The sequence below is a fragment of the Pseudomonas sp. 14P_8.1_Bac3 genome, assembly GCF_025466085.1.
In the GTDB taxonomy this organism is placed as follows: domain Bacteria; phylum Pseudomonadota; class Gammaproteobacteria; order Pseudomonadales; family Pseudomonadaceae; genus Aquipseudomonas.
In genome coordinates, this window is record NZ_JANLOD010000054.1 from 1 (window position 1) to 43,280 (window position 43,280).

Annotated in this window: 42 protein-coding genes; 2 read left to right on the plus strand and 40 right to left on the minus strand. The window is 60.9% G+C overall.

Annotated elements, in window-relative coordinates:
• Positions 1 to 66: 66 nt before the first annotated feature.
• Together NTD84_RS17255 and rlmKL are read right to left on the minus strand one after the other, a co-directional pair.
• Positions 67 to 2,457 carry a GGDEF domain-containing protein gene (locus NTD84_RS17255; RefSeq protein WP_262167722.1) on the minus strand — a complete coding sequence of 797 codons (2,391 nt, stop codon included), beginning with the start codon at positions 2,455 to 2,457 and terminating at the stop codon, positions 67 to 69.
• 209 nt (positions 2,458 to 2,666) lie between these two features.
• Positions 2,667 to 4,937 carry a bifunctional 23S rRNA (guanine(2069)-N(7))-methyltransferase RlmK/23S rRNA (guanine(2445)-N(2))-methyltransferase RlmL gene (rlmKL, locus tag NTD84_RS17260; protein ID WP_262167723.1) on the minus strand — a complete coding sequence of 757 codons (2,271 nt, stop codon included), beginning with the start codon at positions 4,935 to 4,937 and terminating at the stop codon, positions 2,667 to 2,669.
• 531 nt (positions 4,938 to 5,468) lie between these two features.
• Between rlmKL and rmf the strand changes: the two genes are divergently transcribed.
• Positions 5,469 to 5,684, plus strand: a complete 216-nt coding sequence (gene rmf / locus NTD84_RS17265) for a ribosome modulation factor (RefSeq protein ID WP_003223300.1) — start codon at positions 5,469 to 5,471, stop codon at positions 5,682 to 5,684.
• 247 nt (positions 5,685 to 5,931) lie between these two features.
• Here the strand turns inward: rmf and NTD84_RS17270 are convergent, their stop codons facing one another.
• The 37 genes from NTD84_RS17270 to ppsA form a co-directional block, all read right to left on the minus strand.
• Positions 5,932 to 6,951, minus strand: a complete 1,020-nt coding sequence (locus NTD84_RS17270; protein ID WP_262167724.1) for a quinone-dependent dihydroorotate dehydrogenase — start codon at positions 6,949 to 6,951, stop codon at positions 5,932 to 5,934.
• A 75-nt stretch (positions 6,952 to 7,026) separates the two neighbouring features.
• On the minus strand, positions 7,027 to 8,358 hold the full coding sequence (locus NTD84_RS17275; protein ID WP_262167726.1) for a hypothetical protein: 1,332 nt from the start codon (positions 8,356 to 8,358) through the stop codon (positions 7,027 to 7,029).
• A gap of 45 nt (positions 8,359 to 8,403) precedes the next feature.
• Positions 8,404 to 8,835, minus strand: coding sequence for a hypothetical protein (locus tag NTD84_RS17280; RefSeq protein ID WP_262167728.1), 432 nt, complete (start codon positions 8,833 to 8,835; stop codon positions 8,404 to 8,406).
• A 3-nt stretch (positions 8,836 to 8,838) separates the two neighbouring features.
• Positions 8,839 to 9,504, minus strand: coding sequence for an oxygen-regulated invasion protein OrgB (locus tag NTD84_RS17285; RefSeq protein ID WP_262167729.1), 666 nt, complete (start codon positions 9,502 to 9,504; stop codon positions 8,839 to 8,841).
• A complete protein-coding gene (locus tag NTD84_RS17290; RefSeq protein WP_262167731.1) occupies positions 9,476 to 10,042 on the minus strand; it encodes a secretion system protein in 567 nt (188 codons plus the stop codon). The genes NTD84_RS17285 and NTD84_RS17290 overlap by 29 nt, the downstream gene beginning before the upstream one ends.
• Positions 10,029 to 10,751 carry an EscJ/YscJ/HrcJ family type III secretion inner membrane ring protein gene (locus NTD84_RS17295; protein ID WP_262167733.1) on the minus strand — a complete coding sequence of 241 codons (723 nt, stop codon included), beginning with the start codon at positions 10,749 to 10,751 and terminating at the stop codon, positions 10,029 to 10,031. Before NTD84_RS17295 ends, NTD84_RS17290 begins: the two co-directional genes overlap by 14 nt.
• Positions 10,748 to 11,056 (minus strand): type III secretion system inner rod subunit SctI, encoded by a 309-nt coding sequence (gene sctI / locus NTD84_RS17300; protein ID WP_262167735.1) that lies wholly within the window; start codon positions 11,054 to 11,056, stop codon positions 10,748 to 10,750. The genes NTD84_RS17295 and sctI overlap by 4 nt, the downstream gene beginning before the upstream one ends.
• 59 nt (positions 11,057 to 11,115) lie before the next feature.
• Positions 11,116 to 11,376, minus strand: coding sequence for a type III secretion system needle filament subunit SctF (sctF, locus tag NTD84_RS17305; RefSeq protein ID WP_262167737.1), 261 nt, complete (start codon positions 11,374 to 11,376; stop codon positions 11,116 to 11,118).
• A 3-nt stretch (positions 11,377 to 11,379) separates the two neighbouring features.
• Positions 11,380 to 12,552, minus strand: coding sequence for a PrgH/EprH family type III secretion apparatus protein (locus NTD84_RS17310; protein ID WP_262167739.1), 1,173 nt, complete (start codon positions 12,550 to 12,552; stop codon positions 11,380 to 11,382).
• A 128-nt stretch (positions 12,553 to 12,680) separates the two neighbouring features.
• Positions 12,681 to 13,121, minus strand: coding sequence for a transglycosylase SLT domain-containing protein (locus NTD84_RS17315; RefSeq protein ID WP_262167741.1), 441 nt, complete (start codon positions 13,119 to 13,121; stop codon positions 12,681 to 12,683).
• Between the two features lie 8 nt (positions 13,122 to 13,129).
• On the minus strand, positions 13,130 to 14,683 hold the full coding sequence (locus NTD84_RS17320; protein WP_262167743.1) for a winged helix-turn-helix domain-containing protein: 1,554 nt from the start codon (positions 14,681 to 14,683) through the stop codon (positions 13,130 to 13,132).
• 349 nt (positions 14,684 to 15,032) lie between these two features.
• On the minus strand, positions 15,033 to 15,317 hold the full coding sequence (locus NTD84_RS17325; protein ID WP_262167745.1) for a phosphopantetheine-binding protein: 285 nt from the start codon (positions 15,315 to 15,317) through the stop codon (positions 15,033 to 15,035).
• A gap of 10 nt (positions 15,318 to 15,327) precedes the next feature.
• Positions 15,328 to 16,419 carry an IpaD/SipD/SspD family type III secretion system needle tip protein gene (locus tag NTD84_RS17330; protein WP_262167747.1) on the minus strand — a complete coding sequence of 364 codons (1,092 nt, stop codon included), beginning with the start codon at positions 16,417 to 16,419 and terminating at the stop codon, positions 15,328 to 15,330.
• Between the two features lie 13 nt (positions 16,420 to 16,432).
• Complete coding sequence (locus NTD84_RS17335; RefSeq protein WP_262167749.1) at positions 16,433 to 17,491, minus strand: cell invasion protein; 1,059 nt, start codon at positions 17,489 to 17,491, stop codon at positions 16,433 to 16,435.
• 24 nt (positions 17,492 to 17,515) lie between these two features.
• A complete protein-coding gene (sctE, locus tag NTD84_RS17340) occupies positions 17,516 to 19,279 on the minus strand; it encodes a type III secretion system translocon subunit SctE (protein WP_262167751.1) in 1,764 nt (587 codons plus the stop codon).
• Positions 19,272 to 19,763 carry a type III secretion system translocator chaperone SicA gene (sicA, locus tag NTD84_RS17345; RefSeq protein ID WP_262167753.1) on the minus strand — a complete coding sequence of 164 codons (492 nt, stop codon included), beginning with the start codon at positions 19,761 to 19,763 and terminating at the stop codon, positions 19,272 to 19,274. Before sicA ends, sctE begins: the two co-directional genes overlap by 8 nt.
• Positions 19,764 to 19,980: 217 nt before the next feature.
• Positions 19,981 to 21,015: an EscU/YscU/HrcU family type III secretion system export apparatus switch protein gene (locus NTD84_RS17350; protein ID WP_262167755.1), complete on the minus strand. Its 1,035-nt coding sequence runs from the start codon at positions 21,013 to 21,015 to the stop codon at positions 19,981 to 19,983.
• Entirely contained in the window at positions 20,990 to 21,796 is an 807-nt protein-coding gene (gene sctT / locus NTD84_RS17355) for a type III secretion system export apparatus subunit SctT (RefSeq protein WP_262167757.1), read from the minus strand. The genes NTD84_RS17350 and sctT overlap by 26 nt, the downstream gene beginning before the upstream one ends.
• 4 nt (positions 21,797 to 21,800) lie before the next feature.
• A complete protein-coding gene (locus NTD84_RS17360) occupies positions 21,801 to 22,055 on the minus strand; it encodes an EscS/YscS/HrcS family type III secretion system export apparatus protein (protein WP_128607088.1) in 255 nt (84 codons plus the stop codon).
• Positions 22,056 to 22,063: 8 nt separating this feature from the next.
• Positions 22,064 to 22,723: an EscR/YscR/HrcR family type III secretion system export apparatus protein gene (locus NTD84_RS17365; protein ID WP_262167760.1), complete on the minus strand. Its 660-nt coding sequence runs from the start codon at positions 22,721 to 22,723 to the stop codon at positions 22,064 to 22,066.
• A complete protein-coding gene (locus NTD84_RS17370) occupies positions 22,716 to 23,639 on the minus strand; it encodes a FliM/FliN family flagellar motor switch protein (protein WP_262167762.1) in 924 nt (307 codons plus the stop codon). Before NTD84_RS17370 ends, NTD84_RS17365 begins: the two co-directional genes overlap by 8 nt.
• Positions 23,636 to 24,538 (minus strand): hypothetical protein, encoded by a 903-nt coding sequence (locus NTD84_RS17375; protein ID WP_262167764.1) that lies wholly within the window; start codon positions 24,536 to 24,538, stop codon positions 23,636 to 23,638. Before NTD84_RS17375 ends, NTD84_RS17370 begins: the two co-directional genes overlap by 4 nt.
• Positions 24,535 to 24,990 carry a type III secretion protein gene (locus tag NTD84_RS17380; protein WP_262167767.1) on the minus strand — a complete coding sequence of 152 codons (456 nt, stop codon included), beginning with the start codon at positions 24,988 to 24,990 and terminating at the stop codon, positions 24,535 to 24,537. The genes NTD84_RS17375 and NTD84_RS17380 overlap by 4 nt, the downstream gene beginning before the upstream one ends.
• Positions 24,974 to 26,260 (minus strand): type III secretion system ATPase SctN, encoded by a 1,287-nt coding sequence (gene sctN / locus NTD84_RS17385; RefSeq protein ID WP_262167769.1) that lies wholly within the window; start codon positions 26,258 to 26,260, stop codon positions 24,974 to 24,976. The genes NTD84_RS17380 and sctN overlap by 17 nt, the downstream gene beginning before the upstream one ends.
• Complete coding sequence (locus tag NTD84_RS17390; protein ID WP_262167771.1) at positions 26,257 to 26,664, minus strand: Invasion protein B family; 408 nt, start codon at positions 26,662 to 26,664, stop codon at positions 26,257 to 26,259. Before NTD84_RS17390 ends, sctN begins: the two co-directional genes overlap by 4 nt.
• A gap of 12 nt (positions 26,665 to 26,676) precedes the next feature.
• On the minus strand, positions 26,677 to 28,728 hold the full coding sequence (locus NTD84_RS17395) for an EscV/YscV/HrcV family type III secretion system export apparatus protein (RefSeq protein ID WP_262167774.1): 2,052 nt from the start codon (positions 28,726 to 28,728) through the stop codon (positions 26,677 to 26,679).
• Between the two features lie 23 nt (positions 28,729 to 28,751).
• The gene (gene sctW, locus NTD84_RS17400; RefSeq protein ID WP_262167777.1) at positions 28,752 to 29,858 is read right to left on the minus strand and encodes a type III secretion system gatekeeper subunit SctW; all 1,107 of its coding nucleotides are present in this window, start codon (positions 29,856 to 29,858) and stop codon (positions 28,752 to 28,754) included.
• Positions 29,855 to 31,498 (minus strand): type III secretion system outer membrane ring subunit SctC, encoded by a 1,644-nt coding sequence (sctC, locus tag NTD84_RS17405; RefSeq protein ID WP_262167779.1) that lies wholly within the window; start codon positions 31,496 to 31,498, stop codon positions 29,855 to 29,857. The genes sctW and sctC overlap by 4 nt, the downstream gene beginning before the upstream one ends.
• Before the next feature lie 4 nt (positions 31,499 to 31,502).
• Entirely contained in the window at positions 31,503 to 32,207 is a 705-nt protein-coding gene (locus NTD84_RS17410) for a helix-turn-helix domain-containing protein (protein ID WP_262167804.1), read from the minus strand.
• A 267-nt stretch (positions 32,208 to 32,474) separates the two neighbouring features.
• Positions 32,475 to 33,509, minus strand: a complete 1,035-nt coding sequence (locus tag NTD84_RS17415; protein ID WP_262167781.1) for an OmpA family protein — start codon at positions 33,507 to 33,509, stop codon at positions 32,475 to 32,477.
• A 107-nt stretch (positions 33,510 to 33,616) separates the two neighbouring features.
• Complete coding sequence (gene sigX / locus NTD84_RS17420) at positions 33,617 to 34,207, minus strand: RNA polymerase sigma factor SigX (protein ID WP_262167783.1); 591 nt, start codon at positions 34,205 to 34,207, stop codon at positions 33,617 to 33,619.
• Between the two features lie 88 nt (positions 34,208 to 34,295).
• Positions 34,296 to 35,120 carry a mechanosensitive ion channel family protein gene (locus NTD84_RS17425; RefSeq protein WP_008027407.1) on the minus strand — a complete coding sequence of 275 codons (825 nt, stop codon included), beginning with the start codon at positions 35,118 to 35,120 and terminating at the stop codon, positions 34,296 to 34,298.
• Positions 35,121 to 35,122: 2 nt separating this feature from the next.
• Complete coding sequence (locus tag NTD84_RS17430; RefSeq protein ID WP_007944521.1) at positions 35,123 to 35,371, minus strand: hypothetical protein; 249 nt, start codon at positions 35,369 to 35,371, stop codon at positions 35,123 to 35,125.
• A gap of 63 nt (positions 35,372 to 35,434) precedes the next feature.
• Entirely contained in the window at positions 35,435 to 36,430 is a 996-nt protein-coding gene (locus tag NTD84_RS17435) for a zinc transporter ZntB (RefSeq protein WP_262167790.1), read from the minus strand.
• Positions 36,431 to 36,455: 25 nt separating this feature from the next.
• Complete coding sequence (gene rraA, locus NTD84_RS17440) at positions 36,456 to 36,947, minus strand: ribonuclease E activity regulator RraA (RefSeq protein WP_262167792.1); 492 nt, start codon at positions 36,945 to 36,947, stop codon at positions 36,456 to 36,458.
• Positions 36,948 to 37,068: 121 nt separating this feature from the next.
• Positions 37,069 to 38,058, minus strand: a complete 990-nt coding sequence (locus NTD84_RS17445) for a lysophospholipase (protein WP_262167794.1) — start codon at positions 38,056 to 38,058, stop codon at positions 37,069 to 37,071.
• Positions 38,059 to 38,162: 104 nt separating this feature from the next.
• Entirely contained in the window at positions 38,163 to 40,538 is a 2,376-nt protein-coding gene (gene ppsA, locus NTD84_RS17450; RefSeq protein WP_262167797.1) for a phosphoenolpyruvate synthase, read from the minus strand.
• Between the two features lie 174 nt (positions 40,539 to 40,712).
• Here ppsA and NTD84_RS17455 point away from each other — a divergent pair, with 174 nt between their 5' ends.
• Complete coding sequence (locus tag NTD84_RS17455; RefSeq protein ID WP_201196270.1) at positions 40,713 to 41,531, plus strand: pyruvate, water dikinase regulatory protein; 819 nt, start codon at positions 40,713 to 40,715, stop codon at positions 41,529 to 41,531.
• A 116-nt stretch (positions 41,532 to 41,647) separates the two neighbouring features.
• Here the strand turns inward: NTD84_RS17455 and prpD are convergent, their stop codons facing one another.
• Entirely contained in the window at positions 41,648 to 43,132 is a 1,485-nt protein-coding gene (gene prpD / locus NTD84_RS17460) for a 2-methylcitrate dehydratase (RefSeq protein ID WP_262167801.1), read from the minus strand.
• Positions 43,133 to 43,280: the final 148 nt, after the last annotated feature.

A 43,280-nucleotide genomic window follows, 5' to 3' on the forward strand; every position in this document is an offset into this window, starting at 1 on the left:
CCCCCCCCCCCCCCCCCCCCCCCCCCCCCCCCCCCCCCCCGCTCCCACAGGATCCTGTGTGTGTCCTTAGTTCATCTCGCCCTCGACCCGGTCCCGCCCGGCCTGCTTCGCCATATAAACCCCGGAATCCGCGCGCAGCAGCAGCGCATCCGCGCCCTCGCCCTCCCGCCAACTGGCGATCCCGAAACTCGCGGTGACGATACCGACGTCATCAATCGGCGAACTGCGCAGCCCTTGCCATAACTCCAGCGCCAACACATGAGCCTTGTCGCCGTCGATGTCCGGGCACAGCACCATGAACTCCTCGCCACCCAGGCGACAGAACACGTCGGTGCGCCGCAGCCGATGACCGATACGCTCGCATACCGCCTGCAACACCCGATCGCCCACGGCATGCCCGTGCTGGTCGTTGATGCGCTTGAAGTGATCGATGTCGAGCATAATCACCGACAATTCGCCGCCGCCGCGCTCGACCCGGGCCATTTCGGTGGTCAGGCGCTCTTGAAAGTACCGACGGTTATGGATCCCGGTCAGCGAGTCGGTAATTGACAGCGCCCGCAGCTCTTCTTCCACCCGTTTCAGGTCGGAGATGTCCGAGACATACCCGTGCCAGAGCACGCCACCACCGGGCAGCTCTTCCGGTGTCGCTTCACCGCGCACCCAGCGCAGGCCGCGCACCGGAAGCTGCACGCGGTACTCCTCGCGCCACGGGCTGAGCGTCTCCGCCGATGCGCGGATGGACGCGCGCACCCGAGTGGTGTCCTGGGGATGAATCCGGGTGAATATCGCTTCAGCGTTCAGCAGCAACACATCCGGTTCCAGTTCGTAAATCTCGCGGATGCCATCACTGGCATAGATCACACTGAAGCGGCCATCGAATTCCATCTTGAACTGGTAGATCCCGCCCGGCACATGGGCACTGAGTTTCTTCAACAGTAGATCCCGCGCCGCCAGCGCCTCGTGCACCCGCTTGCGCTCGGTGACATCGATGCAGATCGCCAGGTGGCCGACCCACAAGCCCTGCTCGTCGAGCACCGGTGTTGCCAGCATGTTCACCGTCAGATGGCTGCCGTCGCCACGCACCAGCGTCCATTCCCGTGCCTCATGACCGCCCTCCTCGCCGCCCTCGACCAGCATCGCCTGGCAGGTCGGGATCGGCTTGCCGTAGCGCGCGCTCAACTCCGCCGAACGCGCCGCCAGTTCCCGGGGCAGGTGCAGGCTTTCGAGGGTCATGTGCCCCACCACCTCACTACTGGCATAGCCGAGCATCTGCTCCGCCCCGGCATTGAACGTACTGATGACGCCACGCAGGTCGGTGGCGATGATCGCTACCTGGGTCGCGGCATTCAATACACCGCGCAACTGACCATGGGTGCCACGTAATTCCTGCTCGCGGGCGCGCAGCTCCTCGGTGCGCTGCTCGACCAGTTTCAAGGCACGCTGGCGCTGACTGACCAGCACATACAGCAGCGCGCTGAGCAACAGACTGAGCAAGCCGCCCAGCACCACCACGCTGGTCACCGAAGAATGGTTGGCTTGCAGGAAAGTCTCGCTGGGCTGGATGTCGACCTGATAGTCGTGGTCGGCGAGCCGCAGCAGCCGCGTCGTGGATAAATCACTGACCGCAGGTGCGTTGGGCGATTCGTAGAGCACTTCGTGCTGGTCATTGGTTGATAAGTCGAGGATGCGCACCGAGAGGTAATCAAGTCCCGCCTCCGGCAGGTCGTCGGCCAGCAGCTGCCGCATACTGATCACCGCCATCACATAACCGGTCGGCTTGCTGCCCGGATCGCTGCGCGGCACCACCGGCGCGACCAACAATACACCCCGTGCGTAGGCCGGCTCGATGCTGACCAGGTGCATCGGCTGCGACACTGCCATCTCACCGTGTTGATCGGCCCGCTCCAGGGTCGAACGGCGCAGCGGTTGCGCCAGCAAGTCATAACCCAGCGGCGAGCCAAGCCGGCTCTGCGTCTGGCTATAAAGCACCACCACATACTCATCCCGTTCGGCCGCCAGTTGCAGCTGGCCGTCAGCATTGAGTTCAAGAATGTTGAAATCGGTTAAACCTTGCGCGCGCACCTCGCGCTCAAACTCCGCGCGCTCGGCACCGCTGACCCGCCGGGCATACGAATAGGCCTGGGTTCGGTGCAGTAATGGTTGGGTGTAGCCGTTGAATTCTTCGCGGTCGACCGTATCGGAATTGATGAAGAACCGGCGCAGGCCGTCGAGGCGCTGCTGCTGATCCTCGAAACGTTCCTCGATACGGCTGTAGCGTTCGCTGGCCAGCAACTGGAAACGTTGGCGCAGTTGCTGCTGGAACAGGTTCAGGGTCGACCAGGCCAGCAATCCCGTGAGAATTCCGCCTACTGCCACAACCAGCAGCGCGACCAGCCAGGCCGAGACGTCTTCACTGATGAAACCCAGGATCTTGGGGCGCACGGCGTGCAACGACATAGAGGCAACTCAAAACGCCAGGTGCAGGGAAAGCCCATTGGCCATGCTTGAGTTATAGCTATTAGCCATCAATTTGACCAGCGCTGAATAACCCCTGTAGGAGCGAGCATGCTCGCGAAAAACGTATGGACAACGCGTTCATTCAGAAATGAATGCGCCATCGTTAACGACCATCGCGAGCAAGCTCGCTCCTACAGTGGATCCGCGTGTCAGCGGGCGGTGATTTTCCAGGCCCGATGGATCTTGGCGTTGCGCGCAAAATCCGGATCAATGGTCTGGGCCGTGATCTCCTCGACCGCATAACGCTCGCTGAGATTCTCCTCAAGGGCGAACTTGCGGAAGTTGTTGGAGAAGTACAGCACGCCGCCTGGCGCCAGGCGGGCCATGGCCAGGTCGATCAATTGCACCTGGTCGCGTTGCACGTCGAAGATCCCTTCCATGCGCTTGGAGTTGGAGAACGTCGGCGGGTCGATGAAGATCAGGTCGTACTCGTCACGGCTGGCCTCGAGCCAGGCCATCACGTCGCCCTGCTCCAGGCGGTTCTTGTCAGAGAAACCGTTCAGCGACAGGTTGCGCCGCGCCCAGTCCAGATAGGTTTTCGACAGATCGACGCTGGTGGTGCTGCGCGCGCCGCCCTTGGCCGCGTGAACGCTGGCGGTGGCGGTGTAGCAATACAGGTTGAGGAAGCGTTTGCCCGCCGCCTCTTTCTGGATGCGCATGCGCATTGGCCGATGATCGAGGAACAGCCCGGTATCGAGGTAGTCGGTGAGGTTGACCAGCAGCTTGACGCCGCCTTCGTTGACCTCGACGAACTTGCCTTGGGCGGCCTGACGCTCGTACTGCTTGGTGCCGCTTTGACGCTCGCGACGCTTGACCACCACGCGGCTCTTGTCGATGTTCAGGGCCTGCGGAATGGCCGCCAGGGCATCGAACATGCGTGCCGAGGCTTTTTCCGGGTCGATGGATTTTGGCGCGGCGTATTCCTGGACGTGCACCCAATCCTGATACAGGTCGATGGCCATGGAATATTCCGGCATGTCGGCGTCGTAGACGCGGTAGCAGTCGATGCCTTCGCGCTTGACCCACTTGCCCAGCGCCTTGAGATTCTTTTGCAGGCGGTTGGCAAACATCTGCCCGCCTTCGCTCAAGCGCGGCTGCTCGATCACCACCGGGGCCGGTTTGATCGGGTTGCCGTTCTTGTTGTACTTCTCGTACTTGCCCGGCGCCACATCGTTGTCGGCGATTTCGACTTCAGCTTGCTCGCGCTCGACCTGGCGCTGCTCCGGAGTGCGGCGCTCGCCGGTGACGAACTGGTCCGGCGTGACCTTGATCAGCAGCAGCTTGCACGGCAATGCGCCGTTCCAGAACGAATACTGTTTGTGGCTGCGGATGCCCATGCGTTTGCCCAGGTCCGGGGCGCCGGTGAACACCGCGGCTTCCCAGTTCAGGCACGCCTGACGCAGACGCTCGCCAAGGTTCTGGTAGAGATAGAGCAGGCTCGCCTCGTCACCGAGACGCTCGCCGTACGGCGGGTTGCAGATCACCAGGCCTTTCTGGTTCTGGTCCGGACGCGGCTCGAAGGTGCCGACTTCGCCCTGGTAGATCTTGATCCACTCGCTGAGGCCGGCCCGTTCAACGTTGTTGCGGCCCGGCTGGATCAGGCGCGGATCGGCTTCGTAACCACGGATCCACAGCGGTGGCTTGGCCAGACCGGCGGCGGCACGTTCTGTGGCTTCTTCGTGAAGCTTTTTCCACAGCGCCGGCACATGGCCGAGCCAGGCGGTGAAACCCCACTGCTCGCGACGCAGGTTCGGCGCCATGTCGGCGGCAATCATCGCCGCTTCGACGAGGAACGTACCCACACCGCACATCGGGTCGGCCAACGCGCCGCCGTCGGCCGCAATGCGTGGCCAGCCGGAACGGATCAGGATAGCCGCCGCGAGGTTTTCCTTCAGCGGCGCCGCACCTTGCTGCAGGCGATAGCCGCGCTGGTGCAGGCTATGGCCGGAAAGATCGAGGGAGAGGATCGCTTCGCCACGGTCCAGGCGCAGGTGAATGCGCAGGTCCGGGTTGAGCTTGTCGATGGACGGACGGTCACCTTGCGGCGTGCGCAGTTTGTCGACGATGGCGTCTTTGACTTTCAAGGCGCCGAAGTGGGTGTTGTCGATACCCGAGCCATGCCCGCTGAACTCGACGGCCAGGGTGCCATCGTTGAGCATGTGGTCTTGCCATTCGATATCGAGCACGCCGTGGTACAGGTCTTCGGCGTCCTTCATTGGAAAACGCTTGAGCACCAGTAATACCCGGTTCGCCAGACGCGACCACAGGCACAGGCGATAAGCGGTTTCCATGGTGGCCATGCCGCGCACGGCAGAGGTGTGCTCGCGAGCTTCTTCAAGGCCAAGCCCGATGGCTTCCTCGATCAGCAGGCCTTCAAGGCCTTTGGGGCAAGTGAGGAAGAGTTCGAAACGATCGGACATGGTAGTTCCAGAGCCTTTGGCTGAGTGGACCGGCAACGCATTGCCGGCCCGGTTTTCAATCAGGCGCTTTTCTAAAAGAGCGCCCGCGTGGCACGAAGGTGTGCCGCCCCACCCGTGCTGCTCAGGTTAAAAGAGCTTAGATGCACGGACAGATAAAATAGTTGATGCAACAAAATGTCATAACTCGACCCTTCGTCGAATAATGCTCGGCGTAACACCAACCATTCTCACTAAAGGATCACGCCCGTCATCTTGCGGGGGGGCCGATCATACAGGGCTTTTACCCATAAATACGGAGTAAACATCGTGTTACTTATGGCCATAGCATCTTTATGGTTACGTCCTTATGACAAAACGATCATTCCCTCGATGTGACGCATTGGTTAGAACTCAACACAGGTTGACGCCACAACGGACGTCAACACCTTGGCTCGCCACGCCGGCAGCGAGCCTCCCAACGGCAGACATTTCTGCCAGACCTCGATTGAGGTCGACGCGATAATTACAGTCAACAAGTGAGGGCAATACCCTATGAGAAGACTTAAGCGTGATCCGTTGGAAAGAGCATTTTTGCGCGGATATCAATATGGCGTTGGTGGTAAATCCCGTGAGCTTTGCCCATTTACTCTACCGTCGGTACGCCAGGCCTGGATTAACGGCTGGCGAGAAGGACGCGGCGACAACTGGGACGGTATGACCGGCACTGCGGGAATCCACAGACTCAACGAACTTCACGCCGTCGGCTGACACAGGGCACACATTCCGACACGACAACCTGATTACGTAACGACTTACCACGCACGCCCCATCCGGGCGGCGGGCTCCGGCCCAGGGGCTCCTTCGAGGAGCCCTTTTTTATGCCTGCAAACACCCGATTTCGACCCGCACACACCTCAACTGTGGGAGCGGGCTTGCTCGCGAAATCGATGTTTCAGTCGACATACATGCCAAATGACACTCCGCTTTCGCGAGCAAGCCCGCTCCCACAAAGGGGTCAGCGCAGGGCGGCGATGGCGTCGACTGATTCGCGGATCAGCGCCGGGCCTTTGTAGATGAAGCCGGAGTAAATCTGCACCAGGCTTGCGCCCGCGGCGATTTTCTCGGCCGCGTGCCGGCCTTCGGTAATGCCGCCCGCGGCGATGATCGGCAGGCGACCGGCCAGTTCCGCCGCCAGCACCTTCACGGTGTGGGTGCTCTTCTCGCGAACCGGGGCGCCGGACAAACCGCCCGCCTCGTCCCCGAACTCCATGCCTTCGACACCGACGCGACTCAAGGTGGTGTTGGTCGCGATCACCGCGTCCATCCCGGTTTCGATCAGCGCCTGGGCCACTTGCGCGGTTTCTTCGTCGGTCATGTCGGGTGCGATCTTGATCGCCAGCGGCACGTGTTTGCCATGACGCAACGCCAGTTCCGCGCGGCGCGTGGCCAGGTCAGCGAGCAACTGCTTGAGCGAATCGCCGAATTGCAGGCTGCGCAGGCCCGGGGTGTTTGGCGAGCTGACGTTGACCGTGATGTAGCTGGCGTGGGCATAGACCTTGTCCAGGCAGATCAGGTAATCGTCGACTGCACGCTCGACCGGCGTATCGAAGTTCTTGCCGATGTTGATGCCCAGCACGCCCTTGTACTTCGCCGCGGCGACGCGGGCCAGCAGGTGATCGACACCGAGGTTGTTGAAGCCCATGCGGTTGATGATCGCCTCGGCTTCCGGCAGGCGGAAAATTCGTGGTTTCGGATTACCCGGCTGCGGACGCGGGGTGATGGTGCCGATTTCGACGAAGCCAAAACCCAACTGGGCAAAGCCGTCGATGGCCGCGCCGTTCTTGTCCAGACCGGCCGCCAGCCCCACCGGGTTCGGGAAGTCCAGGCCCATGACGCTCACCGGCATTTTCGCCGGGGCCTTGCACAACAAGCCGTTGAGGCCCAAACGCCCGCCCGCGCCGATCAGGTCCAGGGACAGATCGTGGGAGGTTTCCGGGGAGAGTTTGAACAACAGCTGACGGGCCAGGGTGTACATGGTCGGCTTTGACTCTGGGCGATGAAAAGTGGCGGCGATTATAGCCGTGGTTGGTGGAGACAGGCGACCTCGGGCTTATGGAAACTCGATCGCAGGTAACGTGAAGGAGTTGCCGGAAGGCCTGGCACTGCCGAAGACCAGCGGAAAATAAATAATGAACGCCATCAGCGCCACGACGCCACTGAGGAAATGTCCCTGATCACCCTCATCGACCTCGGCACTATTGAGCAAAGCCGCGAACGCGGCGATCGCCAATATGAATGTTTTCCCCGCACAGCCACGTAACGCGCCGATGTCGCCCACCGCACGAGTGACGTCCTCCAGGGTGGGCCGCTGAACGGTTGCGCGAACCTCCCACGCAGGTTTCGGCTCGGGGAAGATCAGATCAGGCCCGATTGAAGGCAGAACACGCTTGAAGATCATGCCCACGTAGTCATCCACCACCATGCCAAAGGCATTCAACATCGCTGCGATCGCGCCCGCCCCAATCGGGCCAATTGCCGGTATTACCCCTTTCAGCTCTTCCAGTACAAACTGCAACAGGGCATAGAACGACGCCGTGACGACGGTATTTTTCACGTTGGCCGTTCCGGAGTTGTCCTGAAAAGGTATCAAGAGGTTGCCCAGGCCTCTGGAGAATGTGTACATCAATCCGCCGGTCATCGCGGGAAACAGGCGCTCCGAGGCCCCCGTCAGGTAGGCCGCAATGAAGGCCCCCATCGTGGCGCCCGCCATGCACACACGGCTGATACGGGATGCCACCGTGCCGGTCCCTTTACGTTCATTTTGTAGAGCCCCGAATAGAAGCGCTCCCAAGTCAAGCAGGACCATCGCTGCCACGCCCCATGAGCGCGCCGCCTCCGTTGACTCTCCCTCACGTAATGCCTGCTCGACGTAATGCGCCACTACTTGGCGCGCGACGGTGGCGAGCGCAACGATCACGCCCGTTCGCCCAGCGACATGGAGCAGATTCAGCCCGGGGCCCTTGGCCGCCTCCAGCCACTCCTTGCAGGCCTGAAGCACGGTGTGCCTTCGGCTTTCACAGGTTTGCTCGGTGTCGGCAACATCCAGTTCGATGATGCGATCAAACACTTTGTCAGGGCCGGAAGGCAAAACTCCATTGTTAATGAAATCCTTGACCTGACCCACCACGTTCTGGTCCGTAGCGCCGAGTTCACGCTCGCACTCGGCGATCTGGCGCGCTGCATCGCGGTCAGTTAACGCGAGGACGGCGGCCCTTCGCAATGGTGTGCCCATAGCGGGCAAATCGAAGCGCGAAGACTCGATAAGCGCCGAAGGATCAAAGAGGGTTAACGCATTGCGACGTTCTGGCCGACCCGTCGATGAGACGGAATCGGTCGGTGATAGGATGCCGCCTGCTGCTGTTCCATTATTAATCGATATCATCCTTGCCTCTCTCCTGTCGGCTTACCGATGGTTATTGTGCTTGCCTCACCACTCACTCTTCTCCCACGCATCGTCCCCCATCGACTGCATCACCTCGCGGGTGTAGCTCATGACGAACGAACTCATGTTGAAAGCCCGGCCATTGGCGCCGCTGATTTCCTTGAAAATCTGTGATTTTTCCAGCCCCTCGTCTTTCAACCGCAGCAACAGTTGATGCGTCACCGCAATCAAATCCCGCGCCGTCGGATACAGCGCGCTGACGCCGTCAGTTGCCCGCAACGACTGGAGATAGGCATAAATCGCCTTTTCACCCTGCCCCTCCATCGCCAGCAATTTTTGATACAGCTCATCCAGTCCCGGGTCCGGGCGCTTGCCGTCATCAACCCCGGACGTGACGCCTAACACGCGCGACTCCAGGGACTCGACCTCAGGCGCAGGCTCAAACCTGTGGGGACTCATCAGCGTTTCAATCTTCATTGCTCACTCCACGAACCCCGAACAAAGGTCAGCCAGACACCGCATTGAAACCTCATCGAGGCAGCGAACCGACTCGGGCAGATTCGCCAGTCGGGCCATCAGTTTTGGCTCCAGGCGCTGGCAGACTGAATCAATATCGAATTCAAGCAATTGGTCAGCCAACCGAAACACGTAGCGCTCCTCGAGCTGATAATCGATCAGCAGAGCGCCGGGCCAGCGTTCCTGCAATCGTTGCCGCAGCGCCGGGCCGTGAGCTTTGCAGCGCGAAGGCAGCAACATGTGCAACGGCGCCTCGGTAGCCGATTGCTGCGCCAGCCAGCGTTCGAGCATTTCATCCAGCCATTCAGTGCGCGTCAGCACCTCTCGCAGCAGCTCGCGCGCGGCGTGCGCCAGCGTCTGGCGCAACTGCATGCCGAGCGCCTGCGACTCGCGCAAGCCGCTGGCGAGGTTCTCCGCCGCCCGGACAATCCCGCTGGCATAGCCCTCGTGAAACGCTTGCGCGCGAATCGCATCAGCGTCGGCTTGCGCCTGCTCGACACACTCACGGGCCCGGCGTTGGGCTTGTTGCTGCAACACGCGTCGCTCGCGCGCCGCGCGCAGGTCTTCGCCAGCCACCCGCGCATCGAGGGACGCCGGCACGTCAGCCAGGGTTCGGATGGAGTCGAGCATGCTGCACCGCCAAAAAGAACAGACCCGGATCGGGTTCCGCGACCGGCCACTGCGCTTGCAGGTCGACCACCTGGGGGGAGAATTGCAATGGCAGCCGTTCGAACAATGGCGGCGGCAGGAATCTGGAAAAGCCCGACAACGAATTGAACCCTGCGGCCTCCACCTGTTGCAGCGGCACGCAGGACCGATCAAACGGCAAGCAGGCGCGAGGCCCCGGCCGGCAACTGGCAAATTGACGTAATGACAACGGCAGTCGCTGCAGTGCCCCGCCCCGCGCTAGTTGCGGCAACAGTCGCCAAGCCCCCATGCGGCAGGCAATGTGAGGCAGTTGTCGCCAGTGTCGAATCCATTTCTCCGCGACCGCAGTCAGCGGCCCCGAAGGCCATGGCCCTTGCTGGCCCAACCCTTCGAGCAGGATCTGGTCAAGGACCCGTCGTGCCTCGGGACCGTCGAAGCCCGTGGGCAGGTTCAACCGCTGCGGATGCATGGACCCCAGCGGCTCGGCGACGATCCGCCGCAAGCGCTCAGTGCACGACATCACGCGGCGCCCCTTTCAACAGTCGATAACCCATCACCGCGCTGCCGGCCAACAGCAATGCCACCAACGAGGCCACCCACCACACCCCGCGCGAATCCCCCTGCGCGACTGCCGCCGAAGGCGCAACGTGCTGGGTCGGCGAGCGCTGTGACAGCACCACCGAGATGTTTTCGTACTCGACGGCGGCAAAACTGTTCTTGAGAAAACGCTTGATGTCGCTGATCAGCAACTGCGGCTCGACATCGCGCTCATGAATGGCCACGGCCGCCAGATGAATGGGGGCGGCTTTACGTCCGCCTTCGCCGGCGTCCAGGTCATAACTGACGTGCACCCGCGCCGACACCACGCCTTCGAGCACGCCGAGGGATTGTTCCAGACGCTGCTCCAGCGCCGAGTACAGTCGGGCTTTTTCGGCCCGGGGCGATGCGACCAGCGAATCGCTTGGAAACATCTCCGCCACTTGCAGTCGTGGTCTGGACGGCAACGAATAGAGGTTGAGCAAATCCACCGCAGCGGAGAAATCCACTTGATTGATCTTCACCGCGTACCCGGCCTTGCCGGCGTCAACTTTGGTCGCCGCGATGTTGTTGCGCTGCAGCACCGACAGCACTTCGTTGGCCTGCTGCTGATCCAGCCCCTCCAGCAGACTTGGCTGGCGACAGCCGAGCAGCGCCATGCACAGAAACACCAGCAACGCGCGCGTCTTCATGAGGCACGCAACAGCGTTTCGGCGGTGCCCACCACCTTTCGCACCAGCACGTTGAGCAAATTGATGTCGACGTTGTATTGGCCCATTTGCTCCTGCAATCGTGCCAGCACTTCGGGGCTGGTGATATCGGGACGTTGCATCAGTTGATTGATCGAAGAGACGTCCTGCGCGCTGTCGACCGCGGCACCGGCAAACGCGTCGATCAATCGACTTTCCAGGGAAACGACCGCGCCTTCCTGCGGACTGCGCAGCTCTGCGACGGCCGTGGACGGAATGAGCGAATGAACAAGGCTTGGATAAGACATGCAGTGCACTCATGAAAATGGCCATCGCCAGATGACGACGGCCAGTCAAAGGAAGGGAATCAGCGAGCCGCCTGGATGATCGCCATGTCGACGTCCTTGAAGCCCTTGATCGTGTTGGTCTGGGCGTTACGGAACACCGTGTAGGACGAGAAGGCAGTCTGGTAGGCGGCCAGCAGTGAGGGATCGGACGCATTGTCCTTCAGCGCCTCCAGCGCCTTGTCCAACGCTGTCTTGAGATTGACCGCGCCGGCTTCGAATGCCGCCGCTTGCTTGCCGAGAAAGTCGTCAGGGAACTGAATGGGAGTTACCACACCAGCCATGTATCACCTCTGGATTTGCTTGGGAAAATGCCAAGACGACGACGTCATCTTGATGTAGCCCTGAGGGCCGGTTTGAAATGACTTGCCCTTGAGCCCGTCATCCTTGAGCTCGACAGCGAAGTGCACGTAGCGATTACCCCACTGCCGATGAAACCCGTCGACGTACCGGCGAGCCGCGGCCAGCTCGGCGTCCTGCAGATCGCCTTCGATGGCGAACGTGACACTGTTGTCGTGACCCACTCGATTGAACGTCAACGCAAGACGGCGCAGGCCTTGCTCGGCGAGATCCGCCAGCAGGTTGTCATCCTGTACTTGTACGTCCACTTCCCGGGCATAGGGCGCCGCCTTGAGCAGGACGTCGAGCAGTTGTGTCTGTTCTTGCGGCGTCAGCAGATTGCGCTGGGCACTGAGTAGCAGCCGCGGCATCGCGGGGTCCTGGAGATCGAGGGAGTGCCAGGCCAGTTGCGGGTCAAGGTCGACCAGCAATTGCTCCAGCCGACGCCGCTCCTGATCGGTCACCACGACCTTGGCGGCCACGCCGTTGTTGCGCATCAACACCTGGCGGCTCCACCCGGCGTCCCGCTCGGAGGCGACGAACACGTACACCGTTTGGTCGCGGCCCTGCACCACAGTGAACTCGGCACTGGCGCCGGCGATGAGGGCGCGAACATCGGTTTCGGCGGTGGGCGCGGGCACCGACCAGAAGCCGGCCGAGATCGCCAGAACAACCAGGATCAGGCCTGCGCCTGCCCATTGGATGGCGGCAGGCTGCGGTCGATGACGAGGCGTTTTGTCGGCCAGCGGCAGGTCCTGCTGCCCCAGCAGCTCAGGCGCCCAGGATTGATCTTCACTGCGCAGCGCGATCTGCAAGCCGCCTATTTGCGTCAGCCGCTGGAAATCGCAACACCGGGTTTGAGTCTGTTCGTTGAGCAGGCGCAAGGTCGCACCACCCTGCCCGTCCAGCAGCACCTCGAAATTGCAGGCGTCGTGTTCCAGCGGGACGAAGATCGCGTCCTCGGGAAACGTGATTGCAGTGGCGTCCCTGCCCAACAAATCGAGCGGCCCGACGATGAACAACGTTCGTGGCGCGCCGAGCGGAAACTCGCAACCCTGCAGCGGACCATTGAAGATCCGCAGGACGCAGGGTTGTTGAGGGGGAGCCGACAGGTCTGTCACCGATCACGCACCAGGCAGGGAATGGACGCTCATCCTAGAAGCGCTGCGTGAAAGGTTCCTGATCGAATTATGCCGATGCCAGCCGGACAGCATCAGATTTGGTTGAAACCGGGGACATCCTTTACGTTTCAAACCCGAGACGCCGTCAACACTTGATAACGCTGCCAAACCTTGCGCGCATAACGCAATCGAGCCGCCTGCCGCCCCGGCGCGTTTCCGGCGTTGTAGGCGCCTACCGCCGTCCAGTTGTAGCCATACAACGCAACAAAACCCGCCAGCACCGAAGCCCCGACCTCAACCGACAAACACGGCTCGTTCAACAGCCGCTGCTCGGTAATCCCCTGAGCGCCGAGTCGAGGCAGGTGACGGCTATTGATCTGCATCAGCCCGATATCCCGCGTACCGTCCTTGTTGTAGTTCATCGCGTCCGACAGTTGCCCCGATTCCACCTCGGCAATCGCCTGCAACAGCTCCGGCTCGATGGCATGTTGCTGCCCCGCCGAGACCCAGCAATACGCGTGTACCGGTGCCGTCGTCAGACACAACAGCAGCAACCCTGCGCTGGTCATCCACCGCCTCATGCCAGTCGCCTGCCACTGTCGACTGATGCCCCATGCTGCATGCCCGGCGTCGACCGGTGCAGCGTTCGCCAGAGCGGTGCGACCACGGCGCCGTCTGGCAACCCCGAACCGCACGCCGCGAAGCGTGCCTGCACCGACCGGTGGCGGGCCAACTGCAGCCAGTGCGCATATTGATTACGTGCGGTTAACGGATTGGCACCAAAGAGCACATTCCAGGCCGCCAGGCCCTGCTCGCCCATCGCGCGCTCACTCAAGCCCGCTTGATCCAGTTCATACCAGGCCGCCGCATGCTGCCCGAAATAGGCCAGCACCACCGCGTGCAAAATCACCAACAGCGGGTGACCCGAAGCGCCTTGCTGCAACGTCTGTCGCGCCAGCGTCAGGGCGTCTCGCGGATCCCCCGCCAGCGCAATCCGGACCCGCAGAATATTCGCCCGCACGCAGTCCGCGTCGTGCTGCAAACACCGCTCGATGCTCTGGACGGCGAGCCCGGTGCGCCGCCAGAACCAGTGATGCCAGGCGTAAAGGTAATGAACATCGGCCTGATCCGCCGTCAGCAGGCAGCGTCGAAACAACGCCTGCGCCGCTTCGTCGCAACCGCGCAGGCTGGTCAGCAAAGCCAACCGCGCGAGGGCCGGCGCGCTGCCCGGATCCAGCGACAAGGCCCTGGAAATCGCCGTATGCGCCTCATCGATGGCATGCCCCGGATCACACACACCGAGCATCGCCTGGCCCAGCCAGACATCCACCACACCACACCAGGAGGGACCATAGCGGTCATCCAGTTGCAGGCTGTGGCGAAACTGCACCAGCGCATCACGCAGGCGTTGCGGCGTATGCCGCTGCACGTTGCATAAACCGTTGAGGTACGCCACCAGGGCCGGATAGGAAGAGCAGGCATCACCGGAAGGCCGCAAACCCGGCAGGCGCTGGGCAACCAGGCAGGTCAGTTCCCCGAGCGCTTCGCCCACGTCCTGAGCACAGAGCGTCTGCGCATGCAGCAGCCCATGATCGCCGCCACGAATCAACTCGATGGACCATCGCTGTTCGACATTGTGTTGCGTAAAGCGCCCGGTCAGGTAGAAGTCAGGCAACAAACGCTCGACCAGACGCCGCGCATCGATCGGCTGGCCACACGCGGCCATCAATCCCGACGGAACTACCCGCAGTGCCTCGCCGAAGGCGGTGGCCAGTTGACGGATCATGGCGTCCTGCAAATCCAGCACCTGCGGCTCGGCCATGCCGCGAAACGGCAGCACGGCCAGCGACGGCACCGTGGACGGCGCCGGTTCGGCAAGCGCCAGCGTGACCACCGGGCAGGTGAACCGATAACCCTGACCGTACACCGTCACGATGAAATCCTTGTTGTCCTTGAGCAGCTTGCGCAGGGCGTAGATGCAGCGCGTCAACGACTCTTCCGCCGCATCGGTGTCGGGCCACACACGGTCCAGCAGATAATCCTTGCTGATCACCGTGCCGGCCGAACCCAGCAACAGGCGCAGCACATTCAGTTCTTTGGGGGGGACGTGGACTCCGTGTCCGTCTCGCATCAGCGTTCCATCGCTTTGCAGGCGCCAGCGGTCAAAAACGAATGACCCGCCCGGCGTTCGATCAGTTGCACTGTCCATACTCTGAGACTTCTCTATAGAAAGGTACTGAAGCGCAATCGAGCCTGTGGGGTGGTCAGGCTCGAGATGACAAGCTGCGTGACTATAGGAAGTTGAGTGGGAGGATTCCGCAGGGCACCTTCACTTCGAGCTGATGAAAATACGATTTTTACTGTAGGACGAGAGTCTGTAAAACCTGTAGGAGCAAGCAGGCTCGCGATGGTCGTTAACGATGACGCGGGGAACCTGATACCCCGCGGCGCCCTCCCGCTCATCGCGAGTCCGCTCGCTCCTACAGGGGGCCGTGGGCTTCCTGTCGAGACATCATCACCAGGCGACAGACGTCTGCCACCGTCCTGAAAGATTCCACGCCCGCCGCAGGCAGCTCTATGCCGAACCGATCGTTCAACGCCATGACCATTTCAACAACCGTGATCGAGTCCGCGGACAAGTCCTCGACCAGCCGTGAACCGGGCTGAATTTTCCGGCGCTCCAGCGACAGACAATCCGCCAACACCTCAAAGACTTCAGCATTGAATGCGTCAGAAAATTCCTCACTCTCCCTGATCAACCTCATCAAGCCCCCCTCAAAAATTCAACATCGCCCGAAGCATGTCCGAGTACTGACTCAGGTGCGAAGACAGGGTCTTGTTGAAATTGTCGTGATACGAATTGGCGTTCGAATACTTTTGCGTGAACGATTGCAGGCGGTTTTTCATGTTTTCCTGCTGGGCATTGAAGCCGGTTTGCCATTGCTGGTACTTGGCGGTATCCCAGGTGACCCAGCCCCCGCCTGACAGCAACGAGTTCATCATGGCGGTCAGCGGGGCGAGGTCCATGACCACGGAAAACGTACCGTCGCCGTTATCTTTCAGACAACTGTCGGGAAGGCCCAGCGCCGCGAGCCACTTCTCGGCTTGCGCCTTGCTGGCAGCGCCCATGCCGGGAGCCGGGAACAAGACACTGTCGGGATTGGGCGGCGAGTACTTCTGGATCAGTGACTGCAGGGCCGCCCTGATCGAGCCGGCATCGACCTTGACGTCCTTGCCGTCATTCGCGCCTTGAATCCAGTCCACCAACTTCGCCGATATTTCAGTGTTGAAGGCGTCAAAAAATTCCGAATAGACCTTGATGATGTGCTCGTAGCCGGCCAGGTAGCCGTTCTTGATCAGGTCGATCAGCTCCAGCAGCTTGTCGAAAAAGTCATTCGACGAATTGATGCCCTGATTGAACGGGCCGGCTATTTCCGCGGGTGGCATTTGCGCCGTTTGCAGGTCGAGCAGGATCGACGTCTGCGCCGCATCGAGGTGCTGACGCTGCTCCATGGGCAGGGTTTCCCGGAGATGGGTCATTACTGCGCCGCTCTGGCGCAGTTGTTGTGCCCACATTTCGGAGCGAACGCGTTTGGTCTGGACCTGCTCGGCAAACTCGGCAATGAGCGGTGCCGCCGCTCCACCCGTCAGCAATTGCTCCTGCATTTTTTCGGTGGCCGGCTGGCACTTGAGCAGATTTGTGCAGTGACGACTCAATGCCGCCGTCGAACGCTCCAGCATGTTGCCGAGGGAAAAAGCCGGCGGCGCATCAGCAGGCATTTCAGGTGGCAACGGTGCGTCAGCGACCACGTCGGCATCTCCCGAGCGATTAACCGGTGGCGGCGGTGTGAAACCTGGAATTTTCAAATTGTTCTCCCCCTCAAACGATCTTGCCGATGACTTCAATCCGCGATTGAAGTATCTGCATGACGATGTCCATGAATTTCTGCAACAGCGCCGCATCCGCCGAGTCTTTTTGTCCGACCTCGTCACTCAAACTTTTCTGGGTGCTCTGGGCACTCTGTTGCAGCACTTCTTTCTCGCGGGCGGCGTGCTCGGCCATCCGCACCATGCTCGACACCAGCTGGCTCATGCTCATTGACATCGCGCTCAGCGCGCGACCGAACTCGAGTTTTTTCTCGACGCCCTTGCTGCCCATCTGGCTCAACCAGTCCGAGGTCTGGCCGACGTTCGCGGTCTTGATGATTTGCGCGTCGAACCAGGCCTGTTCCCTCGCCGTCAGGATCGAGCCCTCGGGTTTGAAGTCGACCACTTTCGTCCGACCGAAATCGTCGAACACGGTGAGTTTGTAGGTGGTCTGCGGATCCCAATCATCGCGGGCGCGAGCGATTTTCAGATCACGCTCGACAGTGCCGGCCTCCAGGGCATTACGTTTGTGCAGGTTGATATCGGCGTGTTTGAGCCCTTGCCCTTGAAGGGTCTTGACCATGGAAAACCCGGCAATGACTCCGGAGACCAGCGCCGCCGTGATGGCGCTGTACATGGCGGCTTTGCCGGACTCGACGATGGCTGCACCTTGGGACTTGGCGGCGTCGGCCGCCATCACGCCGAAATGCCCGCGCAATTGCGCATTGGCGACCCGTGCGACGTTCAATGCAATGATCGCGGCGACCAGGACGTTCGCGTGTTTTTCCCAGGCACCGGGATCGAAGATCAGATCATTGCGCACTTCATCGCTGACCATGAGCGTGGCGGCAACGAAGTCTTGCCAGTCGGATTCGCTGGGCGGGTAGGCGTTGATGTCGCGCCCCAGTTGCGCAGCCGAGGAGCTTGGTGTGCCGGGGTTGTCGAGAACCTGACCCTGGCCGACCCTGTCCTTCAATGCTGATTTTTCAGGCGGCTGAAAGGCTTTTTCCGCCACCGTCGTCGATTGTGTGTGGAGGAAAGGACGGAACGCGGAAACACCACTGGTGATCATGAGAAATTCCTTTTATGTGTGGATTCAAACGCGCCGGGCTATCTGCACGCGCGCGTTATGGCTGCCTTGCAGATCGGCAAAAACATGTTCGATCTGCCGGGCCCGGTCCTGCATCGCCTTGCCGTAGTTCTCGACCAGTTGCGTCAGGTAGGCGGTGATTTCTTCGCTGATCGCCATGCGTACCCGCACGTCGGCCAGGGCCTCCGCCGCCTGGGATTGATGCACCCCGCTGCGGACACCGAGCACACCCTGCGCACCTACGCCGAAGCCTTCAGTCAAGGCCTGAGCCATTTCCAGGCGGGCGGCGAAGCGGGCGACGGTGACGGAGTCAGCGCCTCGGGTGATGAAGCTGCGCAATTGGCTGAGCATCTGGGTCAGCGTATTGCCGACCGAGGACGCCAGCTGTTTCATCGCCTGCACCGCGGCGGGTGCGGCCTGCGCCACCACGGACGCCAGTTTTGACGCCACCGTGCCGATCATCGGCCCGACCACCTGAACGCCCACCACCGCAGCCAGGGCGATGGCGGCCACGGTGGCGGCGATGCCGGCAATCATGCCGGCGATCTGGCCGATGTCCTTCGCCGTCTCGGCATCGACGCCGAACGCCATCAGCGCCTGGGTGTACAGCGCGGCAAACAGCTTGATGGCTTCCTGCATCACGCTCATCAGCGGTTTCATCACCTCGGCCATGAACGACGTGCCCGTGAGTTCCTTGACCACCTCGTCGGCAATCATCACCGCAGCACCGATCACGCCCACCGCGATGAGCACCGGGTTGGCGGTCAGGACGCCGGCGACCACGGTCGCGATGGACACCAGGGCGCCCACGAGCTTGCCGATGCAGCCCATGGTCTTCTGCAGGGCTTCGGCTTTACGCACCTCTTCCAGGTACTTGTCCGACTCGCGCTGCATTTTTTCCTGGAGTTTGGCTTGCAGCTCCTGGAACAGCTGCTGATTGAGCGCTTCTTCGTTCTGCGCCGTCTCACCCAACAGCTCGATGATCTTCAGGCGATTCAGCAAGGCCAGCGCGCTGCTGCTCAGGGCCTTTTCATCGGTTTGCCTGATCGGCGGGTGATCGAGCCCGGCCTCGACGACTTTGCCGGTCACCGCCGCCAGGACTTTCGCGGCGGCGTTGGCGGTCTCGATCAGTTTCAGGTGGGCCTCGGAGGCTTTCTGCAGGGTCTGGGTAACGCCCGTCAGCTCGCCTTTGAGTTGGTCACGGCGCGCCAACTCGCTCGCGTACTCGGGTGATTCAGGGTCGAGCCTGGCCAGCCGGGCCTCGCTTTCATCCAGCAGCCCCTGGACCTGCTGCACGCGCTCACGCAGTTTCTCAAGCTGTGCCTGGCTGCCGCCGACGGTGCCCTCCGCCGCTTCGAGCGCCGCCACTGCGGCGGCATACTCCGCCGCGAGTTTTTCGTAGCCCTGCTGTTTGGCGCCGGCCATGCTCTGCAACATCGCCAGGCGGTTTTTCAGCTTGTTGACATCGACCTCGCCGAGCAGCTCGCTGATCATCGCCATCAGCAAAGTGAACAGATCAGCGTCCGATTCTTTTTCGGTAGGTCGCGCCAGTGGCGGATACAGCTGCGGCCGCCCCGCCACTGCATTGGATTTGCCGTGCTCACCGTCGTACTTCACCGACATCAGCCCGGCCAGCGCTTCCTGCCCCGCCTTCTGATAGTCCAGGGTTCGCGCCGCCTCGCTGGCGGCTTTGCCGTAGATCTCAAAGGCCTCGGAACGGCCGAAACCGCCCGTCAACGCCGGGTTCAATGTGCTTTTGATTTCACTCATGTTCAGTCTCCGAACGGTCCTTTTCAATCTGCGCCAAGGTGTCCAGGTACACCTCGGCCTGCCTGCGCAGGTCCTCTTCCGTGGCCTGCTCGATCACGTAGTCGAAGCACAATCTGGCCTTGCCGATCCGCCCCAGCGCGAGCTGGCACTGGCCGGTGTAGAACATCGGCCGGTAGTCGTTCTTGCCCTGGGCGAAGGCGATGGCATACAGGTCGATAGCCTTCTGATGGTTCTGCTTGAGTTGATGCACCGCAGCCAGTCCCATCCAGTACTGACTGTTGTAAAAATCGTAGATGCACAGGAAGTGAAAGAACTTCTCGGCATCGTCCAGCCGGCCCTGCTCGTAGAACTGGAACGCGAAGGCATACAGGCCGTCCATGTGCTCATCGCTCAGGCCCTGCACATCCTTCAACGGCGCCCCCGCGAGGACGGCATCGACGATGCCCAGAGCGACCTGCTCGCCTTGTTGGTTGTCGCGACTCATCGGCCTCACTCCTGAAAAAACGCCAGCGTTGCTGACGGCTGCATTGAGCCAAAGCGCGGTCGGGCACGCTGCCAAATTGCGCTCATCCCCGCGATCCCCCGCCCCCTGTAGGAGCGAGCTTGCTCGCGATGAACCCGAGAGCACCGCTGGGGTGTCAGGCATCCAGCGTCATCGTTAACGACCATCGCGAGCAAGCTCGCTCCTACAGGGGGCGGGGTCAGGCCTGCTCGACCTGTTCCAACCAGATCAACAGGCGCAGCACTTCCTCGATTTCCTGCACCTGCAGGAAGCTATAGCGCTGGTGGGTCTTGAAGATGCGTCGGGCCAACGCGACGTCGTTGATCACCGGCACCCCGACCTCCCTGGCATAGGCACGCACCGCCAACGCGCGCTGGTTGGTTTCCATCAGCGAGATGAACGGCAGCAGGGTGATTTCCGGGCGGAAATACACGCCGATGGCGATGTGCACGGGATTGGCGATGATCATCCGCGAGCTGCGCACATCGGACTTCACCTGCTCCGACAGCAACTCCAGGTGCAGGTCACGCCGACGGCCCTTGATCTCCGGATTACCGTCCTGCTCCTTGTGTTCGCGCTTGACCGAATCCTTGTCCATCATCTGGTCTTTCATGAACAACCAGTATTCGCTCAACGCATCGAGCACGACGATCAACAGCACGCAGGCCAGAAACGCCAGCACCAGCACCAGCAGCAAATGGGCCCAGATCGCGAACAGGTCCGGGGCCTGGGCAAACAACTGGGCAAACAGCAGTTGTCGCTGCGTGACCCAGACCAGCCACAGCGCCAGGGCAAAACTGCCGAGGTACAACAGCGCTTTGACCGTGTCCTTGACCGTGCGCAGGCTGAACAGTTTTTTGAAGCCATTGATCGGGCTCAATGCGCCGAAATTCAGCTTCAACGCTTCGCTGGCCAGGGCAAATCCGCTTTGCAATAAAGCCGGTACGGCGCTAGTCAGCACGCACACCAGCAACAGCGGCAGCAGCGCCTTCAGCCCGATGAGCACCAGCATCGCCGAATACTTCTGCAGGTCGGCGTCAAAGTCGCTGGCGATGATCCTGCGATAGACTTCCATGACCTCCAGCAGTGAGCTGTTGAACACCATGTAGCTGATGCCGCACAGGGTCAGGCAGGTGACCACCAGGTCCTTGGCCTTGAACGTCTGGCCCTTGCGTGAGGCATCGCGCAAACGCTTGGCGGTGGGCTTCTCAGTCTTCGAAGCGCTGGACGACATCGCCCTCCCCCCCGCCGCCATCCAGATAGTGCTCAAGCGTCTCGGACCTCGCGCCCATGCGCAGCACTTCATCCGGCAGGTGCACGCCGAAATACAGCATCAGCACCACCAGCGCCACCAGGCTCTTGACCGTCAGCGACACCGAGAACGCGTTCATCTGCGGCGCGTAGCGCGAGAGCAGACCCAGCAGCGCCTCGCTGACCAACAAGGTCGCCACCACCGGCGCGCTGATCACCAGGGTCTTGCTGACCAAGGCATCGAGCAGGCTGAACACCGCCGGCCACTGCACCTCACATCCGCTGACCGGTGCACAAATGCGATAACTGTGGCCCACGGTTTCAAGCATCAACAACATGCCGCCGCCTTCGAGATACACCGCGGCGGCGAACAGTTGCAGAAAGTTCGCCAGCTCCGAGGTATCGACGCCGTTGGCCGGGTCCACGGTACTGCTGAGCATCGCTCCGCGCTGGTTGTCGATCAGGTTGCCCATCGCATGCAGGACCCAGAACGGCCAGCACAACAGGCACCCGAGCAGCACACCAATGCCGGCCTCACGCAGCAACAGTGCAAAAAAAGCCAGCGCGTCGAGGCGTGGCAATGGCACGCCGACGTAGCTCCAGAACCCCAACGCCACCCACACGATGACCGCCTGACGCGGCGCCCCGGTCAGCACGCTGCTGTTGAGAAACGGCAGCATGAAAAAAATCGGCGCGAGCCGCGCGAAGCCCAGAAGTACGGCGGCGAACGCGCCGTACAGGTCGAAAAACAACGTCACCGACATCGGTCTAACCCAACGCCAGGCGCATGACTTCACGGCTGAAATCGAGCAGGGTTTCACCGTACCAGCCCGAGAGCAGAAACAGGCACGCCGCGACCGCCAGCAATTTGAAACCGAAGGGCAGCGTCTGCTCCTGCAACTGGGTCACGGTCTGGATCAACCCGACCACCAGGCCGACCACCGTGGCGACAATGATCGGCCACGCCACCATCAGCAAAATCAGGTACAGGGTTTTGTTGCCGGCATAGACCAGGTCGTTCATGGCCGGCCCTACGTCAGCAACGTCAGGTATTGCTTGACCAGCCCGGTGGACAACAGCGCCCAGCCATCCAGCGCGACGAACAACACCAGCTTGATCGGCACCGAGATGATCACCGGGCTCATCATCATCATGCCCAGCGCCAGCAGGATGCTGGAGATCACCAGGTCGACGATCACGAACGGCAGGTACAGGTAAAAACCGATCTTGAAAGCGCTTTTGATTTCACTCAGCGCGTAGGCCGGCAACAACGCAAACAGCGAGGGTGCGAGGTCTGCATCGACGGGCGCGCGGCTCTCGTCATCGTCCTGAGCCGCTTGCGCACGCTCGAAGAACAGTGCCAGTTCGGGGTCGGTGTACTTGCGCAGATAGTCCTTGTAGCCGCCCAGGCCGTTCTCGGCGAAATTCACCACCGATTCGATATCGGTGAAGGCCACCGCTTCTTCCTTGTAGTAGCCGTAGCCCTGCTTCATGACCGGGGTCATGACGAAGATCGCCAGCATCAAGGCAATCGCGTTGAGCGTCATGTTCGACGGCACCTGCTGCAAACCCAAGGCGTTACGCACGATCACGAACACAATGGAAAACTTGATGTAGCAGGTGCCGGCCGCCACCAGGAAGGGCAGCAGCGACGCGAAGGCCAGCAGTGCGATCAGCGAGACGTCATTCATTGCGCTGTTCCGCGCAAATGCGCCGGTAAACCTCGAGCACTTCGACGCCCAAGTGATCGTACAGCTGCACCAGTTCGCCACGGGCGACGGGCTTGCCGTTGGCGCGAATCTCGATGTGCCGCACGGCGTCGGTCGCCAACGGAATGAGCTGGCCTTCGATGATCTGCGACAGTGTGCCGAGGTCGGTGTCATGGGTGGCAAGCACGAACTCAAGGCGCACTGGCAGCGCGGGCAGCCCGGTGTCCACGTCGGTGGGTTGATCTGGATCGGTAACGGTCGTTTGCATGTGCAGTCCCTCTTCGGTGAACGTGAAAACGCCAATGCGGCGCTCGGCCAACCGACACTCATCCGTGCGATGCAGGATGCGCAGCACGTCGCCCTTGGCCAGACGCGCGCGGCTTGCGTCAGTCAGGTGGCTGACGCCCAGGATCAGTTCCAGGCGCAGCGGTAAATCCCGCAGCCAACCTGCAGGTTTCACGGGGCTGATGACGCTGCGCGGTGGCGGCATTTGCGTCAGCCACACTCGCCCTCGTGCCGTGTCTATCCAGGGCAAGTCGTGGGTCGGCAGATCGGCCGGGGCGATCCATTCGATGTCGAACAGCTCGCGGTATCGCAACTCGTCCACCTCCGACGGCAAGGGTTGCGGTACGGCCTGAAAGAGCTCGACGATACGGCCGAGCGGGCATTCGCTTGTCAGCAGCGAACGCAACTGCGGCAGGGCCTGATGCAGCCAGTCATGGGCCAAGATCAGGCCGTGCCAGTCGGCTTCGACGCCACGGGCGCAAAACCGTAGATAACCGGGCTGCCGCGCCGGCTTGCCCTGGCCTGCACGGTGGCCGGCGCGCTGCCAGCGCTGGACGGTTTGCGTGCGGGCGTGTGCCGACGCGTCGACCCGGCGCAACTTCAGCGCGTTCATGTCGGTGACTCTTCGTGCTCAGGTTCTTCCTGTGGCTGACGAGAGTCCCGCTGTTGCTGCTCCCCGCCGCTGTCGGTCAGCCGCCAGCCAGGGTCGCGGACGTGTTCGAAAGGGGCCTTGAGTTGATCGAAGACCTGGGTGTTGCTCGGGCTGAGCAGCAGTGGCCGCGCGGGTTCGTCGGGTTCCCGGGTGATGGTTATTTGTCCGCTGACGGGGCCTTTGTTGAAGGGGATTTGCAGGGGGCCGCGGTTCGAATCGGGCAGGGTTTCGGCTTTCACGTCGGGGGCTGGCCGGGTGGGTGGGGCCTGGAGCAGAGGAACAGGTGCAGCCGAAAATGCAGGGCGCACGCTGTGGAGGATCAGTATTTCGGGCAGTGGCACGTCGGTGGACACTCGCGATGCTTCCCGGGAAGTGATTGGCGCCTGTCCGGTCGCCTTCGCGAGCAGGCTCGCTCCCACATCGGATGGCGTTTCCCTGTGAGAGTGGGCCTCCTGCACTCCCACATCGGATGGCGTTTCCTTGTGAGAGTGGGTCTCCTGCACTCCCACACTGGAATGCATTTCCTTGTGAGAGTGGGTCTCCTGCACTCCCACATTGGAATGCATTTCCTTGTGGGAGCGGGCTTGCTCGCGAAGGCGTCCTGACGGCCCACGAAAATCCAAACCCGTGGAATGCGCTTCCCCGTGGGAGCGAGCCTGCTCGCGAAGGCGTCCTGGCGTTCCACGAAACTCTGAACCCTGCTGACGCACGCTTAGCGCCGCCAGCAAATCAAGCACCCCTTGCGGCAACTCATCCTCTTGCGCCGGGACCCGGCAGTCTGGCCGCTCATCCACAACCCCATCGCTGTCAGAGACCGGCACGTAAGCCGATCCCGCCGCAACCGCGGACATATCCTTCATCGCCGAACCCCATTCATCTCTTCCATCTCCCGTTCTTCCCGGCGTACCTGCTCGAGCCGTTGCTCGCGCAACAGCTGCTGCACCGACCGTGCGTACGTGTCGTGTTTGCCCTGCAACAACCGCAGATGCTCGCGCTGCTCCTGCAAGGCCCGTTCAAATTGCTGGCATTCGCCGTCCACGCGATCGCGCTCCAGGCGCACCCGATCGATCTGCCGACGGATCACCGCCTGGGTGCGCAGCAACGCCAGCAATTGCCCATGATCGAGCACGCAATCACTGGCCCGATGGCTGGCCAGCAGGCTTTGCAGCGAGACCTCTTGTTCCTCGAAACCGGCCAGTTCCTGGCGCAGCGGCTGTAGCTGCTGGCGGGTGCGCCGCACCGCCTGCTCGCCACGCTGTTGGCGAAACTGGCTGAGCGCCAACAGGCGTCGCCGCTCAGGCAATGAGTTCATGCAGGCTCCGCAGGGTTTCTTCCGGCGCGCAATATTCGCCCGTCGGCTGACGCAACCAGTGGGTCAAGGCATCGCGACGTTGCAGGGCCCGGTCGTTGGCGGGATCGGCGCCCTGGGCGTACTCGCCCATGTCGAGGAAGATCTGCAACTGTTCCAGACGGGTCAGGGTTTCCCGGGTCGCGGCGGCCAGGTGCTGCACCTGCCCACTGCTCACCTGGGTTGCCACGCGGCTGACGCTGCGCAACACGTCGATCGCCGGGTAATGCCCCTTCGCTGCCAGCGCACGGCTGAGGTAGACATGGCCGTCGAGAATCGAACGAATCTCTTCGGCGATCGGGTCCGGCTCGTCGTCACTCTCCAGCAACACCGTGTACCACGCGGTGATGCTGCCGGATGCGGTGACGCCGGGCCGCTCCAGCAAACGCGGCAAGGCATCGAACACCGAGGCCGGATACCCGCGCCGCGCCGGTGCTTCGCCGGCGGCCAGCGCCAGGTCGCGGCGGGCGCGGGCGTATCGGGTCAGCGAGTCCAGCAGCAGCACCACACGCCGGCCCCGGTCGCGGAAATACTCGGCGATGGTCGTGGCCTGCAACGCCGAGTTGCAACGATCCACCGAGGAAACATCCGAGGTGGCAAACACCACCACGCAACGCGATCGCGTCGGCGACTGGCGCAGGTGCTCGATGAACTCGGTCACTTCCCGTCCACGCTCGCCGATCAAACCGATGACAAAAACATCGGCCTCACCGTGGCTGATCAGCATGTTGATCAACGTGGTTTTGCCGGACCCGGCCGCGGCAAAAATACCGATGCGCTGACCGACTCCGCAGGTCAGCAAACCATCGATGACGCGAATACCGGTGTTCAACGGCTCGGCGACTGGCCGGCGCTGGTGGTACGCCGGCGGGTCGGCGTCCACCGAATAATCCTGCGGCACCACAACTGTCGACGGCGCCAGTCGCTCGACGATGTTGCCTTGCGGATCGACCACGCTGCCGAGCAAGGCATCGCTGCAACTCAGGCGCAAGGTCGAGCCGGTCGGTACGATCATCGATTCCCTCGACAACCCTTTGCCATCGCCGAGCAGACTGAGCACCACCGCGCCAGGCTTGAAGCCGATGACCTGCGCCCTGGCCGCCACCTGCGGTGAACGCCAATGGCGGCGCACTTCGCAGACTTCACCGATGACCACACCCTCCAGCGCCGCTTCCAGCAACGGACCGCTCAAGCGCAAAGGGTGGGCCGCGTGCCGCTCCAGGCGCAGGCTCATCGGCGCAACAGGTCGCACAGGGTTTCGACTGACTGCACAAAACCGTCCAGGGCCTGGGCAAAATGCTCGGCGTCACTCAACGCGAGGTCATTGGCCATCAGGCGCAGTTCGAGCTGGCCCTGGACTTCGCACAGGTGCAACTGTCCGGTGCGGGGAAATCGCTGACCTTCCAGCAGGAACTGCATCAAGTCGAACGCGCAATGGGTCATGACGTTGGGGGTCGCCTGCGCGACGGCCGCCCAGATCCACACATCGCCCTCCACCACCGCTACGTTGACATCGGGCAGGTTGTTCATGCGCATCTCGATGGTGCTGTGGCTGTCGAAGTGGCCTATCTGGCTGTCCACGCAACCACTGTGGCGCAGCGCGTCACGCAGCAGGTCGGCGATATCGATGGGGATCATTGTCGGGTTTCCTCAGAGGGTCTTGATGACGTTGACCGAGATGGTCTCGGAGATTTCGCCGAACGACATCACGTCCAGCTCGCGGAACCGCCCTTCGATCAGCTTCTTGATGTAGCGCCGCACATCCACCGAACACAGCAGCACCATGTCCTTCTGCGCAATGTGCAGGCTGTCGAGGCCCACGCTGAGGCGGTCCATCAATTCTTCCGACTCCGCCGGTTCGAGGTTGATGAAACTGCCGCCGGAGGTTTGCCGGATGCCCCGGCGCACCACCTCTTCGAACTCCGGCGACAACAGCAGCACGCGCAGGTCATTGCCGTGGGCGAACTTGTTGCTGATGTAGCGCGCCATCGCGCCGCGCACATGCTCGACCAGCGCCAGCACGTCCTTTTCCCGCGACGCCCAATGGGCCAGGGATTCGAGAATCAGCTTCATGTTGCGCACGGAAATGCGCTCGCCGATCAGCCGTTGCAGGACCTCGGCGATCTTCTGCACCGTGACGTGGCGATAGACTTCCTTGAGCAGGTCGGGATAGCGGCTCTCCATTTCGTCGAGCAGTTGCTTGGTCTCCTGCACGCCGAAAAACTCCTGGATATTGCGCGCCAGCAAGGTGACCAGGCAGCGATAACATTCCTCGTCCGCCGGGCGCAGTTGATAGCCCAGTTGCTGCACCCGTTCGTGGTCGGCGGCGTTGACCCAGACACTGCCGAGGCGATTGCTGTCGTTGCCGCGCACCAGGTTGAACCCCAGGGAATCAAGGTCCGGCGAGTAGTCGAGCAAACGCCAGTGATCGAAATGGATGTCGAACTGCTCGGCGCGCACCTCGTTGATCAGCACGGCCACTTGATGCGCCGACAATGCCTCGCTGGCGCGAAATTGCGGCTCGGGAATACGCAGCCCGTAGTCGACGAAAAACTGGCTGCGAAAGCGCGCGGCCCAACGGGCCTTGGTCAACGCGTCGAATTGCGCCGTCGGCACGAGCAACATCAGGGCGACGGTTTCCGTGGCGATGTTGTCGATGTCTTCCAGTAACCCCGAGCCGGTTTGCTGCGCGCCGGGATCGCTGGCGGCAGCGTGGCTTTCACTGGAGTCGGCGACGCGTGAGGCTTTGCGCTGACGGATAAACACCACCAGCGCCAGCAACGCGGCAATGGGCAGAAAGGTCAGCAGCGGGAAACCCGGCAGCAAGCCAACACCCACCGCCAGCACCGCGGTGACACCCATCACGAACGGGTTGCCGAGCATCTGCGCCAGCATGTTGCGCCCCAGGTTGCTGTCGTCGCCGTTGACGCGGGTGACGATGAAGCCGGCGCCGATGGCAATCAGCAACGCCGGAATCTGCGCGACCAGGCCATCGCCGATGGTCAGCAAGGTGTAGGTCGACAGGGCCGTCGACATGTCCATGCCCATCTGCCCGGCACCGATGGCCATGCCGCCGATGAAGTTGACGAAAATGATGATGATGCCGGCGATCGCGTCACCCTTGATGAACTTCATCGCGCCGTCGAACGAACCGTACAACTGGCTTTCACGCTCCAGCACGCTGCGTTTTTCCTTGGCTTCCTCGGCGGTCATGGCGCCCGCCTTGAGGTCACCGTCGATGCTCATCTGCTTGCCCGGCATGCCGTCCAGCGAGAAGCGTGCCGCGACTTCGGCGACCCGCTCCGAGCCTTTGGTGATGACGATGAACTGGACAATGGTGACGATGGAAAAAATCACGAAGCCCACCACCAGGCTTTCACCGATCACGAATTCGCCGAACGAGGCGATGATCTCCCCCGCATCCGCCTGGCTCAGGATCAAGCGGCTGGTGCTGATCGACAGCGCCAGGCGAAACAAGGTGGTCAGCAGCAGCAACGCCGGAAATGTGGAAAAGCTGAGGATGCGTTCGATGTAGAACGAGCCCATGAACACCAGCAACGAAATGACGATGTTCAGGCCGATGAGGAAATCCACCAGCACGGTCGGCAACGGAATGATCAGCATGGCGATGATCATCACCATGAGGGTCAGGATCAGCAGTTCCGGGCGAGCGCTGACGTTGCGCAAAAACACATTGAGCATGGCCGGTCAGCTCCGCGAGACAATCATGAGCCACCGCCAGGACGCCGATGCGCGATGCCTTCGTGGGCGAAGGCAATGTCCGCCAGACGCGAGAACTGCTGCGCCAGACGTTGCGGCGCGTCTTCATCGACGAACAGCGACAGCGGCAGTTGCAGGCTGAACCGCCGTACCGTCTGCAGCAGCGTCGAGCGTTCACGGTGCGCGCTCAGCAGCACCCGCTCACCGAGCACGCCCAGCAGCAACTGGTCGAGTTCATCCGGGTAGCTCAGCAGACCGAACAGGAACACCAGCCAGTCGGATTCATCCGGGTTGTGCTGGCAGATCAGTACATCGCCGAGAAGACCGCCGATGAACAGTGCATCGGCAGAGCGCAGGCGTTTGAGGTCGGTCAGCCGGGCGAACAGTTGGCCAAATTCCATGCGCGAGCAACTGGGGTCCTGGGCGCTGATATCGGTGAGCAGCGCTGCCTCGATGAAGGCCAGTACGTCGCTGCGCTGACTCGAGCCGTACTGGGCAATCCAGTCCTGATAACAGCTGACCGGGCCTTCATCGGACTCGAGAAAATCCCGGTACGTTTCGCGCAACAACGCCGCGCGCACGGCCATGCTCCTGCCGAACATCCGCGCCTTGAGCGCCGCGTTGATGCCGGCGTTCAGGCGCTTGGGAGACGCTTGGGCGACCACCGTTTGCACCAGGGTTTCGAGGCGCTGGCGGGTGGTCTTCTCCAGGCTTTTGCGGCGCAACAGTGCGCGCAGGACCAACGTCAGGTCGCTGTCATCGGCGAACAGCTTGCGCGCCATTTGCAGCAACCAGGCGATAGGTTTATCAGCGAGCCGCGCCAGGGCGAGGATCGGCCGCACCTTGGGCAGGGTGTCGTCGTCCAGCACTCTTTCGAAGGTGTCGGTCAGGCTGTCGGACTTCAGTTCGAAGTGCCGACGAGCACGAAACTGCGTCAACGCCGCGGACATTTCATCGCTGATTTGCACCAGACGCTGCGCAACAGCTGCCGTGCCGCTGTCCTCCAGATCGGCATCCGCCGTCGCCTGTGGTTGCGGATGCTCGGCCGCCTTCTCGGCATTCAGCCGTGCCTGGGCCGCCCGCCCGCTGGTGGATACCGGCGGCAAGATCATTTTTCAGAGGCCCGGAAGTAACTGCGTCGCAGCCGTTCGTGCTGTTCCGGAGTCAGCAACTGCGACGGCGGCTCGATGACGGACGGCGCTAGCGCACCACTAATTTCCTTGGGCTGGATCAGGAAGACTCGCACGGTATTCGCCGAGCGACTCTGCCGATAGCTGAACAGCCGACCGATCCACGGAATTGAGCCCAGCAGCGGAATCCGGCCAATCTGCTCGCCATGATCGTCGCGCGTGAAACCGCCCACCAGCAGGCTTTTACCCGGTGGAACCCGCGCCACCGTGCTGATCCGGGTACGGCCGACCGTTGGCAGCGCGTTCGCTCGTTCGCCCTGGCCAGGGTTTTCGATTTCGTTGCCGTCTTCGATCGTGAGCGACATTTCAATCTCGTCCGCCTGGGCGAAACGCGGCAACACGCTGACGAGCGTGCCGTAGGTCACGTGCTGCAAATCGACACTGCGCTCGCCCACCAGTGGCGCGTAAAACGTGCGGTTGTTGTCGAAAATCGCCGGCACGTTTTCTTGGGTCAGGATCATCGGCCGCGACACCACATTCGCCCGGCTGGTGCGTTCCAGCGCCATGATCTGCATCACGAACGACGCGCCATCGAGGGTGGTCGTCGATCCCGCGTTAAGCGACATGGTGAGTTTGCCGCCCGACTTCAGCCCGCCTTGCCAGTTGATCCCCAGTTGATTGAGTTCGTCCTTGTGCAGGTCAATGATCCACAACGACAGCTCTACGTGGCGCTTGGGCACGTCCAGCGCGCTGACGAGGTTCTCGATGAAGTGCACCTGCTCAGGCAGGCCCTTGACCAGCAGGCTGTTGGTATCGGGATAGGCCACGACGCGAATGTTGCCGGCGGCGGTGTCGCGCGCGAGGATGCGCGGCGCGGACGGGCCCTGATCCGACGCAGCACTGGCCAGGCCGGCCAAGGGAAACGCCGGCATCAGGCCCGGCGATGGCGGCGCTTGCGCCACGGCGGGTTCGACACCGTTGCGCTCGCCGCGCAGCAACGCTTCGATCACCGTCGCCAGCCCGGGAATGGTCACCTTGTCGTCGCGCAGCTCGTATTTGCGGTCGCTGACGAAGGTGTTGCGCACCTGAATCACGCCGATCTGTTGCTTGCCCAGCAGCAGTTCCGAGCGCTGGTTATCCATCAAGCTGGCGGCTTGCGTCACCAGATCGACATACATCGGCGGACCGGATACGTGGAACGTGCGCAGGCCATCATGACGCAGGGGATAACGGCGATCGTGCAAGCCGGAGCGTTCGAGGAACGCTTGGAGTTTCGCCACCGTCAGGGTTTGCAGCGACACCATCGAGCTTTTCAGTTCCGCGGCGTCGTACAGATAAATGGCCTGGCCGTCGCTGTACCAGATCAGGCCCATTTTCGCGGCGGTTCGCTCAAAGGTTTGTTGAGCTTCAAGCAGATCGAACGTCCCGGATATGCGCTTGGCCGCGGCGGCTTTGCTGACGATGACCGGTTTGCCCAGCGGGCCGGACAGCTCGCTGAAAAAAGTGCGCGCGCTCTGTTCACGGGCCTCGAACTGATAGACGGTGGCCTGCGCGGCCAATGGCGCGAACAGCCATCCAGTGATTAGGCAGAGGGACAACAGCGTGATCGATCGGCGGTTCATCGGCTCACTTGCCCGGCAGGAAGGTGATGTCCGAGAGACTGCTCGGTGTGAAGCCCACCAGTTCGCGGATTTCCTTGGAGAAGTGCGAAGACGAAGCGAAGCCGAATTCCAGGGCGACGTCGGTCAGCGAGCCCTCCTGCAAGCTCATGTTCAATAGCGCCCTGGCCGTGCGCCAACCGCGCAAGGCCGGTTTGGCCGCGCTCCCCAGCGCCTGGTGGCACAGTCGACGAAAATGCGACACCGACACCCCATAGCGTTGCGCCAGGTCGGTCAGTTTTTCACTGCGCGTGCCCTGCTCAAGCAGGAAGCGTACAAGCCCGTAACTCTCGGTATGCCGCAGCACGCCGGCGAAACGCTGAAACGCCGGACTGCCGCCCATGGCCTGCTCGATGTACCAACGCTCCAGTGCGCGCTCTGACCGGACAGCTTCGTGAGTCACCGGCAGCATCGCCCACAAGCCATGGCGCGGCCGTTGGTCGATCTGCGCATCACCGAGGTCGATAAACACCTGTAGTTTCACCAGGAGCGATTCAGACAGCGGCCGCACCTGCACGCAGCCGCCGCACATTTGCAGGGCCTCGCCGACCGCGATCAGCCCTTCCCAGCCTGCAGGCAGTCGATGGTGTTGCACCGAGTCCAGCAGCAGGGTCGATTCGCTGACACGCAGGTGCAACACGCGCTCGCCGGAACGAGCATCAGGGAATGTGATGGTGTGCACGCCAACCTCCTTTGCGGCCTGACGATGAAGGTTCGGCAGGATGAAAGAACGGGCGCGGGAAGTCCTGATGGAAAGCTGATGAAACCCGGGCAGGCAAGATTATTGCGATGAGTGAAATGAGTGAAATGTTGGGCTGACACCCTCGGATGATTGCCCGCGATGACCGGACGCCGTCAATCCGAACCCGCCCTCTTTCACCAAATCGCAGGCAAAGAAAAGCCCGGCCTAAGCCGGGCTTTTCTCAGAGCTGCGGGCTAATTACTTAGCTTGAGCTTCAACCTGCGCTTCTACGCGACGGTTTACAGCGCGACCAGCTTCAGTTTTGTTGTCAGCAACTGGGCGGGATTCGCCGTAGCCAACAGACTGAACGCGGGAAGCTTCAACACCGTACTGGTTGGTCAGAACTTGCTTAACGGCGTTTGCACGACGCTCGGACAGTTTCTGGTTGTAAGCGTCAGGACCGACGGAGTCAGTGTGACCTTCAACAGTAGTGGTGGTCGCTGGGTACTGCTTCATGAAGTCAGCCAGGTTCTTGATGTCGCCGTAGCTGTTAGGCTTGACTACCGACTTGTCGAAGTCGAATTTCACGTCCAGCTCAACACGAACAACTTCAGCAACTGCTGGGCAGCCATCAGCGTCAACAGTTACGTTGGCTGGGGTGTCCGGGCACTTGTCAACGTTGTCGCAAACGCCATCGTTGTCGCTGTCGGAGCAGACTTCAGCAGGTGCTGGAACTGGAGCAGCAGCAGGCTTGGAGCCGCCACCGAAGTTCACACCGATACCGACGCTTGGAGCCCACTCGGTGTCGCCTTTGTCGATGTTGTACTGAGCTTCAACGCCGGCACGGGCGTAGAAGTTGTCAGTGAAATACAACTTGGCACCGCCGCCAACGTTGGCGAAGGTGGAGCGATCGCGACCGCCGGAACCGTTCTGGCCGATGCTTTGATCGGAGAAACCAGCCGATACGTACGGACGCAGCATGTCGCCAGGGTTGTTGAAGTGGTACAGAGCGTCCAGAGCGGTGTTCGCGCCCTTGATGTTACGACCGTCGTCGGAACGCACGTTGTGCACTTCGTCGTAGCCCAGACGCAGTTCAACGTCGTCAGTGATGAAGTAGCCTACAGAGGCACCGAACAGGTTGCCGTTGTTCTTGTAGTCACGAGCGCTATCGAACTGTTCTTTCTTGGCGAAGCCTTCGATTTCAACTGCGCCTTGGCCTTGTGCCAGCGCGCCGAACGAAGTGGCTGCAATAAGAGAACCAATGGCCAAGCCCAAGGTGTTTTTCAGTTTCATCCGTTAAATCCCCATCTGGTGATTGTGAAGCAGTCCCGCAAACCGGGGGACAACTCGGCGGCAATTCTATCAGAACTTGCCTACACGTAAGAGATATTTGCGCCGAACTAAGTTTCAGCAATGCCTGCAAATTTCTCACGTAATTTATCTAGAGCACGTTTGTACCGCATTTTTGTTGCACTCAAGCCCATATGCATGATGTCTGCGATCTCCTGAAACTCCAGCTCTGCGACAAATCGTAGCACCAGAATTTCTCGGTCAATCGGGTTCACATACACCAGCCAGCGATCGAGTCCACCCTTTTCGTCCGGTTTCGGCGCCTTTTCTTCAGACGCTTCTTCCAGCGGGTCAAGACTCAAAGCGTCCATCAAGCGACGCTTTCGCCGTTCTTTCCGATACTGCGTGATGCATTCGTTGTACGTGATGCTATATAGCCATGTCTTGAACTTCGATTTCCCCTCGAAGTTCTTCAGTCCATACAGCACCTTCAACATCACTTCCTGACAGACATCGTCCGCGTCGCGATCGTTCCCAAGATATCGTGCACAGACGTTAAATAATGTTCGCTGGTAACGCCGCATCAATTCTTCATAGGCGCGCGTTACGTGAAACAGCTCGGTATGCGAGCGCGCGACCAACTCCTCATCAGAGAGCTCGCGGGGGTCGTAGCGCGTGGAGAGCGATTGAGCTTTATTCAAAACAAGTCGGGCCGACAGTCAGGTCAATGTCCGCCGCAGCCCTTTCAGGGCATTTTTGCGGCGGCATACATTAGCAGGGTTTGCCGGATTAGCGGCTACTCACATGCTGCTCCAGGAGGATCCGATTGGAGAGAGAGACTAGCTCACCCTCATCGGTCAGCAATGTGGTTTTAACCGTGCCGATCTCTTCGATCTGACCTTCGACCTCGCCAACACGCACTTGTTGCCCAACCTGATACAACTCACGCACATAGATTCCCGCAAGAATCTGCCCGGCAATTTCCCGGCTTCCCAAGCCCATGGCCAGCGCAACCGCCAGACCAACGGTAATCAATACGATCACGATCACATGGTTGAGCAGGTCAGTCTTGACCTCCAACTGGCTGATCGCCACCGAAATGCTGATGATAATAACCAGGCCTTGGGCAATTCGCCCCAGCCCGGCGGCGTAGTCCAGCCCTACTCCTTCAGCCGCCCCGCGCACCAGCCCATTGGCCAGTTGCGCCAGCAATACACCCACCAGCAATACCAGCGCGGCACCGAATACCTTCGGCAAATACAACGCAAGCATATCCAGCGTAGCTGAAACTCGCTCAAGTCCAAGGGATTCTGCGGCCGAAACCAGAAAAATCAGCAGAACGAACCAATAGACGATCTTGCCGATCAGCGTCGAGATCGGCACCTGGAGGCCGGCCCGGGACAATAATTTTGTCAGACCGGTGCCGCCCATCAGGCGGTCGAGCCCCAGCTTGGCGAGCAACTTGGACAGCAAAGTATCCAGAAGTTTCGCAACGACGAAACCCAGCAGCAGCACGACCAGTGCGCCGAACAGGTTCGGAATGAAGTTTGCAACCTTGGTCCATAACGCAGTCATTGCAGTGACGAGGCTCTGTGTCCAGAGATCAAGTTCCATATTCAATCAGCCTTATCAGCAGTGCGAACGGTAGGTTTACGATGACGGGAGACCGGCGACACATGGGCCGATCCATTGTTCAAGGCGATCATCAGCGCGGGCAACCAGCGGCCCAGCAGGCTGAACAGATCGCCAGCGCCAACCTGGCGATTGGCGGTTTTCAGGACACGGCCGAGGCAGGCATCGTCGTCCCGGGTGGACGGCGAAGCGTTCAGCATGTCACGCAAAGACTGTTCAAACGGATCGTGCATACGCACCTCTCGTGATGTCTGTGAAAGACGCGGCCAGATTTGCACGGGTCACATGCCTCATCGTCAGACCCAGCGCAAACGTCGGAATAACCACCACTGGCCCAGTGCCACCGAGACCATCATCAAGCAGGCAATCAGGAAGCCGTAAGGGCTGGCAGAGAACGGTATGCCACCCACGTTGATACCCAGCAGACCGGTCAGAAAACTCATCGGCAAAAAGATCCCGGTGATGATTCCGAAACGGTACATCGTGCGGTTCATGCGCACGCTCAAACGCCGGTCTTCAGCCTCCAGGACCAGCCCCACCCGCTCCCGGGTCAACTCCAGCTCCTCGAGATAGCGGGTCAGGCTGTTGTTCAATTCGTTCCAGTAATCACCATCGTCCTCGACAAACCACGGCAATTTTATCCGTGTCAGTTGAGCGAAAATATCCCGCTGCGGCGCAAGGAATCGTTTAAGCGCAGCGGCCCTGCGACGTATCTGCAAAATGGAGCCATGTTCGGGTGTATACCGTTCGTCGGCATCCAGCTTTTCTTCTTCCTCATCGACCACTTCCGAGAGGCAACTGATCAGATCCTGCACCTTGTTGGTGAGGTACTGAGCCATATAGAGGATGAGCTCGGAGGCCGTTTTCGGCCCCTTGCCTTCGGCGAGCTGCACCAGCAACTCATCGGTGGCACGCAATGGCCTTAAACGCAGGGAAATCACACGCTGTGCCGAAGCAAAGATCCGCACCGACACCATGTCTTCCGGCTCGGCGCCCGGGTTCAGGTTTACCCCACGCAAAAATAGCAGCAGTTCGCTGTCGGAAAGCTGTAAGAGACGTGGACGGGTATTTTCTTCCAGCAGCAGATCACAGCTGAATTCACTCAGACCGCTGGATTTGCGCAGCCAGGTCTGGGTTTGCGGGTGACTGCGATCCCAGTGCAGCCACAGGCTTTCATGGGCCTGCAGTTGCAAGTCATCGAGTTCAGTCCGGGCTATCGAACGCGCACCGCCTTTACCATCCAGCACCAGGGCATGCACCAACCCCCACTGCGCGTTTTCTTCCTCGAACATCCTCACCCCTTTGGCTGGATCAACGTTATTCAGGCATTTTCAGCGGGCTTGGCGAGATGATCACGCCATTGTTGTCCGCATAAATGTAGTGGCCTGGATGGAACGTCACGCCGGCAAACGTCACGGCAACGTTGAGGTCGCCAAGGCCGCGCTTTTCGGTTTTCATCGGGTGGCTGGCCAGCGCCTGAACGCCCAGATCGGTTTGCGCGATGACATCGACGTCGCGGATGCAACCGTAGATCACCAGCCCTTCCCAGCCGTTTTTCGCCGCTTTCTCGGCAATCATGTCGCCTAGCAGCGCACGACGCAGTGAACCGCCGCCATCGACCACCAGCACCTTGCCATTGCCCTTGAGCTCAGCTTGTTCCTTGACCAGCGAGTTGTCTTCAAAGCACTTGATCGTCACGATTTCGCCGCCGAAGGAATCCCGGCCACCGAAATTGCTGAACATCGGTTCCAGCACCTGCACCAGTTCCGGATATGCGTCGCACAGGTCAGGCGTAAGGTAATGGTTCATCGAGAAACTCCTGTGAAGAGGAAGACAATCGAGAATGTCGCAAAGTGACCGAAAAAGCTTGATGCGTCATAGCTTAGCCGCAAGCCGATCAGAGCGGAATGCCCTTGATAGAGCATCGGGCTCAGACTGCCGCGGCTAAATCCGACTGGCTTCCCGGCAACGGCATGTGCTGATCGGCCAACCAGCGCGCCACCAACGGCCACACCTCCGTCTGCGCCGCTTTGCTGACGAGCATTTCGACGTGACCGAAATTATCGCCAAAGCCCTGCTCGCGACCCAGGTTGATGAACTGCTTCTGTTCCGACCCCATCTGGTCGAACAGCTTGCGACAGGCCCACGCCGGATCCTGGTGATCCCCCACTGCACTGACAGCCAGTACTGGCACGCGGACCTCGGCCAATCCGGCCCACCAGTCCTTGTCGGCATCGCCGAAGCGTCCGAACAGACCGTACCAGCGCATGCTTTCCAGGGCCAGGCCAATCGGCTCATCTTCCGAGCCGCGTTTGAGCCGTGAGCCGGAGAGCTGGGCGAAGCGCTTGAGAATGAAGCGCCCGCTCCACTCCACCGGGGGAATCTTCAACGGCCAATAGGTGCGGCTGACTTGCGTACCGAAGAACGCTGCGGAGGCCACCACCGGCTCACCGATGTACTGGCCACCCAGCGCCGCCGCCAGGGTTATGCCACCCAGTGAGTGACCGATCCAGTGCGGCACCTGGCCACTCTGCTCACGCACGAACGCACCAATGGCCGGCAAGTCGTAACGTGCGTAGTCGGCGACGCGGTTCTTGCGGTAGCTCTGGTTGCGCTGGGACAGGCCGTGGCCACGCATCTCCGGAATCCACACATCGAAGCCCAGGCGCGTCAGGTAAGCACCGAGGCCCAGGCCTTTTGGCGAAAACCAGAAACGACGATTGGAAAAGCTGCCGTGTAACAAGATCACTGGTACGCCACGCACCGCTGGCTCATCGGCCAGGCCGAGACGCGTAACCGCCAGCTCGACGGTGCCGTCAGGGCTGTTGCCGGGTTTCAAACGATAGACGTCTTCGCTCAGATCGCCGCGCCGCTCGGCGCTGATCAGGGCGACAGGAAATAGGTTGCTGCTGCTTTGCATAATGCTCTTGCACAAAAAAGGGCGGCATCCGGTCGGGGCCCGCCCTGCTTGAATGATGGTCGCTTAACCTGTAGGAGCGAGCATGCTCGCTCCTACAGGGGTGATCAGGCCGAAGCTTGACCTTCCGCCAGGAAGAACCAGGTTTCCAGCACGGAATCAGGGTTCAGCGAAACACTTTCGATGCCCTGCTCCATCAGCCATTTGGCCAGGTCAGGGTGGTCCGAAGGGCCCTGACCGCAGATGCCGATGTACTTGCCGGCCTTGTTGCACGCGGCAATCGCGTTCGCCAACAGCTTCTTGACCGCCGGGTTACGCTCGTCGAACAGGTGAGCGATGATCCCGGAATCACGGTCCAGGCCCAGCGTCAGCTGAGTCAGGTCGTTGGAGCCGATGGAGAAACCGTCGAAGAATTCGAGGAATTCTTCAGCCAGGATCGCATTCGATGGCAGTTCGCACATCATGATGATGCGCAGACCGTTCTCGCCGCGGGCCAGACCGTTTTCGGCCAGCAGATCGATCACTTGGCTGGCTTCGCCGAGCGTACGGACGAACGGCACCATGATTTCGACGTTGGTCAGGCCCATCTCGTTGCGCACACGCTTGAGGGCGCGGCACTCGAGTTCGAAGCAGTCACGGAACGATTCGCTGATGTAACGCGAAGCCCCACGGAAGCCCAGCATCGGGTTTTCTTCTTCCGGCTCGTATAGCTTGCCGCCGATCAGGTTCGCGTATTCGTTGGACTTGAAGTCCGACAGACGCACGATGACCTTTTTCGGGGTGAATGCCGCGGCCAGGGTGCTGATGCCTTCCACCAGTTTGTCGACATAGAAATCGACCGGATCGGCGTAACCGGCGATGCGCTTGTCGACGCTGTCCTTGATGTCCTGCGGCAGACCGTCGTAGTTCAACAGCGCTTTCGGGTGCACACCGATCATGCGGTTGATGATGAATTCCAGACGGGCCAGGCCCACACCGGCGTTCGGCAGTTGCGCGAAATCGAAGGCGCGGTCCGGGTTGCCGACGTTCATCATGATCTTGAACGGCAGGTCCGGCATGGCGTCGACGGAGTTTTTCTTGATGTCGAAGCCCAGTTCACCTTCGAAGATGTAACCGGTGTCGCCTTCAGCGCAGGACACGGTCACACCCTGGCCGTCTTTCAACAGCTGGGTGGCGTTGCCGCAACCGACCACGGCCGGAATCCCCAGCTCGCGGGCGATGATCGCCGCGTGGCAGGTACGACCGCCACGGTTGGTGACGATGGCGCTGGCGCGTTTCATGACCGGTTCCCAGTCCGGGTCGGTCATGTCGGAGACGAGTACGTCGCCCGGCTGAACCTTGTCCATCTCGGACACGTCCTTGATGATGCGGACCTTGCCGGCGCCGATGCGCTGGCCGATGGCGCGACCTTCCACCAGCACGGTGCCGGTTTCCTTCAACAGGTAACGTTCCATGACGTTAGCCTGGGTGCGGCTCTTCACGGTTTCAGGACGGGCCTGAACGATGTAGAGCTTGCCGTCGTCGCCATCTTTTGCCCATTCGATGTCCATCGGGCACTGGTAGTGCTTTTCGATGATCATCGCTTGCTTGGCCAGCTCGCTGACTTCGGCGTCGGTGAGGCAGAAACGCGCGCGGTCGGCCTTGTCGACGTCGATGGTCTTGACCGACTTGCCGGCCGTGGCGACTTCGCCGTAGATCATTTTGATCGCTTTGCTGCCCAGGTTGCGACGCAGGATCGCCGGGCGACCGGCGGCCAGCGTGCCTTTGTGGACGTAGAATTCATCCGGGTTCACCGCGCCTTGCACGACGGTTTCACCCAGGCCGTAGGCGCCGGTGATGAACACGACGTCACGGAAGCCCGATTCGGTATCGAGGGTGAACATCACGCCGGCGGTGCCGGTTTCGGAGCGGACCATGCGCTGTACGCCGGCCGACAGGGCAACCAGTTTGTGGTCAAAGCCCTGGTGGACGCGATAGGAAATCGCACGATCGTTGAAAAGGGAGGCGAACACCTCTTTTGCGGCGCGAATGACGTTTTCGACACCACGGATGTTCAGGAAGGTTTCCTGCTGACCGGCAAAGGAAGCATCCGGCAAGTCTTCGGCCGTCGCGGAAGAGCGCACGGCCACGGCCATGTCAGGGTTGCCGGCCGACAGCGTGGCGAATGCGGTGCGGATCTCGGCGTTGAGCTTCTCGGGGAACTCGGCTTCCATGATCCATTGACGGATCTGGGCGCCGGTCTTGGCCAGGGCGTTGACATCATCGACGTCCAGGGCGTCGAGGGCAGCGTGGATCTGATCGTTCAGACCGCTCAGTTCCAGAAAATCACGATAAGCCTGAGCAGTCGTGGCGAAGCCACCGGGCACCGATACACCGGCACCTGCAAGGTTACTGATCATCTCGCCCAGGGATGCGTTCTTGCCCCCCACGTGCTCAACGTCGTCTTTGCCGAGCTTGTCGAGGGAAACTACGTACTCTACCAAGGTGATCTCTCCACTAACTGTGTTGGAAAAGCTCAGACGCCGGCGCTCGATAGGAGCATTTGCCAGCTGTATGGCCTGGACCTGGAAAATAAGTGAGAATGCGGGCCAATGGCGGCCGGCAAATCGCGCCTATCATATCCAAGATTCGTTACTAGCTTAAGGCCCAAGGTGCAAATGAAACGATCTGCTTTCTTTATCTCCGATGGCACCGGCATCACAGCCGAAACCCTGGGTCAAAGCCTCCTGGCGCAGTTCGAAAACATTACCTTCAGCAAATTCACGCGGCCGTACATCGACAACGTGGATAAAGCGCGGGCCATGGTACAACAAATCAACAAGGCCGCCGAAACCGACGGCTTCCGGCCGATCATCTTTGACACCATCGTCAATCAGGACATCCGTGAGATCCTCGCGACCTCCAATGGTTTCATGATCGACATTTTCTCGACCTTCCTGGCACCGCTCGAACAGGAACTGACCGAGCACTCTTCCTACACCGTCGGCAAGTCCCATTCCATCGGCACCAACTCCAATTACATGGAGCGCATCGAGGCGGTGAACTTCGCCCTCGACAACGACGACGGCGCCCGCACGCACTACTACGACAAGGCCGACCTGATCCTCGTCGGCGTTTCGCGTTGCGGCAAGACCCCGACCTGCCTGTACATGGCCATGCAATTCGGTATCCGCGCGGCCAACTACCCGCTGACCGAAGACGACATGGAACGCCTGACCCTGCCAAGCGCCCTGCGCGCCCACCAGCACAAACTGTTTGGCCTGACCATCGACCCGGACCGCCTCACCGCGATCCGCAACGAACGCAAGCCCAACAGCCGCTATTCGAGTTACGCCCAGTGCGAATTCGAAGTCCGCGAGGTGGAAAACCTGTTCCGCCGCGAGAACATTCCGCACATCAATTCCACGCATTTTTCCGTTGAAGAAATTTCCGCGAAGATCCTCGTTGAAAAAGGTGTTGAGCGGCGTTTCAAGTAATTCGCTATTGCCTGCTCTGGCCTCATCGCCAGCAGGCTGGCTCCCACAGTTGATTTGTGATCACCAAAGACCCTGTGGGAGCCAGCCTGCTGGCGATTGAACGATAACGCGGTCCCTCAAATCACAAACAAATCCACAAACCGGTTAACCGGTGTTGCCTCAAGCCGCGCCTGATCCTTGCACAGGTCGAAGATCTCGGCGCTGCGCTGATGGGTGAATCGTGTCAGCAGGTTCGCCTTGAACTTGTCCTCCAGCAACGGAATGCCCTCGGCACGACGACGGCGATGCCCGATCGGGTATTCGACCACCACCTTCCCGGTGCTCGAACCGTCCTTGAAAAACACCTGGATCGCATTGGCAATCGAGCGCTTGTCCGCCTCCAGGTATTCGCGGGTGTATTGCGGGTCTTCGACGATGACCATTTTCTCGCGCAGCACATCGATGATCGGATGCGACGCGTGGAAGTCGTCTTCGTACTGCTCGGCCACCAGGTTGCCGAAGGCCAGCGGGACGGCAGTCATGTATTGAATGCAGTGGTCACGATCCGCCGCGTTGGCCAGGGGGCCGACTTTGGAAATGATGCGGATCGCCGACTCGTGGGTGGTGATGACGATTCGGTCGATCTCGTGCAGACGGTTCCTGACCTGCGGGTGCAAGGTGACCGCCGCTTCGCACGCCGTTTGTGCATGGAACTCCGCCGGGAAGCTGATTTTGAACAGTACGTTTTCCATCACATAGCTGCCGTACGGCCGGGAGAAACTGAAGGCACGCTTGTCGTCGGGCTTGAGCGCCAGGTCGTTGTTGGTGTGGCTGAACAGCACGTCATAGAAGCCCCACTGCTTCGCCGTCAGCACGCCGGGAATGCCCATCTCGCCACGCATCGCGATGTCAGCCAGACGCACGCCACGACTGGACGCATCGCCCGCCGCCCAGGATTTGCGCGAGCCGGCATTCGGCGCATGGCGATACGTGCGCAACGCCTGGCCGTCGGCAAAGGCATGGGACAACGCGGACAGCAGCTGCTCGCGATTGGCGCCCATGAGCTTGGCACTCACGGCGGTCGAGGCGACTTTCACCAGCATGACGTGATCGAGGCCTACACGGTTGAAGGAGTTTTCCAGCGCAATAACACCCTGAATCTCGTGGGCCATGATCATCGCTTCAAGGACCGCGCGAACGGTCAGCGGTGCCTCGCCATTCGCCAGGCGCTTCTGCGACAGGTGGTCGGCCACCGCGAGAATGCCACCGAGATTATCGGACGGATGCCCCCATTCGGCGGCGAGCCAGGTGTCGTTGTAGTCGAGCCAGCGAACGATACAACCAATGTCCCACGCCGCCTTGACCGGATCGAGACGTAAACGGGTGCCAGGCACGCGCGCGCCAAACGGCACGACGGTGCCTTCGACAATCGGGCCGAGGTGCTTGGTGCACTCGGGGAAACGCAGGGCCAGCAGGCCGCAGCCGAGGGTGTCGATCAGGCAGTTGCGGGCAGTGTCGAAGGCTTCCCTGGACTCGATGTTGAAGTTCAGGACGTAATCGGCAATGTCCTGTAGGACCGTGTCGTAGTCGGGTCGGTTGTTCTGGTCGACGTTGGCGCTCATGTTCGATTCACTCGTGAAGTGGTTCGTTGATGGGACCTCGGTTCAGGGTTCAATCTCAGTCGGTCACAACTTTCTTGTTCTGTAATGCTGCACCTGTGGGAGCGGGGGTGGTCGCGCAACCGATAATTGAGTCAAAATCAAATTTTAA

Coding starts and splice junctions, on each gene's coding strand:
- NTD84_RS17365 (WP_262167760.1), bottom strand. CDS start 22,723: ATGAATGACGTCTCGCTGATCGCACTGCTGGCCTTCGCGTCGCTGCTG.
- NTD84_RS17390 (WP_262167771.1), bottom strand. CDS start 26,664: ATGATCCCCATCGATATCGCCGACCTGCTGCGTGACGCGCTGCGCCAC.
- rraA (WP_262167792.1), bottom strand. CDS start 36,947: ATGAACCATTACCTTACGCCTGACCTGTGCGACGCATATCCGGAACTG.
- sctE (WP_262167751.1), bottom strand. CDS start 19,279: ATGAGTGAAATCAAAAGCACATTGAACCCGGCGTTGACGGGCGGTTTC.
- sctI (WP_262167735.1), bottom strand. CDS start 11,056: ATGTCTTATCCAAGCCTTGTTCATTCGCTCATTCCGTCCACGGCCGTC.
- sctW (WP_262167777.1), bottom strand. CDS start 29,858: ATGATCTTGCCGCCGGTATCCACCAGCGGGCGGGCGGCCCAGGCACGG.
- NTD84_RS17270 (WP_262167724.1), bottom strand. CDS start 6,951: ATGTACACCCTGGCCCGTCAGCTGTTGTTCAAACTCTCCCCGGAAACC.
- sctN (WP_262167769.1), bottom strand. CDS start 26,260: ATGAGCCTGCGCCTGGAGCGGCACGCGGCCCACCCTTTGCGCTTGAGC.
- rmf (WP_003223300.1), top strand. CDS start 5,469: ATGAGAAGACTTAAGCGTGATCCGTTGGAAAGAGCATTTTTGCGCGGA.
- NTD84_RS17255 (WP_262167722.1), bottom strand. CDS start 2,457: ATGTCGTTGCACGCCGTGCGCCCCAAGATCCTGGGTTTCATCAGTGAA.
- sicA (WP_262167753.1), bottom strand. CDS start 19,763: ATGAGTCGCGACAACCAACAAGGCGAGCAGGTCGCTCTGGGCATCGTC.
- prpD (WP_262167801.1), bottom strand. CDS start 43,132: ATGAGCGCCAACGTCGACCAGAACAACCGACCCGACTACGACACGGTC.
- NTD84_RS17455 (WP_201196270.1), top strand. CDS start 40,713: ATGAAACGATCTGCTTTCTTTATCTCCGATGGCACCGGCATCACAGCC.
- NTD84_RS17425 (WP_008027407.1), bottom strand. CDS start 35,120: ATGGAACTTGATCTCTGGACACAGAGCCTCGTCACTGCAATGACTGCG.
- NTD84_RS17430 (WP_007944521.1), bottom strand. CDS start 35,371: ATGCACGATCCGTTTGAACAGTCTTTGCGTGACATGCTGAACGCTTCG.
- NTD84_RS17380 (WP_262167767.1), bottom strand. CDS start 24,990: ATGAACTCATTGCCTGAGCGGCGACGCCTGTTGGCGCTCAGCCAGTTT.
- NTD84_RS17350 (WP_262167755.1), bottom strand. CDS start 21,015: ATGTCGTCCAGCGCTTCGAAGACTGAGAAGCCCACCGCCAAGCGTTTG.
- NTD84_RS17445 (WP_262167794.1), bottom strand. CDS start 38,058: ATGCAAAGCAGCAGCAACCTATTTCCTGTCGCCCTGATCAGCGCCGAG.
- NTD84_RS17275 (WP_262167726.1), bottom strand. CDS start 8,358: ATGATATCGATTAATAATGGAACAGCAGCAGGCGGCATCCTATCACCG.
- sctF (WP_262167737.1), bottom strand. CDS start 11,376: ATGGCTGGTGTGGTAACTCCCATTCAGTTCCCTGACGACTTTCTCGGC.
- NTD84_RS17335 (WP_262167749.1), bottom strand. CDS start 17,491: ATGATCACCAGTGGTGTTTCCGCGTTCCGTCCTTTCCTCCACACACAA.
- NTD84_RS17285 (WP_262167729.1), bottom strand. CDS start 9,504: ATGCTCGACTCCATCCGAACCCTGGCTGACGTGCCGGCGTCCCTCGAT.
- rlmKL (WP_262167723.1), bottom strand. CDS start 4,937: ATGTCCGATCGTTTCGAACTCTTCCTCACTTGCCCCAAAGGCCTTGAA.
- NTD84_RS17435 (WP_262167790.1), bottom strand. CDS start 36,430: ATGTTCGAGGAAGAAAACGCGCAGTGGGGGTTGGTGCATGCCCTGGTG.
- NTD84_RS17325 (WP_262167745.1), bottom strand. CDS start 15,317: ATGAGGTTGATCAGGGAGAGTGAGGAATTTTCTGACGCATTCAATGCT.
- NTD84_RS17295 (WP_262167733.1), bottom strand. CDS start 10,751: ATGAAGACGCGCGCGTTGCTGGTGTTTCTGTGCATGGCGCTGCTCGGC.
- sctC (WP_262167779.1), bottom strand. CDS start 31,498: ATGAACCGCCGATCGATCACGCTGTTGTCCCTCTGCCTAATCACTGGA.
- NTD84_RS17290 (WP_262167731.1), bottom strand. CDS start 10,042: ATGTCGTGCACTGAGCGCTTGCGGCGGATCGTCGCCGAGCCGCTGGGG.
- sctT (WP_262167757.1), bottom strand. CDS start 21,796: ATGTCGGTGACGTTGTTTTTCGACCTGTACGGCGCGTTCGCCGCCGTA.
- NTD84_RS17395 (WP_262167774.1), bottom strand. CDS start 28,728: ATGCTCAATGTGTTTTTGCGCAACGTCAGCGCTCGCCCGGAACTGCTG.
- NTD84_RS17280 (WP_262167728.1), bottom strand. CDS start 8,835: ATGAAGATTGAAACGCTGATGAGTCCCCACAGGTTTGAGCCTGCGCCT.
- NTD84_RS17370 (WP_262167762.1), bottom strand. CDS start 23,639: ATGAACGCGCTGAAGTTGCGCCGGGTCGACGCGTCGGCACACGCCCGC.
- NTD84_RS17320 (WP_262167743.1), bottom strand. CDS start 14,683: ATGCGAGACGGACACGGAGTCCACGTCCCCCCCAAAGAACTGAATGTG.
- NTD84_RS17315 (WP_262167741.1), bottom strand. CDS start 13,121: ATGACCAGCGCAGGGTTGCTGCTGTTGTGTCTGACGACGGCACCGGTA.
- NTD84_RS17360 (WP_128607088.1), bottom strand. CDS start 22,055: ATGAACGACCTGGTCTATGCCGGCAACAAAACCCTGTACCTGATTTTG.
- NTD84_RS17375 (WP_262167764.1), bottom strand. CDS start 24,538: ATGAAGGATATGTCCGCGGTTGCGGCGGGATCGGCTTACGTGCCGGTC.
- NTD84_RS17415 (WP_262167781.1), bottom strand. CDS start 33,509: ATGAAACTGAAAAACACCTTGGGCTTGGCCATTGGTTCTCTTATTGCA.